Genomic DNA, 54034 nt, shown 5'->3' on the forward strand with positions numbered 1-54034 from the left:
TTCGCGAGCAATTCGCCGATGTATTTGAATCCGACCGGGGTTTCATGAACGGTAAGTCCATGGTGTGCCGCCACGGCATCAATGAGATGGGTGGTGGCAACCGAGCGGGCGACTCCACCGGTCCATTGCCGGCTGCGAATGAGATAATCCAACAAGAGGGCCAGGATGTAGTTGGCTTGAATGAAGGTGCCGTCGGCATCCACGATGCCAAACCGGCCTCCGTCTCCGTCGGTCGCCAAGCCAAGGTGTGCACCTTCGCGGCGAACGGTCTCTTTCAGGTCCTGAAGTGTCTCGTCGGTCGGCTCCGGTCGAAATCCTCCAAAATACGGATCTCGCCAATGGTGTAAGACGGCCATTTTTGCGCCGGCTTGTCGGAGGAATTCATCCAGATAATGCCTGGAGGTTCCATAAAGGGGATCAAAAATCACCCGGATCCGGCCGTTCCGAATGCGGTCGCGATCCACCAGCGATTCCAGAGCTTTCAAATACTCGGGTTGCGGATCGAAATGCCGCACCATGCCATCATGTGTGGCCCGCTCCCATGGAAGCCATTTGATGTATTCCCCATGCAACAGGGGCAGGATGCGGAGTTCAATGGCCTTGGTGGTTTCAGGCAGCGCCGGTCCCCCCCAGTAGGGGGTAAATTTGATCCCGTTCCATTCAGGAGAATTGTGGCTGGCTGAGATATTCATACCTCCTGATAATTTCCGACTGACCACGTGGTAGGAGATGGCCGGGGTCGGCGTGTCCCGGTCGCAAATCAGACAAGGGATCCCATGGGCCGCCATGACTTCTGCAGCCACTTTGGCAAAATGCTCCCCTAAAAATCGTGCGTCGTAGCCAATCAGGATGCCTTGTTGCCCCAGCTTCTGTTGACGGAGAAATTGAGCGATTCCCTGGCACACGATACGGATATTCCGAACCGTAAAGTCCTCGGCCACAATGGCTCGCCACCCTGAGGTCCCGAATTTAATGGAGTCCATGCGTGATGAATGCTCGTCGGAATGGAGCAGGAATTTCTCAGCAGAAAATAAGCATTACAGGTTTTTGGGTGTTAGTTCCCAAAAGAGTTACAGAATAGAAGATTTTTCTTCATTTGCCAATCGGGTAGCGTGGGATTTTTTAATATGTCTGGAAAATTTTCTTAACGGGCTATGACCTTGGCTAGAAGGAAAGAAAAAGATAGCGGGGGAAGAAAGAGAAAAAATTTTGAACCTCCTGAATTGACCCCACTTTGGGTCCAGGCGATGTCTCGATTATGAGGGAGACAGTTCACACCAGACGGGGGTGTGATCGGAAGGTTTGTCCATTCCGCGGGGTTCCCGATCAACATCTGCTGCGACTAACCGGTCTGCCGCTTGTGGAGAGAGCAGGAGATGGTCGATACGGAGCCCTTCGTCCCGATTCCATCGGCCAGCTTGGTAATCCCAATAGGTGTAGAGACCTAATTCGGGGTGCAGGACTCGAAGGGCATCGGTGTATCCGAGATGACAGAGGGCGCGAAAGCGGGCACGGGATTCGGGACGGCAGAGGGCGTCGTCGGCAAATCCTTTTGGATCATAGACGTCATGGTCGGTGGGGCATACGTTAAAGTCTCCCCCTAACACCACTGCTTCTTCCAGGGCTAAGAGCGATTGCGCATGCATGATCAGTCGATCCAACCAGGCAAGTTTATATGTAAACTTCTCGGTTTCCACCGGATTCCCATTGGGTAAATAAATTGAAGCTACTCGAACGTTCCCCACCACCGCTTCCACGTAGCGGGCTTGTTCGTCAGAGGGGGCACCAGGCAGTGAGGTGTGTTCGATCTCGATCGGGGCTTTTGAGAGAATGGCGACTCCGTTGTAGGTTTTTTGTCCGACTATGGCCATATTATAGCCCAGCTCCTCGATGGCCATTCTGGGGAACTGGTCCTCAGTGGTTTTGAGTTCCTGGAGCAAGACAATATCCGGGTTGGCCTGTTTGACCCATTCCATCAAGTGGGGGATCCGGACTTTAATCGAGTTGACGTTCCAGGTGGCGATTTTCATATAAGGTTCAGAATGTGTGATGAGCAATAATTAGGATCAGAGATAATTTATGATTCTGGTTTCATAGTTTTGTGATGTGAATTGGATATCTCTTTTCGTGTTTGGCCATGAACAAATTTTGTCAGGTGAACTGATCCCACCAATTCTCGTGTTAACGTGCTTTTCTATAATGCCGGGTTTCGGCCCGGCAGCCGAGGTCCTTTTCTTTCGGGAAAAGGACCCAAAACCATTGACGCCCAGTCTGCCTCATTCAATAGGACGGACGCGAATCTAGGGAGAGCGGGCCAACTCGCTCTGCTCAAACAAGGCCCGCAGGCGGATAAGAGCGTCCCTCCCTTTGGCCAGACTGCAGGCGTCGGATTATGGGAAACGGACATATCATTGACCCAGATGAAAGAGAAGGAAATCATCTATTCAGTGCGATCCCATTTTTAGGATGAAGAAAGTGGTGGTGAGTCGGTTTCGCGTTGGAAGATGACTTGAAAGCCTTGAAATTGTTTTTGAAACAGGGTCTTCAAAATAAAGGGGGTAATGCCGAAGAATAGCACGCCATAAATGCAGATTTCTAAAATATACTGAGAGTCTTCAGAGATCGTGCTATTGAAGATCACAGGAACCGCCCATCCAATCGTCATACTCACAAACATCAGAATCACCACGTGTCGCCATACCAGAAACCAGACAAGTTTTAATAATTCACCATAGGTCGGTATCTCCATTATTTCTGAATTTCCTTTCCTAATTAGGATTCTTTTGGTTTCTTAGTGTGCTTGGTCCCAGGAGTGACCCTGTCCGGCTTCGACCGTCAGCGGGATCGACAATTGTAGGGCAGGGAGTGTGGCCCCTTCCATGACCTGCTTAATGACCGCAGTGGTTTGCTCGACCGCCGCTTCTTCTACCTCGAATAATAACTCATCGTGGACGGTCAACAGCATTTTTGCACGGGGCGTTAAGCCATGCTGGCCCAATGCCGCAGGTACGCGGATCATGGCCCGCTTCAGGATGTCGGCCGCCGTGCCTTGCAATGGGGCATTGATGGCCGCCCGCTCAGAGAAATTTCGTCTGGCGGGATTTTTATCATGAATGCCAGGGACATGGCACCGACGTCCAAACAATGTCTGGACGTATCCGTGTTGCCGGCAAAACTGTTTGGTGCGCTCCATGTAATCCTGGATGCCGGGATACTGTTCGAAATAGGTTTTGATATAGGCAGCGGCATCGCCCGGCTCCACGCTCAATTGGCGGGCCAACCCGAAGGCGCTGATTCCATAAATAATGCCGAAATTTATGGCCTTGGCTTTTCGTCGAATTGCCGGATCCATCTGTTCCAGGGGGATGCCGAAGACCTGGCTGGCGGTAAGGGCATGAATATCCTGGCCTTCCCAAAAGGCTTTCTTGAGAACGGGAATATCCGCGACGTGGGCGAGCAGACGCAGTTCAATCTGTGAATAATCCAGCGAAAGCAGTGTCCAGCCTGGCTCCGAGACAAAGGCGCGCCGGATTCTTCGACCTTCTTCGGTGCGAATAGGAATGTTCTGGAGATTGGGGTCTGTGGATGAGAGTCTTCCCGTTGCGGCAGACGCCATGGCGTAGGAGGTATGCACCCGATTCGTGTCGGGATTGATTTGACGGATGAGCGCATCGGCATACGTGCTGCGCAGTTTTTCCAAATGCCGCCATTCCAAGACACGTGACGGGAGTTCATGGCCTTGGGCCGCTAAGGATTCGAGGACATCGACGCCTGTGCTATAGCTGCCGGCTTTGCCTTTTTGACCCCCTCCCAAGGCGAGGTCGTCAAACATCACTTCGCCGAGTTGTTTGGGGGAACCAACATTAAAGGTCTTTCCGGCCAGGCGATGGATCTCTTGTTCCAATTCCCGGAGACGGAGAGAAAACTCCTGGCTGACTTGTTTGAGCTGGGACACATCGACTTTGATCCCAGTTTGCTCCATGGTCGCCAGCACGGGAATGAGGTGACGCTCGAGCGTTTCGTAGACGGTGGTCATGTGTTCACTGATGAGACGAGGTTTGAGGACCTGATGGAGCCGCAAGGTCACTTCGGCATCTTCCGCCGCGTATTCCAACGCTTTTTCTAAAGGAACCTGATCAAATGTGATTTGAGACTTTCCGGTACCCGTGACGTCTTTAAATTTGATCGTTGTATGGCCTAAAAAGTGTTCGGCTAGTTCGTCCATGCCATGGCCATGCATGCCTCCTTCTAAGACGTATGAGAGCAGCATGGTATCGTCCACGGGAAACACGTTGAGGCCATATCGGCGAAACACAACCATGTCGTATTTGATATTGTGCCCGATCTTGAGCACACCGGGGTCTGTCAGCAGTGGCCCAAGGATGTCGAATGCATCTTGGAGTGGGATTTGTTCCGGTTTTTCCGGCAAGGCAGCAGACGTATCGTGTGAGAGCAAATCCTGATGCGACGTAGATCCCTGGGCCACATGACCGACTGGTACATAACAGGCCTGGCCGGGTTCCAGGCTCAGTGAGAACCCAACCAATTCAGCTCTGGTTTGATCCAGAGACGTGGTTTCGCAGTCGACGGCCACAATCCCGCGACGAGTTGCTTCCTCCACCCAGCCTTGAAGGGCCGACACTGTTTGAATTAACTCGTACTGGGCTTTGGTAGACAGCGGTTTTGCTTCGGGATCTTTCGTTGCTGGTGCAGAGTTGAACGGTGTGGCAGAAGGGGTGACAGTGGAATCCTGTTCACCCTTCACGCGGCTTTGTAGGCGAGCCAGAATCGATTTGAAGCCTTGTTCATTGAGGAAGGCAGTCAATAAATCCATATTGGGCTGGCGTCGCTCCAATTGTTCAAGCGGAAATGGCAGCGGGACATCGGAACGAAGCCGGACTAATTCACGGGAGAGGCGGGCCTTATCGGCATGTTCAATGAGGCTTTCACGTCGCTTGTTCTGCTTGATTTCTGAGGCGCGCGCAAGGAGGGTGTTCAGGTCACCATATTCCTGAATGAGTTGTGCGGCTGTTTTGATGCCGATACCCGGGACCCCGGGCACATTGTCCGTGGAGTCTCCCGCCAATGACTGTACGTCGACAACTTTCTCAGGGGGCACACCGAATTTTTCCAGAACTTGCTCGGGACCGATCTTTCGGCTTTTGATGGGATCGAACATACTGACCTGTTCTGATACTAACTGCATAAGATCTTTGTCCGAGGACACGATGGTCACATTCGCGCCGGCTTCCATGGCATGTTTTGCGTAGGTAGCGATCAGATCGTCGGCTTCGAAACCGTTCAGTTCAATGCAATCAAAATTAAAAGCCCGTGTCGCCTCCCGGACGAGAGAAAATTGAGGCACCAACTCCTCAGGTGGTTCGCTGCGATTGGCCTTGTAGCTGGGGGCCAGATCGTTTCGAAAGGTTTTTCGTGCGGAATCAAAGATGACGGCAATATGATCGGGTTTCATATCGTCCAGTAGTTTCATCAGCATGGTGATGTATCCATAGACGGCATTAACGGGGGTACCATTCGGACTGTTCAAAATCTTGATGGCATGAAAGGCCCTGAAAATGTAGCCTGAGGCGTCGACTAACACGACATGACGAATCGGAAGAGGGGAAGACGGTTCACTCACAGTGGGCACAGGAAAATATCCTCTTTGTGTGATTGTTGGCCCTTGAAGATACCTGATAGTCCTTGAGGTGTCGATATCTTAGGATGGTTTATCTACGGAGAGAAATGGGACATGGTAAAGTACCGAATCCTCTGGCTCATGACGGGAGCATGTCTTCGTGAAGAGTAATATCATGGTTGGTCTCGCTATACTCATTGGTCTGGTTATTGTGGTCATCCTGCTTCTTCCGGTTTTGCTGGATTTAAATCGGTACCGGGATCAGTATTTACCCGTTCTGGAACAGGCCCTCCATCGTCCGGTGGATGTGCAGGATGTCCGCTTAACGCTTTTCCCTAAACTGGGTTTTCGGTTGCGGGATCTGACAGTAGGGGATGACCCGGCGTTCAGTCCTCAGGCGTTTGTCACGATTCCTTTGGCTGAGGTGGAGATTCAGTGGCTCCCACTGTTGCGCCGGCATATTCAGGTTGAACACGTGCGTCTTCAGGATCCGACAGTTCACATCATCCGCACTCATGATGGGTTGTTGAATTTGGCCACCATCGGAAAAGATCACGCTCTTCAGCTCCCTGAGAAGGCAGAGCTGAACCCGGCCAATGCTTTCAAGCCCTTATTCGGTGTGTTTGCGGTGGAGCGGTTCTCCATGACTGGAGGAACTCTTCAGTATGAGGATCGGTCAAAAGAACCTTCCCGTTCCTACCACCTTGAGCAACTGGAGTTAGTCACGAATTCCGTTCAATTTGGCCAGACGGCAAGTCTGCACGTGAAAGGTGTGGTGATGCCCAATCAGCTCCCCTTGGAAATGACCGGGCGATTTGGCCCCCTTCAATCCACTCTTGATCTTCCGATGATCGATCTTGCGGGCAGCCTAGGTAGTGTAGAGGGAACCGCAAAGGGCCAGATGATGGATGGAAGACTCGAGTTGGACGTGCAGATTCCAGACCTATCGACGGATGACATGCCCCTGAATATCGCGTTGAATAAACCTGTGTTCGTCAAGGACCTTCAGGCTTATCTGATGGCATCTCTGATCCCCAAGGGGCCCTCGAAACCCTCCACAGGAATAAGGATTGATCCGTTGACCGCTGATCTCCAAACGGGTGGGGCGACCATTCATCTTTCGGGTCAAGTTACGCCTGGACGTCTGATTTTGTCCGGTGAGTCTCCTGCTCTGTCCTCAGTTGATTTTCCATGGACGCTTTCCGTGCAACGCCCGTTTTCACTGGAGCAGATTCGTTTTGAAACGGTAATCCAAGGGACAAGGGTGGACCTGGTGTTCCTCAAGGCCCAAGCGTTTAGGGGAATTCTTGAGGCGCATGGAAGATGGGACGGGACCCCAGCTGTTCCCCTGCTCTCGTTCCAGGGAACCTTTACGAATTTTGCGGTTGAATCAATGATGCAGGTTTTAAGGTCTTCCTCCCTCCGGTTGACCGGTGTGGGAGAATTGCATTGGCGCCTCGCGCGAGCGGCGCACTCGCCCTCCGGGCAAGCAACGATGAACGGACCAGTCCGATTGATGATCCGGGATGGGCAATTAGTTGGATTTGATGTCATGCAAGGGATTGAAGATGCCCTTCAGCTACCGGACCTTTTGGAGGAATCCACCGGTGCGACAAAATTTTCTTTGATTGATACCAATCTGGAACTGGAAGGCAGGGGACTGGTGATTCGGCAATTGACCGTTGAGGCACCAGATTTCTCAATGACAGGGGTGGGGAGTCTCGCCTTTGATGAATCGTTGAATCTGCAAGGCAATCTGGCCGTTTCGCGGACGATCGGCGACCGGATTATTCAGCGGTTTCCGATGGCCAAAGTAGCGTGGCATCAAGGAAAGTTGGTGCTGCCTTTTACCGTTCTGGGAACCGTTCAACAACCGCTATTGCAATTGGATACTCAATCCCTTGGGCAGCAGGTCAAAACAAACGTTGAGCGGAGGATTGAAAAAGTCTTACAGGGCGATGAACAGGAATTACAACAACTCTTACAAGACGGGGCGGATGTTCTGAAGCAGTTATTTGGAAAATAGCCCTGGAATACGCTTGTTTTGAAAAAATGATTCCTTCATCCCTGTCTCAAGCCGGAGGGGGACTATAGGTTTGGGACATGTTGGCCACCACGAAGGAATGGGGTTGTGTGGAACCGGCTGAGGGACATAATTGAGTGACAATGGCCCGTAATTCCCCAAAATCATAGGGTTTACCGATAATCGCATAGGCTCCTAATCGGGTAGCGTTTTCCCGGACTATGGCGTTGAGGAAACCGGTCACCATAATGATGGGGATGTCGGGTTTGCGTGGGATATGCTGTAACCGGTCCAAAAAATCCATGCCGGTCATGACGGGCATCGCATTATCCAAAATCACAATGTCAAATGATTTTGATTCAAGCAGTGATAACCCTTTGGCTCCGTTTTCGGCTTCCACGCACTGGCATCCATCATATTCCAGGACCATTCGGAGCAATCCGCGACTCATACCATCATCATCAATAATGAGTACGTTTTTTGGCATCAAGATCTCCTTTTTTCCCCTTATGACTGGATCCACCATCCTGATGGAACACGCCCCTCAAGGTTGGTTCATCGTTATTGAAATCATTCAAAGATGGCTCATGAACAAGTGTCGGGTACGCACAGGTCTGTGTTGTTTTGGCCATCTCTCTACCGTGTAAGGGAAGTGCCAGGTGTCTTAGAAGTTACAGAGTTCTAACCATTCCAAATAACAAGCATTCCTCCGAAGATTCCAAAGCCTGTGACACAGATGGCTAAAATAATTTCCATGGTTTCCCTCAAATGTTTTGTGTTTGCCACTTTACAAAGTAAATAAAGCAAAGAATGTACCCAAAGAGAAAACGAAAGATCAGTTTAAGGGTCTCATCCGTATAACTCATTGTAATACTGATGAATGGAGAGCAAAATTTTTATAATGGGTTTTAAAAATACTAAAAAAATGTTAAGAGGATGAGGTATTAGGGCATCAGTTGTGGGACAGGTTGTTATTCAACACCATACAGTCTGTATCTGAATGGATAACTTGTAGGAGAGGTTTATCCTATGAGTGGGCCTAGCATCAGACACAGGTGTGGTTTTGGGAGAAGAACACCGCAAACTTTTAAATTGGTTTTATTCTTGACGGAGTACGGACAGGGGAGGGAAGCCCAGCAACCGGTAAGTTCCGAGAAAGCCCGTCGCGAGGCATAGCAAAATTGTCAAAAGCAAGCCTGTGCTCAATATGATGAGATCGACGGTCCAGGTCAGGTCAAAAAAGAAGTACAAGAGGGACCAGGAGAGGAGACACCCCAATCCAAGTCCAACGAGGCCTGCAAAGGCTCCAATGACACCGAATTCTACTCCCAGCGAAAATACCAGTAGCCCGCGACTTGCTCCCAGGGCTTTCACAATTGCCAATTCATGAAGACGCCGGTACCGGTTAATTGAAATCGCCGCAATCATGACTACGGCGCCGGTGACCAGACAGAGAAGGGCCAAGGCTTGAATCCCCAGGGCCAATTGGTGAAAGATTCGACCAATACTCTCCAGCACATCTCCCACCTTAATGGCTGTTACATTGGGCAGGACGGCGACGATGGCTTGCTGTAAGGGGACCTCGAGAGTATTTGGCACTCTGGTTGTGGCGATGTAGGTGAACGGAGCACCGTCAAAAGAGCCAGGCTGAAGGATCATGAAAAAGTTTATGGAAAAACTTCCCCAATCGACCTGTCGAAGACTGCCCACTTTTGCGACAAGTGGCACCCCTTGAATATCCAACGTCAGGGTTGACCCTAGGGTGAGCCCCAGGTTTTTTGCGGCGTCTTCCTCCACGGAGACCAAGGGGAAATCTGAGCGCGTTTTCATCCCTCCATCCGCGTCTGATCGCTTGGTGTGATCCCACCATTGTCCCTCACTGAGGACGTTATCTTTTGGAAGATTCCGTGATGTCGTCAGGACATATTCCCTGGTGAAATACCATCCGTTTCGTTGGCCTTTATGCTCTTCCGGATCAATGGGTTTTCCGTTGATGGCCGTGAGACGAGACCTTACGACTGGAACTAAATTATACGGTGAATCCGGGAATTGTTGTTGTAGCACGTCCACAAATTGGGAATGTTGGTCTGGTTGGATGTCTATGAAAAAAAATGAAGGAGCCTGAGAGGGTATCTGGTTTCCTATTAGATCAAGTAAGGACCGTTGCACAATGGTTAGCGTGGTTAAAAGCATGACACCAATTCCAATGGCCAACGTCATGGCTTTGGTAAAGTTTCCAGGCCGTTGAAGATTCCTCACTGCATGACGCAACAAATACCGCTGAGGAATCGGCACATGCCGGAGAATGCTAAACAGTACTCCAGTGCCTCCCATGAGGAGGAGAACGGCCACCGCACATGCACCGGTAAAAAATAAACCGAGGGTCAGTGAGTGGGCTTGCCACACGGCCAGGCCGGTCACGCCCACCATCATGCTGATGGCGACCACGACCTGTGCCCGGTCATTCCACCAATGCTTAAGGATGGTCCGCCATCGGGTTAGTCTGGATTGGGTGTTGGCCATAGTTTGGGAGTGGTTCACGGCTTGTCGATACACCAATGCCGGAGAGACATGACGGATGGCCAACAGAGGCCAGAGTGAGAAGGCCAGTGTGGCGAGGATGCCAAGAACCATCCCCCGAAGAATTGGAGCGACAGTGGGATTCATCGGCATGGTTTCAGGAATAATGCCTTGAAGCAATAGCGGTAACCCTCGGTGGAGGACTACGCCGACTATGACCCCAAAAAGACTGCCAATCCCTCCCAGGATGAGGCTTTGTGTGAGGTAGAGGCGAATGATTTGTGAAGAATCGGCTCCCAGGGTTTTGAGCGTGGCAATAATGGGTACTTTCTGTGTGAGGAAGCCTTGAATCGTGCAAGCCACTCCGATCCCACCGACCAATAAGATGGTAAACCCGATAAGCCCAAGGTAGAGATTTAATTGGTCAAGGAACCGGCGGAGTCGTGGCTGGGCATCGCGAAATGAGGTGACCCGGGCCCCTTCCTGGCTGAGGCGTCCGCGTAACTCACCCATTAAAGGCTCAAGAGAGGTGGAGTTGGATAGGGACAGACGATATCGTTCCTGAATTCGGCTACCGGTTTGGATCAAGGCGGTGGCCTTGAGCGCGTCCTGGGAAATCATGACCCGAGGGCCCAAACTAAATCCATTGGCAATCTTGTCGGGTTCCTTTTTCAGTACGGCGGTAATAATGAAGCTTCCTTGGCCAATCTGCAGCTCGCTGCCAACGGTCAGATTGAGCCGGATCAGCAAGGATTCCTGGACAAGTGCTCCAAAGCACGGCGAGCGACCACAACCGGATTGAAGCGGATCCAGCAATTGCGCTGTCGGGAGATCAGGTTCTGCTATCAACCGACCATAGAGAGGATAGGCCGAATCTATGGCCTTGAGTTCCACCAATTGAGAAGCTATTTTCGGGAGGGCCGCTTCGGAGGTAGGGTTGTTCACCGTCGCCATTGCGGCGATTTCAGTCACGTGTGAGACAACGATGTCACGGTCGGTGAGGGAGTCCAGCACTTTATGGCCCTTGTCTGAAATCGCCCGCCGCCATGATAGCTCGACATCACCGCCTAACAGAGCACGGGTATCCCCCAGAATGACTTGTGCGACATTCACGGCAAACAGGTCCACGGCCACAATGGCACCGACACCAAGTGCAATGCAGAGAAATAAAAATAGAAACCGAGACCAGGCGCTCTGGATTTCCCGCCAGGCGAGTTTGACAGAAACGGGGATCATGCCTCTGAGCCGGAGGATAACAGCGGAGGGGCCGTCTCGTTCACCATTGCTCCATCCCGCAAGGTTAGGATACGTTGTGCGCGAGCGGCCAATGACATGTCGTGAGTGACTAAAACGAGAGTGCTGCCGTGTTGTTGATGAAGTTCCCACAGCAGATCAATTACCATTGCACCGGTTGAGCTATCCAGATTGCCGGTGGGTTCGTCTGCAAGAAGGAGGGGAGGGCGGACAATAAAGGCGCGGGCCAAGGCCACTCGTTGCTGTTCCCCACCAGAGAGTTGAACGGGATAATGGTGGAGACGATGTTCTAGTCCGACGGATTGTAAAAGTGTTTTGGCACGTAGGGTGCCCGTGGTTATTCCTTGCAATTCTAAAGGGAGTGCCACATTTTCCAGGGCAGTCAGAGTGGGAATGAGATGAAACGCTTGAAACACATAGCCAATGTGCTTGCGTCGAAAGTGCGCCATTTCAGTCTCGCTTAAGGTCGTGATGTCGGTCTGATGAATGCGGATAGACCCCTGGGTTGGTCGGTCGAGGCCTGCAAGCAATCCCAGGAGAGTGGATTTACCGCTTCCGGACGGTCCGACAATAGCAACCACCTGATTAGTAAAGACCTCGAAGGAAATGTCCTGTAGAATCTGGACGGAATGGCTCCCCGCCCGAAGCTGCATCCCAAGATGATTGACGGAAATGAGAAGCCGGGATGCTGGGGTTTGGGCGGTCAAAGAGGGCGAAGAGGATGTAGACGATGAAGGAACATTCACGTTGATTACACAAACGGGTTTAAATGGTGAATAATAGAGTTAAGAGATCTTATACAGCTAATATGCATACAATCATCCTATCAGTCCTCGTGCTCTTCTGTCTGGGAATCTTGGGGTGTGGCCCTGAGGAGAGTTCTTCACCCGGTCTATCAGAGTCCATGAATCGCAGTTCCGACTTGTTAGACTCTCAGGCCAAATTCCCGGCCGAACCATCTTTACCCGGGCCATTGGTGCGAAAGAACGAATCTCTTCCAAAAATCGTAGCCTTTGGTGATAGCTTAACGGCTGGATTGGGCGTGTCATCGGAGGAGTCCTATCCGGCTCAATTGGAAAAACATTTACAGGAACGTGGATTTTACTATGAGGTGGTTAATGCCGGGGTTAGCGGAGAAACCTCAGCCGGAGGATTACGACGGGTAGATTGGATTTTAAAAAGTCGGCCGACGGTTGTCATATTAGAATTGGGAGTCAATGATGGACTCCGGGGCTTACCCCTGGAACAGACCTATGCAAATCTTCGTAGCATAATTGACCGGTTGCGGAATGCAGGGGTGATGGTCATTTTAGCGGGCATGCGCATTCCGCCAAATTATGGCGAAGCCTATACGGGGGAGTTTTTTGAAATGTATGAACGGCTGGCCAAGGAATTGAGTCTTCCACTGATTCCATTTTTATTAGAAGGAGTGGCTGCTCAACCTGGCTTAAACCAGGCGGATGGAGTTCATCCTACGGCAGAAGGCTACACCATTGTGGCTCAGAATGTTTTCCAAACATTGGAGCCTTTACTCAAAACTGGACAGAATATTCCGGCCAAAGAGTAAATGCCACCCCTCCCCGTGAGCGGGAAGGGGTAAGAAGAGGAATTCTTTAGGTGTGTTAGGGAATGCGGGCGGCGTTATGACTTTTTGAAGAAAATGTCATAGACCCCGTAAGCCAGGATAATTCCGATCATTCCATAGTACATGGCCGTAATCCCCTCATATCCTCCGCCTGGTTCATTGGCAAAGGCTGGGTTTGCGGCTAACACAAGAAAAGCACTCAGAAAGCTAGTAATCCGCCTCATACGAAAATCCTCACTTTCGGACATTGAAAATTTCTTACACAACTTTATAATTGGGATAGCATTCCAATCACAAGATCTGCTACCCACAATCGTCGTGGATTGTAGTAAATTTTATTTCCGTGATGCAAGTCATTGAATAGTAAATTATAATTAGACTTTTTATGCTAGTTTATAATACATAAATTCTGGATGATGTATTGCTTATGGGTAGCAAGCGAAGACCTCGATATTATGGGCTAAATGCAGGAGAGAAGCTGGGGCAACGCGATTGTCTAAAATATCTGGCTGAATTCAAAAAGCCGAGGGTCATAGTTTACGACTCCAGTCTGGAATGTGTGCCGTCGCAGAATGGGGATTTTTTGCTGTGCTTGCACCCACACCAAGCTACCTTTTGTGGTTCTTTGAGTTCCAATTCGATTGGGGAAAATTCGGTTCCGGTGTGAGACCCATCACAAAACGGCTGGGTTTTTGATCGCCCACATCGGCACCAGTAATAGGTTCCCGGTTCCATGTCCAGGACGTAGGGAATTCGTTGCGCAATGATAATTGGGTCGCCCATGTGCTTGGTTCTCCTTCATTCTTCAGGAAATTTGGTGATCTAAATAGTTAGCCACAACGGGGCTGAAGGCCTTGGGGGCCCAAAGGGGTAAGCCAGAGAAAATCGGCAATGCCGGTTTGCATTTCCGAACGAACCTCCTGTTTTTTGGAGGGATCCCATGCTTCGAGATAAATGGTAATTGAATTGACGCCGGGGTGCTTTCGTTCAACTCGCTTAGGGACAGGGATTTTATACTGAATATGGCCGCCCCCTGTGTAGCTCACCAGCGGTTCGTCAGTCCGGGATCGTGTGTTGAGGTAATTGGCGATAATCTGAGCCATGCCCTCATCCCGGAAGATGGATGCTTCGAAAATTCGGCGGTACACGTGCTTTGGCAAGCCAGGATGGCACGCTTCAATTTGTTCAAAGATCAATTGCTCATATGCGGGATTATCGGTCACGATGTCTTGAATTGGCCACTTTCGCATTTCGGGGTCTCGCAAGGCCTCGGTTAATCCCTTTGTGGCGACCAAGCGAACAAGGGGGCGTGGCGGGTTAAGACCAAAAATTTTAAGGTTATGCGATTTAGCAAAGGTCACCAACGGTTGATAATCTGAAAACTCTCCACCCCAATTCGTGTTCCATTGTGATTCCTTTATCAGTTGTTCTGTCGTAAATTCGGATTCCTGGGTGTACCGGTCTAGCCCGGATTGTCCATCCCAACTAAACATTTCCATGGCCAGCACCGGGTGCCGGTCATGGGCAAAGAGGGCATTCAGGATTGTCTGGGCTGCCTCAAGGTGTGAGGGGGTATAATGTTCTTCGCCGATATAAATCACATCGGCGGATAATAGTTGGGGGAGCAGATCGTCGAATGTGATGGCTTTCTGCTGGGAGACATCGTAGATGTGGTTGACTTCAAATGTCGGGTTGACTTGAGACGTGGCACATCCGGTGTTGGCGCTCATCACCATGATTCCCATAAGTAGGGAGAGAAAGTGTTGTTTCGCAGGTTGAAAATAAGGTGTGAACATAACGAGGCAAGGTGTAGCATAGTTCTCTCCTTTGGGCAATATTTCGGAAGCCATTCGGTTGTTTCAGAATATTCAGAGCGGCTAAGGTGCGTGAAGAATCGGTTTAAGTAACTGTTCGAAGTGGGCGGTTGAATTATTCAAATATTTGGCTTTTTCATTAACATGTGAGGGCCCGGGACTCAGGGGAAGCAAGGAATCATGGAGTGTTCAAAGCTTGTCCTGAGCTTGGACGAAGGAAGGCTCGTCTGTTCCTGTTCTGAGGCTTCTGGAAGGGAGAGGCCGCAAGTACCGGGCTGGACAGGACGCAGGGAGGAGCTGGTGAATATGGCCAAGCGGCGCCCTACCAGCGCGCTTTCGCGTCGAGCCACACCGCTAAAGTGTCCCTGACTCTGCGAGGGTGGAAGCGCTTCGGCTCATAGACACAAAGCCGCTTTCAGCCTTCGTAGCTACTTTGGCGAAGGGGGTTCGGCGAGGGCAGGGAATGTTACTTGCGGCCTTTTTCAACGCTCCAAGTAAGGGATGATACGTCATGGATGATCAGAAACTCGGGTTGGCGGCATTTCGGGAGAGAATCAAGGTCAGTCGGGAATCCTCTCCGCACCACTGGGAGGCAAGTAGGAAATGCATGATTCCTGAAACCTTACAGACCATGCTGCCCGCACTTCTTCAACATATACAAAAGGCCCCCCTTGATTCATCACTTCGCGATCGATTAGTCGATGCCCTGCAACAATTCTCCAAACCCATTGGAAACAAAGAGGGGAACAAGATCCTCAAAGAATTGACCGGATTTCCCCCTTCCAAAGCAGTGCGTGCACTCATGGTATGGGGCCTCTTAGTCGATGGTGGAAGTAAGGAAAATCCGGAAGAACTGTCCGGGGCTCAACGGGAGGAAATAATTCGGAATGCCTCAAATCCCTATGACGCGCTAAGGCATACGGCCACACCCTCTCTGTTAGATGTCGGAGCTGGAGATTTGTCCTTTGAGCAGGAATTGGTGGATCACTATGTCCCATTTTTACGGACGCAAGGTACCCCGCTGACCTTGCATGCGTTTGATCGGTTGATGCCGGGATCCCGTGTGGGCGGCGTCTATCACAAAAATCTGGATCGTGAGCGATATTTACAGAGCTTCCCGCCAGAAGAATTACGCTTTAAATTTTGGGGGGGCATGGGCCTGGAAACATTTTCGAAGAGCAAAGGGAAGTTGTCTCGTTACACCGTCAGTACCTGCCATGCTCCGGCTAATCCCACCTTTGCCTATGAACCCAGTCGCTTGGCTCCTGAAATTATCCATGCGCATCTTCAATCCAGCCGGGGAAATTATCATCAGAGTCGCTATGAAGGTGAACCCGTTTTAGAGGTCTCTCACCAGGGACGCACCTTAACCTTCCCCGATTGGAAATTTGACATACTGGGGCCCCTGGCACTGTTACGATTCATGGCCGAACGAAGTGGCGTAAGTATTCTTTCGGCTATTGATGATGAGGTTTTTTGGGAGGTGCTCAGCCAATTGTTGGCTGATGATCGATTCCGTCCAATCAATGAAATTTTTACCAAAGCTCTCCTTCCGGAAATTTTTGGGGAAGTATATGCGGAGTTGTCCACCATGGCCGTCGGGGAGAGAATAGACTTATCCGAGATGGCCAATCTGCGAAATCTTATGCCTTTTGCAGGTGCGACAAAGGAAGATGGACAGATGTCTTGCCGGTTCAGGTATGTGGAAATTCGACGTGGAGCAGTGTTGGATGGCGTTCCCAGCAGTTTTACGGCACGGCAGTTTTCCCGGATGCATGAAGAATCCACGCCGTGGTGGGTGATTTTGGTGACCGACTGAATGGAAGAAATAATTCCTGCTCTATGTGCTGAAAACAGAAAAAAATACAGTGATGAAACCCGTCAGGGCCTACATATCCTTTAAGGTAGAATAGGAAAGAATAGAAGTGACAACAGGGTGGTAAAAATTAACAACCCTTAGAGAAAGGCATGATATATGACAGTCGGGCAAATGAAAGATTTTCTCAAAGATTTGAATGAGGACTTAGAAATATTGGTCAAAATTCCCGGTCCGACCAAAGAGGAAGGTCTTTGGGAACCCTTAGACGGAATGAATATAAAGGTTGAACCTCAGCCACCAGGCAAGTGAAGGGTGAGGAAGTAGAAGCCGTAATAAGGCTGAAAAAACCCGCTTGAATTGGAGCGGGAAAGGGGATTTGAACCCCCGACCCTCGCCTTGGCCAAACGGAATAAAAATTTTTCCAAGTGGTTGATATTATTTCCGGTTTCCTATTCATTCATAAAATCAACAGCTTAAAGCTCTACAGTGTTTCTATGCTAGTTTGTTATCCCAACATGATCATGGCTAGGGATGATTATTATGTCAAAAAAAAATATCCATGAGCCTGTTTCGGATTGAGGGGAACTTACACTTTACGGTTTGTGAGGGTAGGCAATGGAACAATAGGTAAGCTTTGTTTTGTCGAGGTTATTCATTTCTAATTAATTCTCATTGGGAATCTGTCTCTAAAGATCCGTGAGACAGAATCTCCGAGTCATTTCGGAGACCCATTACATTATATACGGGAACAGCACGCTGAAACCCTTTGAGGGCTATATCTCCCAGTGGGTCCGCAATAATTCTTTTCTCCAATTTTTTGAAAAAGGATTGCGGAACGAGAATCTGTTCATTTTTGGCCACATCGCACAATCGTGAGGACAAATTGACTACGGGGCCAATGGCTGCATAATCCACGCGTTCCTCAAAGCCCATGAGGCCCATGGTGGCAAAGCCAGTGGCAATCCCTATACCCGCCCCAAGCGGTACTTCTCGGTTTTTCCAATCCCTGCACAATTCTTTCACTCTTTCCCGCATGGCCAATGCTAGTTTTAGGGCCAACTCAGTGTGATTGGGCGAAGGGAGTGGATCATTGAAAAAGACCATAATGGCATCGCCCGTAAATCTCTCCAATGTGCCATGAAATTTAAGGATTAACCTTCCCATCTCCAACTGATATTTGCGAAGTTCCTTCCACAAATCTTCCGGTTCGGCAGTTTCGGCATAGGCCGTAAATCCTCGTAAATCGATAAACAACACGGTTATTTCGCTACGGTGCCCTTTCAGGAAATTTTCGTGTTCACCCGACGTAATCATATCGGCCAGGGGAGTGGGCAGGAATCTCCCTAGTTTTTCTTTCTGTAATTTCCTGATTCCTCGTTCCTGGGCGCGGGCTCGAATCAAGTTACCGACGCGGGCGAGGAGTTCTGGTTCATCGAATGGCTTGGACAGATAGTCATCGGCTCCTGCCTCCAGGCTTTCCACGCGGGCTTCTGTGCCGGCACGAGCTGTCAGGAAAATCACGGGCGTTGAATGCAGCACTGAATTCTCCCTAACGGCTTTCAAGAGATCATGCCCGCTCATTTTTGGCATCATCACATCGGTCAGAATCAATTCTGGAATAAACCGTTGAGCCTGAGCCAGAGCTTCAGCACCGTCTTTGGCTGATACAATACGGTATTGTTTATGCAGTATTCTTTCGACGTAACCTCGCATGTCTGCATTGTCGTCAACTACCAAGACCAACGGGGCGTTTATCGGCGAGAAAGAAGCTATGAGCGGAGCATTCCTCTTTTGTTCATCCTTGGGAGGAGTGGAATATGGCAGTGGGGGATAGCTCGGATCATCTTCCTCGTCTTGCACTTCATACGCGGGGACCTCCTTCACATTTCCCCGAGCCAAGGTGATGGTAAAGATGGACCCCCTGCCAGGATCGCTTTCTACGGCAATCGTACCTCCATGCAAGGTTACGATTTCCTTCACCAAAGCCAAACCGATCCCGCTCCCCTCGTACCGCCTTGTGGCGCTGCTTTCCACCTGTGTAAATCGATCGAATATACACTCTATTTGATCGCTCGGAATTCCGATTCCGTTGTCTTCCACTTCCAATACAATAGAAGTCTCTTTGCTCGTCAGACGAATCCAAATTTGTCCCTCATGTGGATCGCTAAACTTGAAGGCGTTGGAAAGAAGATTATAGAGAACCTTCTTCAATTGCCGTGGGTCGGCCTCCAGGGCCACCGGCTGCGAGAGTCCTTTCAAGTGTATACGACGAATTGGACTGGAATCGAAGTTAGCAACTACGCTGCGGACGAGCCCCGCAAGGTCGATGCACCGGATTTTCGGGGTTGCGCGCCCACTGTCAAACTTGGCCAAATCCAACAATTCATTGATCAGAAACAAGAGCCTAGAGGCATTCCGTATGCCGGTTTGAATGACCTCTTGGGCATCTGCACTTGGTGCAGATTTCAAAAGAGTTTTGAATGCACCTATATTGAGGGTGAGGGGGGTGCGAATTTCATGGCTGATGTTGGCAAAAAAATCATTTTTCAGCCTATCTAGTTCAAGGAGCTTCCGGTTGGATACTTCCAATTCTGCGGTGCGCGTTTGAACTTTTGCCTCCAATCCGACATTTAGCGCTTCAATCTCTTGGTAGGCATCGACATTTTCCAGACCAAGTGCGAGTTGATTTGCCATTGTGATCATCAGATTTAAGTCGTCCTGCTTTAGTGAATAGCTTTCCTTTCGGTCAACAGTCAGAGATCCCAAGACACCATCCTTGCCTACTAACGGTACAGAAATAAAAGATTGGGCGTGGGTAAGGCCTACGAGCTGTTGATTAAGGGGATGCAGTCTATGCCATTCGTGGTGAAGATCGTCTAGGAGCAGGGGCTTCTTTTGCAGCAAGACCTGTCCTTCTATGCTTTGGGGGTCAGAGACCGGGACTTCAAGCGAGTTGGCGAACCTTGCGACTTCCTCGGGCACATTTATCAGTTGGGCATCATAGGCGACTTGGCGTACCCGGTCGTAACGACTTATCATGGCCCGTTCATAGTGAAGAATGTTAATAATCGCTTGTAAGGTACTTTGAACCCAGGTCTTATAATCACGGGCAGAGGTAAAGGCGATTCCGGCTTCATGAAGGGCCGTTAATTGTTTAACGCGATGCGCTAACGCAACGGCACTTTCTTCCAATTTAGCCGAGCTGTGTTGTAACTCAACATTCGTTGTATGTAACTCGTCATATTGCTCTGTAAAAGATTGTTTCTGTCCCTCAATTTCCTTCTTGAGAATCCACCGGGCCAGAAATTTAGCAGGATTCCATGTTCGGCGAGGTTCTTCCCACGTAAACCTCCACTCACAAAATTCCTGTCCATTGGCGATACAACTTTTATCGTCTATTCTGGCTGGCGGCAGATCATACACCAGCTTGGGAACACTTGAGATGCCATATTTAATGGCATTACACCAAATTCTGCCACAAGATTTGCGATATTCCCCAAACTGCTCCTCAGTACGCTTCGTGAGTTTTAGCCGAATTGTGACTGAATGAGTTGATATCTGAATTTTCTCCAGAAGATAGGAACTCTTGTTATAAAATCCCACCCATTTGTCTGCACTGTTATAAATTTGCCTGATGGAGAAGAATTGCATAATTCTAATAAGCCAGTCCGGGACCAACCTCTCACCGACGTGTTTTTGAAAATCGGGATCCTTGGATAAATCCATGCAGAACTCTACGAGATATGCGACAAACTCGTTCGAATAACCAGTGGATCCGCTCACTAAAAATTCGGGGGTGACATGATAGGCCGGTTGCGGTATTCGTTCATTTAAGCGTCTTACCAACTCCTTTGTTACGAGTGCGCGGACTTCTTCCCCGCATTCACGACCCACAAATTCTTCCAGATGTTTGACGTTCTCTCGGATGGATACCCCTGTCATATCGTTAATAGGTTCACCGGTTGCTTCCTTCCCGAAGGGGCGGAAAAGCATGAACGGCCTTTCAAGTATAGTATGTTCTATGGTGAGAAATTCAGTCATAACGTAATCGACCGACTGATCAATACCGATCAAGATTCCGGGATTCAATTTCCGAAAAACATTTCAATCCTTTTCCTGTGATTGAAGGATGTTCTGGATATTCTTCTGGTCAAAATGTGACTCGCACGCCAATTCCTCCGGCATGCAGGGCGGTTTTATATTTCCCGTTCACAAGGGCCTGACGATTGTTGTTAATTGTGCGGGACTCATACAACTGGTTCACATAGGTCAAATCCAAGCTGATGCTTTTTGTGATTGAGTTTTGGCAGGGGACAATGCCAAGAAAACGTGCATGTCCTTTGCAAATCATTCCCAGGCCGACCGAAAAACCGTTGAAATCGGCATCCGGGACCAGTGGCTCAAAGGTTGACTGGGGGACAGGAGTTTCTGATCGTATATACCCGGCTCGTAACGCCATTTCCCAGTTAGGCATGGCGGGAAGATGAAGCCATTTATATTCTGTCCCCACTTTGATCACAAAAACACTTTTCCAATTCCTGGGTTGGGGCAATTGAACCTCGCCAGTATCTGCATTGTGAACGTCCGTATTGTTGAAGGAACCCCAATCCACATAGTCCAGGTCGACTTCGACTTTCCATTCGCTAATCTTATTTCGGAGAGGCCAGAGGGCTATCCCCCAATTAAAAATTTGGGGAAGTTTGAGATCTATGACCGTATCATTCAGTTTGGTCCCATTAAGTAGAAGCTCTCCTTTTAACCGAAGAGTCGTCGGGCTTCGATAAACAAAGGCGAAGTTTAATCGAGGTTTTCCTTCAGTTCGCCAGAGGGTTAAAAGCCCACCCAGATTAAATCCGACAGCGGTATCGGTTCCATTCACCTCTACGAGAGCACCAGGGGGAAAGTTGGTTCCTCGGCCGGAAGCCTGAACCTCAAGTTGTCCTTCCCCCAAAAAGTTGGCAAACGTGTAAATATCCAAACCCCCACCGATGGAAAGATGGTCATTTACCTTATATGCCAGAGTCGGCTTGATATCGATCAACGGAAGAGTGCCAAACACGTCGATTTCGGAAAAGGGTATTTCATTAGGCCACCGGATGAGCAAACCGAAAGGACTGTTGAGGCCGATCCCCACCGTGAAGTCTTTCAGGGCGTCAATATTGAGCTGGTTGAGGCTGGACGTCAGGTAAAAATAGGAGGGAGGAGGGGAGGCTATGGTGCCATCGAGCGTGCCATCGAATTTCTGTCCTGCCGGACTTGTATAATGGTAATACCCTCCAACCAGAAGGGTCCCAGTATAAAGTTGTGTTCTTTCTAACTGCGTCATCCCGGCAGGATTATAAAATAGCGCGGAGGGATCGTCGGCTTGGGCGGCAAATGCATCTCCTTGTCCCGCTGCCGCCGTGCCCTGATGGAGATTACGGAATGCTTCCGCATATACCAAAGTGACCGATGGCAAAAATAGAAGGAGAGAGATGGCTGAAATCTTTAAAGCTTTCATTATCATTCTCCCACGGCTAAATTCCTCACAATCCTGCCGAAATAACGGTGTTATAAAAAATACTGGACCAATCAGGTAAATAAGGCTAATGGAGAAATACCCTTGCCGCTCTCTTCCTCATTGAGCATTGATCTTGATCCACCTCCTTTCTTTTAACCCACAAAATTTCGATTGTTTTCCGACCAGTCTGGTTTCACACCTTTATCAAAGGCACTTTAGGAAGCATTGAATTCCAACAAGAAGTGCTCGGGTCGTAGGTCCAGAGGGTTGAATTGATCGCCATCTTCAGGTCTGCGGAGATTACTCAAGCTCACCACATGTTTGACCAGAAGAGGGATTTGAATGCGGCTGATCTGCTCTCCCAGACATCGATGATGTTCGTACCCGAAGAATAAGTAGTTGTCATCCGGCCTGTCTAAACGAAATTCCTCCGGGTCCTGAATCTTCTCGGCGTCGAACATGGCTCCCAGATTCCCTGCAAACACCAAGGCGGGTGCTGGACACTCTGTTTCGCGATCCGTTCCGACAGCGAGCTTAAACGGTTTGAGCGCCAATCGAAAAAGCACGTGGTTTTGCGGATTAAATCTCATGGCCTCAAACACATAATTTTTAAATTGTCCCGGATCGTGGGTATAGGAATAGTCCAGCGTTGCCTTCCGTGATTCTTCCAATCTATCTGGGCGTTTGAGGAGCTGGTCGATGGTTCGCGGCACAGCCTTTAGGGTTGTCTCGACAACGCCAATCACCATGCCAAAGATATTCCTGCGAACCCCCACCCATCCATCATCGAATTTGTCACCCGTCCCTTCTTGTATCCGGATTAAACGGGTGAGCACTGTGCTATCTGCATTCTGGGTGGTTTTCGGTTCCTTCCGCTTTGCCTCAATGAGGCTATCCAGATAGATATTCATCTCCTCCACTGCGATATCTGCTCGTCGCTCCCACTCCCTGTCGCCGCGAAGATTAAGGAATAAATCCGTATAAATGTCGCGACACCATCTTTTGAAAACATCTAGTTCAGAGCCCGGACCAGGCCCGGAGACTCCAAAAAATTCCCCGTTCAAGCGCAGAGCGACCGGCCATACCAAATCCCCGATCACATCGATTTTTCCCTTCTCTTTCAGGTCGTTGATGATCTCACTGGCGAGGCGGTCAATCGTATTGTAGATCGTTGTGCCAACATCACCATTCTGAGGATAGACCGCCCTTTTGATAATATTTAATTCCTTCTTGTATTTATCCGTGTGGTGTTCCAGGCCAAGAACGAAAGGCCCGCGTGGGTCATTCATTTTTTTTGCATAGAGGTCAACTGAAAAGTTTTTATTTTTATCTCGGAGAATCTCCAACACATCGTCATATTTGGTCGCAATGACTATCCAAGGCTTCCCTAAATCAGGAAGTTTTTTGGGAGGAGGGACCGGCTGCACAATAAAAATCGGTTCTTTCTCACGTAGCTCGTCAAACATTTCTTTGGCATTTTCAATTAACCATTTACTCACCAATTGTTGCCTGGCAACCGCTCCCTTAAAAGGATGGGAAATGGATTTCAATGCCTGGTATTCAGATAAGAAGGATGGATCGGCTATAGACGGTAAAACCTTGGATTGAGATTGGAGGGCTTGATCGGCCATAGACGGCAGGGTCTTGGGTTGAGATTGGAAGGTTGGATTGGCCCCGAACGCCCCTTCTGAAAGTTTCCGCAAAGCGGTAAGACCGGGATAGAAAAAATACTCTCCTCCTCGTTCGGTGACAAAGCGTTGGAGATCATGTGCAAAGGGGTTTTCGGCTCCAGGTACAGTAAATTTGGCGTTCTTCCCATCCCTCTTTCCCATAAAGGGATCCCGGTCTGTTTTGTCCAGACCGAGAAATTCACCATTGTTGATCCACTGACTTTGTAAAAACTCAAACTGCCGGCCAATGCTGGAATTGAATGCCATGAAGATTACCCCTCGGTCACCCTTGTCACCGCGTCCTCCTCTGTACTCATTTCCGTAAGGTAGACCGCGACGGATAATCCGGTGGCGATTCAGGTGATATTCGTAATCTTCATTTTCATTAAAGATGTCCTTCGACGTTAAAAGCAATTTGTCTCTGGGATTGGTTCGTCGGATGTGCGCACCAAGCGGACACTTTTGACCTTCTGGATCTTCTCGTTCGTAAAGAAAGTTGTTGTTTTTATGGGGATCGTTGGCAATACGGGTATTATCTTTTGCATCTGAGCGTATTACAGGGCAACCGCTTGGCCATCTCCCCATGATCTTAGCTGCAACCAGGCTTTCATAGTATTCGGGATCCTTTCGGTATATTGATGGCCACAGTTCTCTGGCTGTCGATTTGAGGAATTTCCTGAAAGCCGGAACGTCTTCCTCAAGTACTCGCAGAACCAAGTACGTTCCGTTTTTCCGTAAATCATAATGCGAGGGAACCTGTGCGACTTCCCCAAACTCATCCTCATAACCCAAAATAAACTCCCCCGGTTTAAGGTTTCGCCACTTGCCATCTTTATCCGGTGTTCCCTGGCCGGGGTAGGCATTCTTTTTGTCTCTGAACACCCCTTCTGTTCCTTCCAGAAATGGTTGGCTGATCCCGTCCGTAAAGCCAAAATGCTCTTTATTATGGTTGGGTTCCTGGCGTCGTTTCCCCTCAAGAGTGAATAAGAGTCGTACCTTGTCAAATTTGGAAACCGCTTGTTCGAGGCAAGATATTCCTTTCTTTTTGAAGTCCTCCGTCTCAGCTGTAATCATGACCAGAATATGAATTTTGTCAGCTTTAGCTTTTTGTAAAAATTGGTCTGTCCAATGCCTTGGAAGGGTCCCATCTTTTTTATCCCCATCAGTACTCTTCCCGTCGGCTTCATCACCCAAGAATTCGACTGCCCGTTTACACATGCCATCTCGAAATTCTTCGGGGAAGGTGTCAAGGACATTTTTGTCTAGTTCCAAGGCAGTCAGTCCAAGGTGGCTGTAAGCTATATTGAGGGTAAAAGGAGGCTTTTGATCTTTTGGCCTGAACTCTGACGTCGTAATTTTCAAGTCTTTGAGAGGGCCGGTTTTCGGTTGGAGAATTTCCTTGATCCAATTCCTTCCTTGTTCCCCGTCGCCTACGTTATAGAAGCGATAGGTAGCATATCGAGGGCCATAGCCGCGTAGGAGATTCCCTTGAATATCGGTTAGATTTTCTATTAGTTCATTAATAGGTGGCATACTCATCATCGGTCTCCCTCGGTGAAAGACTCCTCAATTCTTGTCAGATTTTTTAATTATTTTGAGACTCCAAAAGTAGACTCTGATACTTCCTCGCTGTTTGAGGTTGGTTTTGCCAGTTCGTTGAGGTACCTGCTTAAATATTTTCTTGCGGACGCTTCCCATTTTCCGGACTTCCGCTTAAGCAATTTTGGCAAATCCTTTTCTATGAACTTTTGGGTTTTGTTCTTCCAATCGAGTGCCCTTCGCACCTCGCCGACCGTGGCCAATGGATAATTGGCATAAAATATTAAGGCTGGATATTCATGCTCTTTTACGTACTTTATGAAGCCATCGGCGGGTCTGGCACCAGGCCAGCCAATACAATGGCCAAATACAAGATTGACCGGACCTTCATCCACGTTGGCAAAATCCTCCAGATAGGCTGCCAACTCCCCGTCGTAATTACTTGTAAACACAAGATGCGCACCATCAATACCAGGAAGAGAGTTTTCGTTCACGATAAACCATCGTGCGTAATGAATGGTTGACATCTTTCTAATTTCGCCTTGCCGATTTTCATGAGCCAAATTTCCAATCCATTTGAGATGATCCAGCCACGTCATTGGTCGAGGTTGTTTCAATAGTTTTTCAATAAATTTGATAAGAAAAAGTTTAAACGGATCGGCGTATTTTGACGGTACTCGAAGGGGTTCAAAATGACGAGACACCAATTTTTCAGGGTCTATCGAAGTCTGGGATGATTCAAAAATTTCGTTTGTCAGGGCGTCGGCGAATTGTCGTAACCGATCATCAAAACCGGGGAGAAAAATTTTTGGAAAACCGGGTAACATGTCCTTGAATTTCATGACACTTTGAAAGATTAGATCTTTATATTCATGTGGAAGTCGCTTCTCCGGATACGTTCCTGGCTTGATTCGCGCAACTGCCGTAAGTTCGGTAATATTTTTCCTTTCTCCTTTAATAGGCAATCGTTTCCTTGTTCCCCTTTCGTGAGTTCCATCAGTGTCCTCCATCTTTAAATCTCCTTTATGACTGAAAATGAAAGCTAACGAAGAATTGATTCAGGTTACTGTGCCTGCGGTCGATCTATTTTCCTTTCATTCCGATGAAGAAGATCTTCAAACCTGGTGGAAACTTCAAATATGCTTTGCGATGCCCCTGAAAGCACGTTTAAACAGATCAATCAGTTCATCTCCATTTTCGAGTTTGTCCCAAAGGTCGTCCATCGTGGATGGAAGCTTGGCGATTAACGTATCCTGCCGAATCAGCCGGTTATAGTCGACTTTTATCGGCGGGTTCCGTTTAGTCTTTTTCCCGTTCACCAGCCTATGAAATTCCACCCCCCTTCGTTGCATTTCGTCGATGACTTCCTGCGCCACTAGCCCGCTTCCGACGGTGGTCGTGTGTACGCCATCCAGACTGAAAAATCCTCCTGCTATACGTTGTCCGTTATGGGCTCGTAAAAATCTGGTATCGAGCTGTAATTTTTCATACTCTGGCGGGATTTTATGTGGTTGCCATTCATCGGGCCGCGGGACAGTCTGATCTTCCTGATACCGCCTGTAAGCCAGCTCATCAAGGAGCTTGTGAAAGTCAACAATAAACCAGTCCTCACTCTTGCCTGCGTGGTGGCGTCGCTTGTTGTGTTGGTCGACCTTATCATTCAATAATTTGTTGTATGTCGAGATTGCGGTGTCAATTTGAATAATTTCTTTTCCTGTTAGGTGAGGATCTTCTTCGGGATGAAAGCGGTCATCAGGAATCCAGGGTCGAGTGTAAAACTGAAAATAGCGGCGATACCAATCAGGATGTCGTTTGTCCCTGGCCCCATAAGGGGAACTGAGCCCCTCGGCGGATTCCATGCGTCCACCGACTCCGCGGCATACAGGGAAAACTGTTACCGGTGGCACATTGCCCCAAAATACTCTCTGTACGCCTTTCCCTGAATTCATTTGTTCCACTTTGGTGATGAGCCGATCAAGCAATTGTTCATAATGTTTAGGTGTATAAACGGTTACATGCTTCTTATTGGGATGATGTGCCTCGGATCGATATTCTGGATTTTTCTGTTTAATCGTCCATTCGTCGCTTTCCTCATACACGAGGTCAACTACACTCATTAGTACGTTGTTTGCACCCAAATTAATTATCAAATTTTCAATTCCGTCCCTTCGCGCCATTTCTGCGGCTCTTTGGACCTGGCTAGCCTTGAGTTGTGTGGGGTCGGAAGAGTGACTGGGATTCAAGACCCGCCTAGCGGTCGCCAGCATCGCGTGTTCAGGAATTTGGTTGAACCAATTATCACTGGGTTTGTTTTGTGAAATGACCTGTTGGCATAATTTCGCTGTGACTTGGTAGGAATCTTGGATCTCAAAACCCCACACAGCGAGATTGTGAAAATATCCTTCATAATTTAGGGGTGCGGTTCCTGGTCCTCTTTCCCAATAGTCCTCTATTTCGTCCATCCATTCACGCAGAAGAATTCCCGCAAAAGGAAGCTCCAAGAGATTGACGTTTTCCCCAAAAGATTGATCCATCTTTCGAAGAAGATATTCGATATTCAATGGGAAGCTGCCCTTACCCGTAAAATGAGGAAACCGAAATTCATCATCAGAAAGACCCAATTCATGAGCAATGATTGCAGGGTAGGACAATTGGGGCTCAAGGAGAGCAAAACTTTTCATGCCCTGCGTGACGCTTCCCCCAATGCAAACCAATGGGTGCATCACGATAGTCCCTGATTACAGACTATTTCCCCTGAATAAATAGACATGAAGATGATCAGCGGTGGGATCATGTGGTTTTTTTAAGAGTGGTTTTCAGATATATCACGTGATTATTTGGAAGGATTCTTTACTGGTCTACGTCATGAATTTCTTCCCATCCGATCAAAGACATGACAGATATGACTGTCACTCTCTGAACCCCATTCCTAGAAAGTGAAAGCGAGTTTGATGGAAACCTTCTGACTAATGTGAACTTGATACATTAAAGCGAGCAAGAAGAATGCCGCTTCTCGCTATGGCAGGTATATCATTTTTAGTCTAGATTTTAAGGACCATTAAGGAGCAAAAAACCCTTGTTGATCAATATGTTTTCAAAGTCAGGAATTTGAGCGCCTGATTATTTGAGTAGAGGGTAAATCCTAAGAAATAGTTGAAGCCCTTTGTTCCTTCCTTTCGTCTTCATGGCTGTTGGGAAAGAGCTTTTTGAGGGCATGCAATTAGTATCTAATGAGATACGGTTGTTATCTGAAACGATACACTTTTGGGTTCGGGAGAAGGAGGCAAGAGTGAGGTATTATTAGGTTGGCTGAAATTGGACAGCCTGGGGGGATGAAAATCCCATCAAACAGCTAACGAGATTACCGGTTTACGGCCGCCATTCTCAGCAATGTTCTTGGTTTAACACCGATTCTACGCAGCTTCCGTGAAGCGAAAGTGTCGCTCGCCGAGCGCGGAATTACGAATTATTTAAGACCAGTTACCGTCGACCTCAGTCTTTCTGTCGTGCAGTTGATTAAGAGTGGGATTCCCTTAAGATGCTATTGCAACGTCTTCGCAATCATCCGGTGGTCAAAAGCTCTTTTCGTTGCCTAGAAAAAGAGGAGGGGAGGGATATCTACGGTGGTTGGTTCCCCACCAACTCTTTTACTAGTAATCTCGCTCATTTAACAGTACCCGGGTGGTCCTTACCAAATGGCTTCAATGTCTTGGGGGGAGCAATTAGGAAGTAAGGCAGCCTTTACATGGTCGTAAGATGCAGGGAGTGGCGACCCATTTTTCGCCTGGGTGGCCAGAATGGGGAGGAAATCAGGGAAGCATTGAAGATTTTGTCCTGCTAAAGACCAGATGGAAGGTCTGTCAGGGTCAATCAGGCTCGAAAGATATTGAAGAATTGGAGCGGGAAAGGGGATTTGAACCCCCGACCCTCGCCTTGGCAAGGCGATGCTCTACCACTGAGCTATTCCCGCTCTGTTGGAAATTTGAACTGATTCTAGTTGGCACCCTGAAGGCTGTCAAGCAACATTGAATAGGGTATACTAATTCGTTCTTTTTTAAGTGCAATAAGATTTTAACCGAGTAAAATGGGAATATTATATTGAAATCAAGGAGGATAAGTTCATGTATGTCAGCGTGATAGGAACGGGGTACGTTGGATTGGTCACAGGGGCTTGTTTTGCGGAATTTGGCTTGAACGTACTGTGTATGGACACGGATGCCAAACGAATTGCGGCTTTAGAAAAAGGCAAGGTGCCATTTTTTGAGCCAGGCCTCTCCGAACTTGTGACCAAAAATCTGACGGCCGGCCGTCTTCGATTTACCACCGATTTACACAAAGCCGTCGATGAAGCCCTCGTCATTTTTATTGCCGTGGGAACCCCTTCCCGTGAAGACGGGTCTGCCGATCTGTCTTTTATCGATGAAGTGGCCAAAAATGTGGGAACACGGATGAAAGGATATAAGGTGGTTGTGACCAAATCCACTGTGCCGGTCGGAACCGCCAAACGTATTCGATCGATTATTCAGGCGAACCAGGAAACGGCCTGTAATTTTGGCGTGGTCTCGAATCCTGAATTTCTTCGGGAGGGATCGGCCATTGAAGATTTCATGCGGCCCAATCGTGTGGTGATTGGAGCCGACAGTCCTGAATCGGTGGCGATTATGAAAGATTTGTACCGTCCCTTGTATATCCTTGAAACGCCTATTGTGATTACTGATATTCCAACCGCTGAAATGATCAAATACGCTTCGAATGTGTTTTTGGCCACGAAAATCTCATTTATTAATGAAATGGCCAACCTCTGCGAACGGGTTGGAGCCGATGTGCAAATGGTGGCCAAAGGGATGGGATTAGATAAACGAATCGGGTCGAAATTTCTGCATGCGGGTCCAGGATATGGAGGGTCGTGTTTTGGAAAAGATACTGCCGCACTGATCAATATCGGAAACGAAAATGATTATGAAATGACCATAGCCAAGGCCACCAAACGAGTGAACGACGATCAGCGAGTCCGGATGATGGAGAAAATACGAGAAGCCGTCGGAGAGTTACGCGGGAAAACCATTGCCATACTCGGATTGGCCTTTAAACCCAACACGGACGATATTCGGGATTCGCCGGCCCTGTTCCTTGCAGAGCAGATCATGAAAGCGGGCGGGACCGTGCGGACCTACGATCCGGAGGCCTTGGAGATATCGATGAAGGTGTTGCCAACCATGGTCCCCTGTCAGGATGCCTATCATACGATGGAAGGAGCGGATGCCGTGGTGTTGGTCACGGAATGGAACCAATTTAGAAACTTGGATTTTGACCGGGTTCGGGCTGCGGTGAAATCCCGGATTTTTATCGATCTTCGCAATGTCTATGAACCGCAACGGATGGAAGAGCAGGGATTTTATTATCTTTCGGTTGGACGAAAAACCGTGGGAACCCATCCTTCCCAAAAAAGCTAAGAGATCGCAAGACACGGTCCTTGCTCGAAGCCTAACTTCGTTGGCAAGCCTGTCCAGGGAACAGCCAGGATTAGCGAAAAAGGCGCGTCCAGTTGCTTTCTGGGTCTTGTACGCAAGCGGATGGTCGGCGTTGGTGTACCCTGCCGGGTACCCTATTTGCGTTTATAGCCCATGCGGTCCAACACCTTCATGATGCGTTTTTGAAGTTTTTCATCAGCCTCGCCTAATGCCAGAGCTAAAGGCTCCACCGCGGGTTTTCCAATCTTTCGAAGAATTTCGGTTGCCGATTGTCGAAGGTCATCATCTTCGGAGACCAAAAGAGGTATGACATCAGGGACGCAGGGTGCTCCTATTTTGATCAAGGCCTCATAGGCACGTTGCCGGACATCACCGACTTCATCACTGAGCATTTCCACCAACGGTTTCACGGCTGCTTCCACCCGGAGTTCCCCAAGGACTTCAATGGCATGCTTGCGATTGAGCCAGTGTGTATCGGTAAGATCCTGCAGCGCAGCATCGGCTCGTTGAATATTGGGGTCTTTAGAGCGGATGCGAAAACTTTTGACGATTCGTTTGCCGTCTTCTTCCACGACACGAAGGGTCGCCCCGTCACCGATTTTGATCTTACGGAGGTCTTCGGCGGCCTCTTCACTGACATCCATAAGAACAGTCTTCCCATCGTACGCGAGGAGTTCGACCTCAATTTGGTTCGTCTCAAGATTGATCGCGGTGACGTTTTCGGTCACAAGATTAAACCCATCTTTTTTCGTGCCACTCTTGGGCCCGATCGAAATGAGTTTTGCGGGTGCTTCATTAGCCATAATGTGTCAGTGTCCTTAGTGAGAGTTAAAAAAAGCGAAAGAGCATTGATTGCACTGTACTATGAATGGGAAGAACCGGGTGTCCATCCCAAGCTTGCCAGGGCACCTTCGGCTGTGTCCCGAACCATTTCATTTTCATCTTCGAGCAAGGGGACCAAGGGATCGATGGCCCGACTATCCTTGAAGCGGGCCAGTGATTCTGCGGCATTACGACGGACCAACCAGTCCTCATCGGCCAGAGCATGAATTAACGGATCTAAGCTGCGAGGATCGCCAATTTTCCCTAACGCCTCTGCGGCGTGCCGCCGCACAATCCAGTTTGAGGCCTGTAAGCCTTCCACCAGAGCATCAGTTGCGCGGGAATCTCCCAATTTTTTTAAGACTCTTGCGGCATCCTCACGGAGAGTCGCGTCCATCAGGGCATCTACCAAGGCGGGAACGGCATCAGGATGGCCAATGCGTTCTAATGCCCAGATGGCGGCGGTGCGCACACCTCCATCCTTGTCAAGACGGAGGGCTTGTACCAAAGGTTCCACCGATTTAATTGCACGGAGTTTCCCGAGAGCGGTGGCTGCCTGTTCCCGAACAGACCATTCCTCATCATCTTTTAACGCCTCGATCAGGGGATCAACGGCTGGTTCCCCAATTTGAACCAACGCACTCGTGGCTGCCTCACGCACCACACAATCGTCTTCCAGGAACATATTAATCAGCTTGGGAATTGCTTCTGACCCGGCTTCTCCGAGTCTAGAAGCGGCATGATTTCGAAGGGCTTCATTGTCATCGCGAAGCGCCGACAATAAGGGGTCTACGTGGTTACCTTCCGTCATGGGTCATCACTCCTTTATTCCTTTGCGGCCCAGGTCTCTTCAGCCATATTCATTTGTGCAGTGGCAGCCTCGAGTTTGTCAAGGATGACCCCGGAATTATAGGAAATCAAGCCGTCCCGGTCGGTTTTTAATCGGGCAAATAATTCCATATGGGGCCTCAGGACTTCGATATCTTTTACTTTCTCCAGGGCTTCGACAGCAAGTATGCGAAGAGGGCGTATGGGAATGGCTTCAATGAATAGTTCTACCGGCCGTGGATCGCCGATGAGCCCAAGGGATTTCAGCGCATGTTCTTTCACCCCCGTGTCTTTGTCAGACCGGAGCCGGATCATAAGCGGTTCCACTGCGCGAATATCGCCAATTTTGCCAAGAGTGTCAGCGGCGGCTTCCCGGACCACCCAGTCATCGTCTTCCAGGTATTCAATGAGAATTTCAACGATTGGCCGTCCAATACGATGCAGTTGAATAACCGCTTCCTGCCGGACGCCTTCTTTCAACTCGGATTCGTCCACCGCCCGCAGGTCGTCCATCGTTTGATCGACACGTTCCCGAATCGCACCCAATTTGCGCAAGGTATCGGTGGCCAGGTCACGAAGGTCGGGGTCGGACATGGCATCAACAAACGCATTTGCGGATCGAGGATCAAGGAGGTGGGCGAGAATCTCTGCGGCCCGGAGACGGATGGCCGGATCGGGATCTTTGAGCCGTTCCGACAGAGGGCCGATAGAAGTGGGAATCACACCGAGTAGGGCCGTGACTTTTTCCTGGAGAGTATCGTCGCGTAAATACTCTAAGAGTGCAGACGCGGTGGCTTCATCCAGAATGCCAGCCATATGCTCCAAAGCATCTACCGCTGCCTGTTTTACCTGTTCATCCTCATCCTTCAGGACATGAGCAAGAGCCTGACCGGCTCGGGGGTCCCGCAGGCGGGCTAACATTTTTGCCGCTTCCACCTTGTAATGAGAAGAGCCTGTCGCCATGGCGTGAATGATGGCTTCGACGGCCTTGGGTCCACCTTTCATGCAGGTGGAGGTGGCCCGCATTCGGCGCCAATCTTCCTCATGATCCAGTTCAGAAATGATGGTTTCGAATGTTTCCTTCGGCATCGTCAAGTCTTTCAGTTAGATGCGTATTTGTCCCGGCCTCCAGCCCAGGTGAGAAAGGGATTCCAACACATGACGACGGAGATTGTCATTCTTGGTCGTTTTTAAAAGATTTAACAATGGATTCACGGCTGTTTGGCCAAACTGCGTGAGGGCCTCGGCGGCTTCTGTCCGCAAGAGCGTACTCTGCAGCGCTTGAATGAGGGCGGGAATAGTCTGTGGGTCACGAATTTTTCCCAGGGCCCTGATAGCGGCTTCCAGGGGAGGGAGATCTTCTTTGTATTGAGGGTCGGTGCATCCTTCCATGCGATCTTCGTAGGCTTCCTTGGGTAGTGAGTTGACCAAGGCGATTAACATGGGAATGGCTTCGGTGGATCTGAGCTGGCCAAGTGCTTCAATCGAGGGCAATTTGAGTGATGGCGTTTCGAGGGCAAGGGACGAGAGCAATAAAGGAATGGCTCGGGGATCGCCAATCTGTCCGAGTGCTCGCACGGCGTCCTGGCGCACGGCTGTATCGGAATCTTCGAGAACCAGAATCATCAGATGTCCTACCGCTTCCAGGGGTTTCAACAAAGTTAACGCTTCCACCGCCCGCAATCGGATTTTCCAATTTTTATCCTTTAATTTTTCCAACAATTTTGGAATGCTGGTATTGCCGATGGTCTGAATGGCCCGTCCCGCTTCCTCTCGCACGGCCGGCACTTTATCCTGGAGAAGCAAAATCAACGTATCAATGGCTAGGGGGTTCTGAATACGGCTAAGGCCTTTGGCTGCCGACATGCGCACAATCCAGTTAGGATTTAATGCCGCGGACATCAAGGGATCCAGAACCTGTTCGTTGGCAATATCGGCCAGGATGCACGCAGCCGATTCCTGAACTTGAGGATTCAGATCCTGAAGGCAAAAACCTAGCGAGAGAATGGCCGGTTCGCCAAGCGCTTTTAGGGCTGCAGTTGCGGCCTCCCGAACGGCCCGATCAGAGTCACGAAGCGTCCGAATCAATGGTTGAACGCTACGGGGATCGCCAAGACGTCCGAGGGCGACCGCGGCGTCTTCGCGCACCCCCCAATCCTCGTCGTCCAGGGCAGAAATATGTTCAGCGACTGAGTCGACCATGTCGGTTTCAAGTGGAAAAATTTGGACTTTACCTGTTCCCCCTACCATTAGGGAAAACCCGAAGATCGACGTTACCACACGATTTTTTGGGCGGTCAATGAGGCAGGAGAAAGGTCGTCTGTTGGGGGTGGTGGTACAGGCTATACCGATCGGAACACCGCTAAGAGGTCGCTCAACGCTAACATTTTTATTCTCAGAACGTCATGCTCGTGGTGCAGACTACTTTTAATGGTCTGATCGTTCGGGGATTTCAAAAATTGTTCACAGAGGGTCGTGATCCGTTGAAACTCTGTCTCCGCTTTGTTTTTGACCACCCGGTTGGTCGTGAGAAGTTCCGTCACCTGAGTGTGAGTCTCGGCCAGATGTTTTTGGAATTCTCCTTCCGGGAGTGAGCGTTTGGTGGCCTCATCCAGGCATCGATCGATGTATTGAGAGAGGAGGACATAAAATCTCACCAAGGTTTCGGTTGTGGTGATATGTGGGAGATTCGTGTCAGGTTCAGTCATGATTGCTCCTTTCAGATTTAGCCGCTTACTTGAGTCAATTAGGAATCATTGGCCCCTTCAAGGAGGCGTTATAGCGTCATTCTGTCAATAAAGGGGAGATGGTGCAAGTCCAGCATGGGAAGATATTGGAACATTGAGAATTTCTGTTTCTGCCCTTACAGAGTGGGAGTCCATCTTGAAATTTGCCAGAATAAAAGAGCTGTCCGGAAGATTCATTGCCCTTGTGTTCCCACCTGGTACTGCCTAACGAGATTTTTTATGTTGGTGGGTTTCGACAAGACAGGCGAAGTATTGCTTGCCTCGTTCCGAAGGGCAACTTATTTGTTGTGGAGGCAAAATCCTTACCTTCTCAAGGCGAAAAACAGGAAACCATGTATGTATGGAAATAATTTGAAACCCAGATCGTGCAAAATGAGGGTTGGAAAACTATGGGTTTTTACATGGAAGATCTGGAGTGGGAGATCATGAGAAAGAAGATGACAAGGACAAATAGGAAAGATGGCGGTCAATATAGCGCCGGCTTGCAGGTCTTTGATTCCGCCTGACCACAGGAGCCATCCAATAGCACCATCAATGAATTTTGGTTCAGGATGAGCGTTGATCATCAAGAAATGTTCGGTTTTTCCAGGGCATCCCGAATTATCTTGCCGGGGTTATCCTTTCCCAACATCAATAAATATTTTTGCCCCGGTTATGGTGTTACCTGAATACCGGTTAGTCATGACTTTCAGACAGTCATCTTCTAAAAACACATTTATGCCAAATGGCCGAAGGTTACATTGAGTAATTTCCGCACTCTCGCTTGTGATTTCTTTGACTTCAAGAACAATGATGTCCGACATGGCTACCTGGATCACCTTTTCCTTGGTTCTGACCGAAATCACATCAAGCAACGGTTCGTTTTTACTGACTATTGGTCGCCATTCTGTTCCTTTTTGGTCCGCAGGAATAGTCACCCAAATCTCAGGGCTTTCACCTTTTCCAATTAAAACTGGAATAAACCCATTTACGGATACCAATGCCACACCATCTATTATTTTGTTCGTGGCAATTTCCAACTGTTTGTAAGGTGTAAACTCTTTTGGAAGCGAATCTAACTTCATTGATTCCTCTCTAATAAGTCCGTGACAGGTATATTTTTATGGGGGTTGAAGGGACTAGCAGTAATAGCGATTTTTTTGGATCAAATCAACCATTGAGAGATGATGGTCCTTGTCGCGTCGGGCCTACCTAGTTTCCTCTTTGAAGGATTTGAGAAGGGAGATGATGAGGATAATGATGACAAAGACAAACGGAAAGGCGGCGAGAATAGCGCCGGTTTGCAGGCCTTTGAGGCCGCCGGACCACAGGAGGATGGCGGCCGACAGAGATTGAATAATTCCCCAGGTGAATTTAATCCGGTTGGGTGGGTTGAGGCTACCGTTGGTGGTGAGTGTCCCTAGCACAAAGGTGGCCGAATCCGCTGAAGTAATGAAAAAGGTGCCAATCAAAAAAATGGCGATGAGCGACATGACCGTGCCCATTGGATATTGCTCTAATACCGTAAATAGCAGGACCTCGATGCCCTCCGTTTCCATGATGGGTTTCAGGGGCGTGTCCTGGAACAGTTCTAATGCGATACCGGTTCCGCCAAAAACCGTGAACCAAAATGCACAAAAGAGTGACGGAACCAGCAACACACCCAACACAAATTGACGCACAGTCCGCCCTTTTGAAATCCTCGCGATGAAGGTGCCCACAAACGGCGCCCAGGCGATCCACCATGCCCAATAAAATAATGTCCAGTTGTGAATCCAGGTCGAATCTCGGAATGGTGCCAGATTCAGGCTCATGGTCGGAAGGTTTTGGATGTAGTTTCCGAATGTCGAGGGAAATACGGTCATAATGAAGTGTGTCGGGCCGAGAAATAGCAGGAATGCCAGGAGAGTCAGCGCCAATATCATATTTAAATTACTAAGGTATTTGATGCCTCGTTGGAGTCCGGTTTGAGCGGAGAGCATGAAGAGCACGGTCACAATGGCGATGACGGCTAATTGAGTCGTGAGGGTATTCGGCATGTCAAAAACATAGGATAATCCACCGCTGATTTGCACCGCTCCAAACCCCAGTGAGGTTGCCACACCGAAAACCGTGGCAAAGACGGCGATGACATCCACGGTCGTTCCCAGCCGTCCAGTGGCATGCCTGCCGAGAACCGGTTGGCAACCTGAGCTAAACAGTCCTGGTGTGCCTTTTCGAAATTGGAAATAGGCCAGGGCCATGCCCACCATGGTGTAAATGCCCCACGGATGAAGGCCCCAATGGAAAAAGGAATATTGCAGTGCCAAGCGGGCCGCTTGCGGGGTTCCTCCCTCGCCGATGGGCGGATTATGAAAATGGGACGTGGGTTCGGCAACTCCCCAGAATACGAGCCCAATGCCCATGCCTGCGCAAAACAGCATGGCAAACCAGGTGTGAAGAGGAAATTCAGCCTTGGCTCCGTCCGGCCCAAGCGGAATATCACCCCATCGAGAAAAGACCAGACAGAACGCACAAACAAGAAAACCTGTTGCTGCCAGAACATATAACCAGCCAAACGAATCAAGAAGTGCTGTTTGGAATGTCCCGGTTATTTTCGCTAAATGTTTCGGTGCCATGGCGCCCCAAAGGAGAAAGAGAAAGGCGATGGCGCACGAGATGTTGAAGACAAGGGTGGTCGATTTCAGTGGATTCATGGAGTATTAGAATTGAATGAGGAAGGGTAGGCCTTACCATATTTGGCTCTGTTGAACAAGGAAAGCTCGGATTATGATAAACCGACAACGTTGACAATGAATGGACATATTTCGAAATTGGTAAGGGAAAATCCCCTTTTGCTTCATGAAGATTTTACGACTGTCTGTGGTATTGGCCATTTTTAGATTTGATGAAAAATGGGGACGTCGTCAAAAGGGGTTGCGAAGAAGAGGCTAACCGGTTAGATTGAAAGCCTCACGTAACAGTCGGGCCTACCTTACGCTCGCAGGAGAAGTTCGGAGGCCTTTTTTATTTCTGGTCCGTTGAGACAGACTGCGGTTTTGTCCGTGCGGGTCTTGGCAATTGAATAATGTCTTGGAAAGAGGAAATCGCCAGACCGTTATTCACTTGCACCCATTATTCTAATGGTGGTGAGGGCAACAGCCCTGTAGGAGGTGTGTGCATAATGATTCAGAAAGCGACGATGCCCGGTAGCAAGCAAATGTATGGGGATAATCCCATAGCCCAACGAAAAACGGATCTATACAAACAGGAGTATGTTCATAGTTTTGTGCAAAAATGGGACGCCTTGATTGATTGGGAGGCCAGGGCCTCAAGTGAAGGGGACTTTTTTATCCGGATTTTGAAGGAACGGGGCGTCAAGCGCGTATTGGATGTCGCGACGGGAACGGGGTTTCATTCTATTCGGCTCCTGCGTGCCGGGTTCGAAGTCACGAGTGCGGACGGCAGTCCTGAAATGTTAGCCCAGGCATTTGAAAATGCCCGACGAGCCGGGTATATCATGCGAACTATTCATGCTGATTGGCGCTGGTTGAGCCGGGATATCCACAACAAATACGATGCGGTGATTTGCCTGGGGAACTCTCTGACTCATCTCTTTTCCGAACAGGATCGGAGAAAGGCCTTGGCTGAATTTTACACCGCCCTGAAGCACGATGGAGTGTTGATTCTGGACCAAAGGAATTACGATGGAATTTTAGATGAGGGGTTTACATCGAAGCATGTGTATTACTATTGCGGAGACAATGTCAGTGCGGAACCGGAGCACGTTGATGAAGGACTCGCAAGGTTCAAGTATACGTTTCCCGATGGAGAAGCCTTTCATTTGAATATGTATCCGCTACGGAAGGAATATACACGTCGGCTTATGAATGAGGTTGGTTTTCAGCAGGTAAAAACTTATGCGGACTTTCAAGAAACGCATAAAGTTGAGGACCCTGATTTTTATGTTCATGTGGCGGAAAAACTCTATAAAAATGAGGAACGTCCGACCACGATCCTGGGCAAATTTGGAAATCTGAATTATTCCACTACTGTGGATACGGCTCGAGACTATTACAACAGTTCGGATGCCGACCGGTTTTATGCCACGATCTGGGGTGGAGAAGATATCCACATTGGATTGTATGTATCCGACAAGGATTCGATTTTCGATGCGAGCCGACGAACCGTGGAGAAAATGGCGGCTTCTGTCAAGGACCTTGATGCAACGAAACGGGTGTTGGATATTGGGTCGGGGTACGGAGGCTCAGCGCGTCATCTCGTGAGACAATATGGATGTCAGGTTGGATGCCTGAATTTGAGCGAAGTCCAAAATAAACGGAATCGGGCACTTAATCAGAAAGAGAATATTAGTTTAGCGATTAATGTCATTGACGGGAATTTTGAGTCGATTCCCATGCCGGATGGGAGCGTTGATGTGGTGTGGTCGCAGGATGCCATATTACATAGCGGAAATCGGGAAAAGGTGTTTCGAGAGGTTCATCGGGTGTTGGCCAAGGGCGGACAATTTATTTTTACCGATCCGATGAAGAGTGCGACTTGTCCCCCGGATGTGCTGCAACCGATTTTAGATCGTATCCATTTGGATTCGCTGGGATCGATTGAATATTACCGGCAGATGGCCGCCAAATTAGGGTTTCAAGAAATTGGGATTGAGGATCTTTCTGAAAATCTTGCCGCGCATTATGGACGAGTACTTCAGGAATTAACGGTACAACACCATGCGCTCATTCAGGTTTGTGCGGAAGAATATCTGGCTTCTATGAAGGTGGGACTTCAGCATTGGGTTCAGGCTGGGAAAAGTGGCCATCTCAGTTGGGGAATTTTGCACTTTCAGCGAGACTGACAGAGTAAAGAACGTCCGCCGGCGTACCCGCCACTCCCCGACACGTGAATTGGTGTATATTACCTTTCGATTTTTGGTGGTTTGGCCGGCATAGCGAAGTCACCACTTTTGCCAAAGCGGCCTTCTCCTCCCTCACCTAACACATTGTTGGTGTCGGTATATTCAATCTCTTTGGTCTCTTTGCTGATGCCTTCAGTTGGTCTCCACCCGAGCTTATCAAGGGTGTCTAAAACTGTTTTTTTAAGGGCCCCACCTGCCGTCATTCGAGTGGTCGCAAAAGCCAAAACCCGCTCGCTTTCTTGTTGGACTTTAGACAAATCCGGGTCATGGAGGAACCATACGAGTGGCTCAATCGCTGCGTCTCCAATCAACACTAATGAATTGGCAGCATAATCACGAAGGACCAGGTCTTTGAGTAACAGCACTAAATCCGGAATGACTTTGGGATGGCGGAAATGACCCAGTGCTGTAGCAGCCGCTTCTTTAATTAGGAGGTCTTCGCTAATAATGCAGCCAGGGGTTGGCTTCCCCTCTTGATGTATGCCCTTACCCTTTAATGCGTCAAGGACGGGAGGATAGGCGCGAGGATCTCCGATCATGCCGAGGGAAGCAATTGCATGGCGTTTAACCGTACCGTCTTTCATGGCTTCCATGAGGGCATCTACTGCACGGGCATCGCCTATGTTGCCCAAAGCAATCGTGGCATCTTCGCGAACCGCTCGATCCGGGTCTTTTACCATGTCGATCAGGGCATCGACGACACGAGCTTCACGAACCCACACACGCCCCATTTGATAGTCGGTCGTCATGCCCCCTAGCGCCCGAACGGCGTGACAGCGCACAACGAAATGAGGATCCTTGAGGGACTCCAATAGAGCATCGACAGATTCTTTCCCAATGTACATCAATGCGGTTCCGGCAGTTTCCCGCACGATCTTGGATGTATCTTTGAATAATTTAATCAGGGTTGGAATGGCCTTTGGGTCTCCAATTTTCCCTAAGGCTTCGGCTGCGGCACTCTTGACTGCACCATCCCGGTCGCGACACACCAGGTTCAATCCCGGTACGGCCTGCGGGTCACGCAATTCACCTAACGTTTTAGCGGCTTGTTCCCGCACCCGCCACCGCTTGTCTTTCAAGCAAGTCAGTAATTGCGGGATGACGCATTTTCCCATGGAGGCCATGGCTTTTACTGCTTCAGCTTGCACTTCCATCATATTGTCATTGAAAAGCAAAACGAGTCCTTCAACGGCCTTCTCTCCGCCAATTTTGGCTAATGCCCAACCGACATAAGTTCGAACCGACCAATAGTCGTCTTCAAGGGCAGTCAGAAGGGGTTCTAAAGTTTTCGGATCACCCTTTTCAGCAAGGGCCTTGGCGGCCTCTTCGCGAGTGGCATCATCGGCATCTTCGAGGGCATCAATCCAGTCTTGCACAGAATTCTGCATGATCTTCCTTCTTATCCCTTCCGACTTATTTCGGGTAGTCGGGTTCTTGTGGATAGGGTTGCGTATGGCTACAACGAATAGTCAGGACCCGTGTTCCTCGTCCATCTACACATTGATCAAGGGTGGGCGAGAATTCCAAAGTTCCGGATAAGGTTACCTTGAATAAAAAATCAAACGTAAAGGTCCCAAAGCGATAATCTCCAGGCTTGAGGTTTAAGGTCCTGGATTCCGAGGTTTTGTATGCGTCCATATTGATAGGATCTTTTGTCCAAATCAACGGAGTGATGCCGGGTACATGCCACCAGGTTGGAGGAGTGAGTGCATTCGGATTTACGGTAATAGGAAACTCTCGCAACAGAGGATTGGTAGAATCTGCTGCGTGCCCGTGGTGAACAAGGAGAGGAGAAATGCCCATCAGAAACAGGCAGAAAATCCCATGTCGGATTTGACGAGGCACGTGTGTTCGAATTCTGGTCTTATTGTTTTGTTTGTGGTTCATTGTCGGTGGTCCGTCTTTCTGGAACAGCTTGGAAAATATCACCAATCGCGTGGCTGTCCCATTCAGTATGCGTTTCAAGCCCCAGGGCATACATGATAGTCGCTCCGGTATCTAATAAAGAAACCGATTGGGTGATGGGATGATTCCTTTTAATATTCGCGCCCCAGGCAATCCAGGGAATGGTGGCATCTAACTCAGGAGCCGTAAGGCTGGTCGAGACTGTTTTGCCTCCCTCCGTAGGGGGTGAAAGAGGCCCGCTATTCAGGCCAGTAATAATCACCATGGTTTTGTCCAAAACTCCAAGTTCTTTATACGTTTGGATGATTTGTTCCACGGTGGTATCAATGGACAGTAAGGCAGCAGAATATTTTTCGGAGTCCCATCCGTATTTCTGTCCGACCTTCACCGCCGTAGGCAGATGTACTAGTAAGAGGTTTGGCACCCCAAAAAGCCGGAAGCCATAGCCTTTCTCACTGGTAACTTTTGTTAAAAAGTCTTTAATATATGCCGACGCTCTTTCGGGCGTGCATTGGGGTTTGGTGTAGCCACAGACTTGCGAGTCGACGTAAATTTCCGGTCGAACTAATTGATAGAGTCGTTCATCCATAAGAAAGACGCCCGTATCTTTTCCTCCAGCCAGATCCATGTAGTCAAAAACTGTGGGTGAGCGCATAAAGGAACGGGCAAAATCGTACGTTTCCCATGCGGCAGTCACCCGATGCTTTTCGACTTGAAGACCTGTGAGTAGCGAAGCCATCGCCGGAACGGTGAGAGGAGGGGTAATGGATTGAGCGGACCAGGTCACAGCTCCATCCTTGGCTAGCTGAGCCAGGTTTGGAGTAGTGCCGCCTTGGATGGATGATGATTTGATCCCCTCCAACACGACCAGAATAATGTGTTCGGCTTGTGCGGCGGAAGCAATCGAGGCTGGTCCTCCGAATAATGGAAGCCAGACCACACTCCATGCTAGGAAAAAACACGGCAGGAGTTTACCACGACGATGTTGTTGAGAACCTACTTGTGAAGTACTCATAATTTCTGCCCTGCTCCACGACAAGAAAATAAAGATGAAATTGGGAAGGAACTTTTATTATATATCATTAAGGAGAATTCACCTTCAATTGAAAGGCAAATGATCGAAACTGAACTTATCATGCAGATTTTCAGGCGGTCAACCAACTGAGAAGGCCAGGATTTTCTTCCCATTAAAATTAGCTAAAATTAGCGGACCAAAAATTTTCAAGCCTCTCTTGCTCTGGGTGGAGGGTATCCATTATGAATGGGGCCTCACACACAGATGATTTCCAATGCCCCACGAAAATAATTTCCAACATGCTACTTATTCGAAGTCGAACCCTGGAGTCCGGGTCGGCTATCGAACCTTTCAACCTGAAACGGTAGATTCGCCTTCCTGGGTCCAGGGGATGGCTGGCGTTGGCGAACAGATGGCCCAATCCCGAGTGAAGGGGATACTCTTTCTCAATGGCCTGCCATTTATGGATCTCTTTGGTGCGGCCAGATTGGATGAGGTTGGAGGGTTAAAACGAGGGTATTCCCGAGGAATATCTGGTCTGGAATCGTTGCTGGCTCTCCTTCGCTCTACTACAAACGGTATTTGTCTTCCAGATGACCCCATTTGCCCTCCTGTAGCGAACGATGAACCCTCTTACGGGATGGTTGACCTGCTCGCTCAGGAAGCAGGAAATTTTTCTTCGTCGTATGTAGGTAAATTTGAACTTGCCCTGACTCAGGGGAGCGATCAATCAATTCCTTGTCGTCGATACCTTTGGTCTTCAATTAATCATCATGTTGGCCGCGTCGAAGCCGCCATGCATCTTTTGATGGATCTTCGAAATTGGGTTTCTAGGCTTGATTTAACAAAAGATGACCGGCTTCTTCTCGTTGGCCATGGACATGCGGGTCAGGTCCTGGCTTTATTGTCCAATATTCTAGCCCAAGGGGAATCGGAAATGAGAGGGCGCGTTTTTGAGATTTTGGCTAAATACTGGCAAGCGAGCCCTTCAGCCGATCGGTCAGTAGAACAGCTCGAACGCTTGTATGGTCTTGCCATGGATCAAACGGCCTTAAAAGGCGCAACGGTCGATGTCGTGACGTTAGGAACTCCGGTTCGCTACGGCTGGGATACCGATGGAATTGGTCATTTGCTGCATTTCGTGAATCATCGTGAGATTCGAACTGATGGCAAGCGTTGGTTGGCGAAAATGGAGTTACCTCAAATCGCGTGGGAAATGCCCTATCAAACTGGTGGGGATTACGTACAGCAATTGGCTGTGGCTGGCACGGATATGGTTCCGAATAATTCGGAGGCTGAGCAGGCCAATGTTGATTTCAGAGAAATTTTTGAACCCTATGATGGTTTTGAGCGGTGGCTGGAATGTACTCGGCGTGGGACACGGTGTGCCAATGACGGACAATGTTTGTTGGTGGAATATGGCGTTCAGGCGGACGAGCCTCCTCGACAGCACTTATTCGGCCATGCATGTTATACCCAGAGCCGGGCCATGTTATTTCTAGCGACTGAAATCGCACAGGCATTCTATTCACCGAAGAGTCATTGATTGAGTGAAAGAATCATTTGGTCCCGGATGGGGTGGTGATATTCCGGGATTTTTCATTTGATGAGCCATGAGGCGTGTTGCCTCTTTTTCGCCTTTCGCGCTGGGCCGTTAGTCGCACTCCCTTATAGATCCAAAGACACATTGATTCTCTTTGAATCCCTATGATATCAACACAGGGCTTGCCAAGGGGTTTAAAAAATCCCTGATGACTTAAGGAAATTGTAAAGTTTCCATAACCCTTATATTTAAGAGATAGGCCATTATGATTGTTGGCGTCCTTCGAGAAACGTATCCTAGTGAACACCGAGTGGCTCTAGTCCCAGCTGTACTTCCCTCGCTGAAAAAAGGGGGAATGGATGTCATGGTGGAATCCAAGGCTGGAGAACAAGCGGGTTATCCTGACTCCGCGTTTGTTGAAAAAGGCGCAACCCTTGCCTCATCTCGGGCACAAGTGTTCGAGAAGGCTGATTGCGTTGTTCAAGTGCGGTTGTTGGGAGCTAACCTTACCGAAGGTCAAGCAGACTTAACAGGCTTTCGCAAAGGACAAATGCTGGTTGGAATGGCCGAAGCCTTGACTGCCCCTCAATCGGTTCAAGACCTGGCTTCTCGTGAGGTCATGGCCTTTGCTTTAGAATTGATGCCTCGCATTACCCGTGCCCAAAGTATGGACATCCTTTCATCCATGGGCACGGTGGCTGGCTACAAAGCGGTACTGATTGCGGCCAGTTCGCTGCCAAAAATGTTTCCAATGCTCATGACAGCGGCCGGAACGGTCACGCCTGCGAAGGTCTTAATCATTGGCGCTGGGGTTGCAGGATTGCAAGCCATTTCTGTGGCTAAGCGGTTAGGGGCTGCTGTTGAGGCGTATGATATTCGCCCTGCGGTCAAAGAACAGATTTTAAGTTTAGGCGCCAAGTTTGTTGAGCTGCCTTTAGAGACAGGTGCTGCGGAAGATAAAGGGGGGTATGCCAAAGCCCAAGATGAAACCTTTTACAAGAAACAGCGAGAGTTATTAGGAAAAGTAATTGCTACTAGTGACGTGGTGATTTCCACGGCGGCTGTGCCTGGGAAAAAAGCACCGATTCTTATTACGGCCGATATGGTTGGGGCTATGGCTCCAGGGTCAGTGATTGTAGATTTGGCTGCAGAACGGGGCGGAAACTGTGAACTGACCAAGTCTGGCCATACCATCGTAATGCATGGTGTGACTATTCATGGTCCTGAAAACTTGCCCTCAACCGTGCCGTTTCATGCCAGTCAAATGTATGCCAAAAATGTGGCGACCTTTCTCCTCCATTTAGTGAAAAAAGGGGAAATTCAAATTGATATGAACGACGAAATTACGAAAGAAACCATGTTGACGCGCAATGGGGAAGTTGTTCAGCCGCGCATTCGAGAAGTATTGGGACTTCCTGCTTAATCGGCGCAAGAACGAGGGAATTGGTATGGAAATGTTTCTCATGTCCTTTACGGTTTTTGTCCTCGCGATTTTCGTGGGCTTCGAGGTCATCACGAAGATCCCGCCCACTCTTCATACTCCTTTGATGTCGGGTTCTAACGCCATTTCAGGTATCACCTTGGTGGGGGCCATTGTTTCTGCAGGAACAGAGCTGTGGATTACCACGGTTCTGGGTTTTCTTTCTGTGGTCTTGGCGTCCATTAATGTGATTGGTGGATTTATGGTGACGAACCGAATGTTGGCCATGTTCAAAAAGAAGACCTAAAACCTATGTACGATTTTATTATAAATTTTTCTTACCTCGTTGCGTCCGTCCTGTTCATTTTTGGTCTGAAGGGGCTTACCCATCCTCGAACAGCAGTTCGCGGAAATATCCTGGGTGCCTGTGGAATGCTGCTGGCCGTGGTCGTGACCCTCACTGATCGACACATTGTCAGTTATGAGTACATTATTTTGGGAATGGTAGTGGGTGGTGCCATTGGCGCGGTGTTGGCGATGCGCATAGAGATGACCTCTATGCCAGAGATGGTCGCCCTTTTGAACGGATTTGGTGGCGCGGCCTCAATTTTTGTGGCTGGAGCCGCCTTGATTGAAGGTTCTTCCTTAACGGATTCACCTATTTTTCAATTAACGATTGCCACAGCGGCCTCAGGATTAATCGGGGCCGTGACGTTTTGGGGTAGCCTGGTTGCCTTTGGAAAGCTGAAGGGGCTGATTTCCGAAAATGCGATTTTGTTTTCCGGTCAACAAGTGATTAATTCTATCTTGGCCCTATTGGTGCTTGGGTTAAGCATTGGGGTGGTTTTAAGTCCTGAGAACTTCTCGCTATATTGGTTGTTGGTGGGGGTGGCATCTGTGTTAGGAATTTTGCTAGTGCTTCCTATTGGTGGTGCGGATATGCCTGTGGTGGTGGCGTTATTAAACTCCTATTCGGGGTTAGCTGCCGCGGCAACAGGTTTTGTGCTTTCCAATAATGTCCTCATCATTACCGGTTCACTGGTTGGTGCGTCCGGGATCATTCTGACCCATATTATGTGTAAAGCCATGAACCGATCGTTGACCAATGTCTTGTTTGGAGTGATGGGGCCTTCAGGTGAGGGTGGACAAACCGCTGATGAAGTGTATGGGGGAAAAGTTAAGTCGGCATCTCCTGAGGAAGTCGCGTTGCTGTTTGATGCGGCGCGCCGAGTGGTAATTGTTCCTGGCTATGGAATGGCCGTATCCCAAGCTCAACATCCGGTCGCCAGCCTGGCCGCTCTTCTGGAGAGCCGTGGGACCACCGTAGAATATGGTATCCATCCTGTGGCAGGAAGAATGCCAGGCCATATGAATGTCCTTATGGCTGAGGCTGATGTTCCCTATGATGCGCTGAAAGATATGGATGAGATCAACCAAACCATTGATCAGGTGGATGTTGTCCTAGTTATTGGTGCCAACGATGTGGTGAACCCATTGGCCAGGACTGATCCAAGTAGTCCAATTGCGGGAATGCCCATCATTGATGTGGATAAGGCAAAAATCGTTGTGGTAATAAAACGTAGTTTAAGCCCTGGATTTGCTGGAATTCCCAATCCACTATTCGCCTTGGATAACTCATTAATGTTATTTGGAGATGGCAAAAAGATGGTATTGGATATGATTGCTGCATTAAAAGACTCATAGTGATCATTTTAAGATACCATATATAAAAACTTTAGTACTTTGATTTTAAAGGCAAATTTATAAAGTAATGAATTAATATCGTCTTGCATAGGCAAACAACTCATGATAAAGTGCCAGACTCGGAAGCAAAAGCGTAAAATTGTAAAATGTTGATTTAATCTTTAGTTTGAGGGAAACGTGGAAGTACGAGTTATCAATAACAACGTTGAAAAAGCATTGAAAGTCGCTAAGAAAAAGTTAGCGGCAGAGGGTTTATTCCGTGAATTAAAACGGCGAAGATTTTACGAAAAACCCAGCGTTAAGAAAAAGGGTAAAGAGCGTGAAGCCGCACGTCGTCGCCAAAAATGGCTTTCAAAGAATAGAATGTTTTAGCCTTCTGGAACTAATCGACCCAACATCGCAATTTCTCCTCAATTTTTCTCACAAATTTTAATTTAATGAAAATATGAATGAGGATGACAATCTTGTCGTCCTCAGCCTGATAAAGAAGGCCATTAGGCCCTTTCCTACCCCTATCCTTCCTCACCTTGCCGAACAAGGCCGTGACTCTTTTAAAATCCTGATTGCCTGTGTTTAGAGCTTGTAAACTCGTGATCAAGTGACTGCCGAGGCTAGCAAGAGGTTATTGGTAATTTCATCTGACCTTTTTCAATGGCTAAAATGGGGTTTTGTTATTACCACTACCCCCGATGGGACAGAGCAAGCACTTCGTAGGAAGCTTTCTCGAAGGTGGTGGATTCCTCTCAATGGGATGTTGGTCCCCTTTGGTCAAAATATATGCATGCCGGTTTTGCGTAGGTGCAGTGTTTGAAATCTTGGTCAATATTTTAAAAAAAAGGTGTTTTATCCAAACGTTAATGAAAATTTTGAAATTTTTAGAATGGACTGAGTTCTATTGAAGTTGAGCTATTTGAATGGTTCCACATGAACCTAATTGTCGTTTTGAGCTCAGGGTTAGTCAAGGTAATGCCAGTATGGATATCTGAAGAGTCAAACAAAAACAGGAGCAGTTGGGCAGAGAGAAATCAATCTTATGCTCATGCTCAATGTGATTTTTCTGGTTATTGCTGGTGAATATTATTTGCATTAGGCTGGTGTTACCGTTTAATTATTTGTTACCAATTGGTACGTTTGTGAGATAGCTTAATATTTTAATTATAATTTTCAATAACTTACAAAACTTTATAAAGTTTTAAGTGGAATTTGGACATTAGAAAAGATAATGATGCCGTTACCATTTCGAATCATTTTGTTTTTTGTAAAGGATCCTCATTAAATTTTTTTATAATTTATACAATGACTTACGATATTTTCATACTGGGTGAAAAAGGTTCAAATCTTGCAATTTTTCACTTATGTTATGTATTTCCTCAAGATTATTAAAATAAAAAGTAAAATTGACCCAAATTTTAATTTTTGTAAAGGAGGTGATAGGGAGTTTTGAATTTGTATTTGTGAATTAAATCATGGACTTAATGTCCTGCACTCACTTAGGAGGTGTAAGCAATGTTTCTTTCTAGACGGCAATTCTTGAAAGTTTCAGCGGGAACAGTCGCAGCGGTCGCACTGGCCGATAAGGCCTTGGCCCTCACGGCCTTACAGCCGGTTATCGAAGTCGGAAATCCTCTCGGAGAATACCCTGACCGTTCTTGGGAGCGTGTCTATCACGACCAATATCGGTATGACAGTTCTTTTACCTGGTGTTGTTCTCCGAATGACACCCATGCGTGTCGCATCCGTGCATTTGTCCGGAACGGCGTCGTCATGCGCGTGGAGCAAAATTACGATCATCAAACCTATGAAGACCTCTATGGCAACCGCGGGACGTTTGCGCATAATCCGCGTATGTGCTTGAAGGGCTACACAATGCATCGGCGGGTGTATGGACCGTACCGGCTAAAGGGGCCCTTGATGCGGCGGGGATGGAAAGCCTGGATGGATGACGGGAGCCCGGAATTCACCCCGTCCATCATGAGCAAATATAAATTTAATGCCCGCTACCTGGATGATATGTTGCGGGTCTCCTGGGATACCGCCTTTACCTATTTAGCGAAGGCTATGATCATCATTGCAGAGCGGTATAGCGGAGAAGCGGGCGCTCGGCGATTACGGGAGCAAGGCTATCCACCGGAGATGATCGAAATGACCAAAGGGTCAGCGATTCGTGCCTTTAAGTTCCGTGCCGGTATGCCCATTCTTGGTGTTATCGGAAAAATGGGCATTACCAGGATGAATGGTGGCTGCGGGGCCTTATTGGACACCTACATTCGAAAGGTTCAACCGGATCAGGCCCAAGGGGGTCGGTACTGGTCGAACTACACCTGGCACGGTGACCAAAACCCTGCCCATCCGTTCTGGAATGGTGTCCAGGCATCAGATGTCGACATGAACGACATGCGGTTTTCGAAATTGAACACGAGCTGGGGTAAAAACTTCGTGGAAAATAAGATGCCGGAAGCGCATTGGAAACTGGAGAGCATCGAGCGGGGAGCCCGTTTGGTGGTCATCACTCCGGAATATAATCCCACAGCCTATCGGGCTGACTATTGGATGCCGGTGCGACCAGCGACTGATGGAGCTTTATTCCTGGGTGCATTGAAAATCATTTTTGACGAGAACATGTACGATTATGATTTCTGTCAATCGTATACGGACATGCCCATTTTGGTTCGGACGGATACCCTCCAATACCTGGATCCCCGTGAAGTGATTAAGGATTATGCGTTCCCGGATTTTGCCAATTCGTATTCCGGTAAAGTCCAAACCATGAAGCCTGATGTCATTGCGCGTTTGGGCGGGTTTATGGTGTGGGATCTTAATAAGAATCAAGCTGTGCCGCTTCATCGGGAATTGGTGGGCTGGCATTATCGAAAGAGTGGGATTGATTCAGCCTTGACAGGCACCTATCGGGTGCAATTGCTCAGCGGCCGGGAAGTGGACGTCATGCCGATTTTCCAAATGTATCAAGTCCATCTGCAGGACTATGATTTGGATACCGTCCATCAAATCAACCGGTGTCCGAAGGACTTGATTGTACGGTGGGCGCGGGATTCAGGGACGATTAAACCTGCGGCCATTCACAACGGTGAAGGGACAAACCATTACTTCCATCAAACCATCATTGCCCGTGGCGCGGCGATGGTCTTGATTGTGACGGGCAACGTCGGGAAGTTTGGGACCGGCCAACATACTTGGGCGGGGAACTACAAGGCCGGCATTTGGAATGCCACCCCCTGGGGAGGTGGCGGTTTAGGAACCCATACCGGAGAAAATCCGTTTAAGATTACGACGGATCCGAATGCCCATGGCAAAGAAATTCATGTCAAAGGGTATTACTACGGAGAAGAAGTGGCCTATTGGAACCATGGCGATACAGCGTTAATTGTGAATACACCAAAGTATGGTCGCCGGGTGTTTACGGGGAAAACGCACATGCCAACCCCAAGTAAATTCCGGTGGGTGGCCAACGTGAACGTGTTGAACAACGCTAAGCACCATTATGACATGGTGAAAAACGTGGATCCGCACATTGAAACTTTGGTTAATCAGGATGTGGAGATGACGTCAGATGTCAACCATAACGACATCTCGTTTGCCGTCAATACCTGGATGGAGTTTACGTATCCAGAGCATACGGCGACGGTGTCCAATCCCTGGTTCCAAGTGTGGAAGGGTGGTATTCGGCCATTGTATGACACGCGGAACGATTTGGATACGGTGGCGGGCGTCGCGGCCAAACTCAGCGAAATGACGGGTGATGGCCGGTTCCGCGATTACTTCAAATTTGTCTATGACAATCGCGTGGATGTCTATCTCCAACGGTTGTTGGATGCCAGTAGCACCGCTTATGGTTACAACGCGGATGTGATGTTGAAGTCGGAAAAGGGCTGGATGGTGATGTGCCGAACCTATCCACGGCATCCGTTCTGGGAAGAGACCAACGAGTCAAAACCTCAATGGACGCGAACGGGACGGTATGAGAATTATCGTGTGGAACCAGAAGCCATTGAATACGGGGAAAACTTCATCTCGCATCGGGAAGGGACGGAGGCCACTCCCTACTTGCCCAATGCGATCATGTCTTCCAATCCGTACGTCCGACCGGATGACTATGGGATTCCGATCACGGCCCAACATCATGACGACAAAACCGTCCGCAACATCAAGTTGCCATGGGCGGAAATTAAACGGTACTCCAATCCTCTCTGGGAGAAGGGATACCAGTTCTATTGTGTGACGCCGAAAACCCGGCATCGGGTACATAGCCAATGGTCGGTGAATGACTGGGTGCAGATGTATGAATCCAACTTTGGCGATGCCTATCGGATGGATAAGCGGACGCCAGGTGTGGGTGAACATCAAATTCATATCAATCCGCAAGCGGCCAAAGATCGCGGCATCAACGACGGGGACTATGTCTACGTCGATGGGAACCCGGTGGATCGGCCGTATCGTGGCTGGAAGCCCAGCGACCCCTATTACAAGGTGGCGCGATTGATGATCCGGGCGAAGTACAACCCGGCCTTCCCGTACCATGTCACGATGGCCAAGCATGCGCCATATGTGTCGACGGCGAAGTCGGTGAAGGGGCATGAAACCCGGCCGGATGGACGGGCGATTGCGCTGGATACCGGGTATCAATCGAACTTCCGGTATGGGGCGCAACAGTCCTTTACCCGTGACTGGTTGATGCCTATGCAGCAGTTAGATTCGCTGCCTGGCAAACATGCCGTCGGTTGGAAGTTTAAGTTTGGGTACCAGGTGGACAACCATGCGGTCAATACGGTGCCGAAGGAATGTCTGATCCGTATCACCAAGGCGGAGGACGGCGGCATCGGTGGTCGGGGACCGTGGGAACCCGTCCGGACCGGGTTCACGCCAGGCCAGGAGAATGAGTTCATGATCAAATGGCTGAAGGGTGACCATATTAAGATTAAGGTGTAGGAACGGGTTCAGGGGAACCCAAAGAAAATTATGTCTTTGGGTTTCCCCCTCGTTCACTCGGTAATTCAAACAATAGAAATGGAGGACGACAATGCCTGAAGTGTATAATTGGCACCTGGGACGAAAGATGCTGTATCCGTATGAGGAGCGGCATCCGAAATGGCAGTTCGCGTTTGTCTTTAACATCAACCGGTGTTTGGCGTGTCAAACCTGCTCGATGGCGGACAAATCGACGTGGCTGTTCAGCAAAGGGCAGAATACATGTGGTGGAAACAACGTGGAAACGAAGCCATACGGGGGCTATCCGCAGTTCTACGATGTGAAGATCACGCAGTTGATTGAGCAGGTCAATCCGGGCGGGCAGGTGTGGAATGTGCGGGTGGGCCGCAAACACCATGCGCCGTACGGAGTATTTGAAGGGATGACGATCTTTGACTCAGGGGCCAAGATCGGGCAGGCGGCCATTGGCTACATCCCGACCGACCAGGAATGGCGGTTTGTGAATATTTATGAAGATACGGCCACCTCGATGCGGGCGATACGTGGGAAGGGTGGATAAGACAGGGTTCACGAAAGAAGAGCCGTGGAAAATGCAAGGCAGCAGCTTGCCGGAGCATGAGACGTACTTCTTCTATCTGCAACGCATCTGTAACCACTGTACATATCCGGGGTGTCTGGCGGCGTGTCCGCGGAAGGCCATCTACAAGCGGCCGGAAGACGGGATTGTGTTGATCGACCAGAACCGGTGCCGGGGGTACAAGAAGTGTGTGGAGCAATGCCCCTATAAGAAGCCGATGTACCGGGCACGACGCGGGTGAGTGAGAAGTGTATAGCGTGCTATCCGCGGGTGGAAGGCAAAGACCCTTAACGGGGGGCGAGCCGATGGAGACGCGGTGTATGGCGGCGTGCGTGGGCAAGATCCGGCTGCAAGGGTTGGTGAAGGTGGGCGATGACGGGCTCTGGGCGGAAGATCGCTGGAATCCGTTGTACTATGCCATCCGGGTGGAACAAGTGGCGTTGCCCTTGTATCCGCAATGGGGCACGGAACCCAACGGGTATTACATTCCGCCGCGGCAGGCGCCGCGGGGCTACATCCGGCAGATGTTCGGGCCGGGGGTAGATAATGCGATTGAGAAGTATCTGGTGCCGAGCCGGGAGTTGTTGGCGGTGCTGCAGTTGTGGCGGGCAAGCCAACAGATCATCTTCCGGTATGACGTGATTCCGGGGCCGAAAGTGTTTGAAACCCAAATCCATGGGCGGAAGTTTGAGATGTACAACGACACGGTGTTGGGGTTCAACAAATCGGGCAAGGAAGCGGTGCGGCAGCAAGTGGAAGAGCCGATTTACATCCGCCCGGCGGAGCGGGTGAACTGGCTGTAAGCAGGTAG

Annotated in this window: 37 protein-coding genes, 1 tRNA gene and 1 pseudogene (1 of these 39 cut by a window edge); 13 read left to right on the forward strand and 26 right to left on the reverse strand. The window is 49.0% G+C overall.

What is annotated here, in order from left to right; genetic code table 11:
• The 4 genes from LX98_RS20045 to polA all read right to left on the reverse strand — a co-directional run.
• A protein-coding gene (locus LX98_RS20045) for a phosphoglucomutase/phosphomannomutase family protein (protein ID WP_496430518.1) crosses the window boundary here: on the reverse strand, window positions 1-983 show its 5' portion. The gene continues 445 nt to the left of window position 1, outside the view; 983 of the gene's 1428 nt are visible here — the first part of the coding sequence; it begins with the start codon at window positions 981-983; the stop codon falls past the left edge of the window.
• A gap of 273 nt (window positions 984-1256) precedes the next feature.
• Window positions 1257-2030 carry an exodeoxyribonuclease III gene (gene xth / locus LX98_RS20050; protein WP_496430519.1) on the reverse strand — a complete coding sequence of 258 codons (774 nt, stop codon included), beginning with the start codon at window positions 2028-2030 and terminating at the stop codon, window positions 1257-1259.
• Window positions 2031-2461: 431 nt separating this feature from the next.
• Window positions 2462-2749 (reverse strand): hypothetical protein, encoded by a 288-nt coding sequence (locus LX98_RS20055; protein ID WP_496430520.1) that lies wholly within the window; start codon window positions 2747-2749, stop codon window positions 2462-2464.
• 42 nt (window positions 2750-2791) lie between these two features.
• A complete protein-coding gene (gene polA / locus LX98_RS20060; protein WP_496430521.1) occupies window positions 2792-5650 on the reverse strand; it encodes a DNA polymerase I in 2859 nt (952 codons plus the stop codon).
• 148 nt (window positions 5651-5798) lie between these two features.
• Between polA and LX98_RS20065 the strand changes: the two genes are divergently transcribed.
• Window positions 5799-7664 carry an AsmA family protein gene (locus LX98_RS20065; RefSeq protein ID WP_496430522.1) on the forward strand — a complete coding sequence of 622 codons (1866 nt, stop codon included), beginning with the start codon at window positions 5799-5801 and terminating at the stop codon, window positions 7662-7664.
• A 46-nt stretch (window positions 7665-7710) separates the two neighbouring features.
• Here the strand turns inward: LX98_RS20065 and LX98_RS20070 are convergent, their stop codons facing one another.
• The 3 genes from LX98_RS20070 to LX98_RS20080 form a co-directional block, all read right to left on the reverse strand.
• Window positions 7711-8148 carry a response regulator gene (locus LX98_RS20070; protein ID WP_496430523.1) on the reverse strand — a complete coding sequence of 146 codons (438 nt, stop codon included), beginning with the start codon at window positions 8146-8148 and terminating at the stop codon, window positions 7711-7713.
• A gap of 611 nt (window positions 8149-8759) precedes the next feature.
• Window positions 8760-11417, reverse strand: coding sequence for an FtsX-like permease family protein (locus LX98_RS20075; protein WP_496430524.1), 2658 nt, complete (start codon window positions 11415-11417; stop codon window positions 8760-8762).
• Window positions 11414-12181 carry an ATP-binding cassette domain-containing protein gene (locus LX98_RS20080; RefSeq protein ID WP_496430525.1) on the reverse strand — a complete coding sequence of 256 codons (768 nt, stop codon included), beginning with the start codon at window positions 12179-12181 and terminating at the stop codon, window positions 11414-11416. The genes LX98_RS20075 and LX98_RS20080 overlap by 4 nt, the downstream gene beginning before the upstream one ends.
• A 158-nt stretch (window positions 12182-12339) precedes the next feature.
• Between LX98_RS20080 and LX98_RS20085 the strand changes: the two genes are divergently transcribed.
• Complete coding sequence (locus LX98_RS20085; RefSeq protein WP_496430526.1) at window positions 12340-13002, forward strand: GDSL-type esterase/lipase family protein; 663 nt, start codon at window positions 12340-12342, stop codon at window positions 13000-13002.
• Between the two features lie 74 nt (window positions 13003-13076).
• On the opposite strand, the gene LX98_RS20090 is transcribed toward LX98_RS20085, so the two are convergent.
• The 3 genes from LX98_RS20090 to LX98_RS20100 all read right to left on the reverse strand — a co-directional run bounded on the left by LX98_RS20090 (window position 13077) and on the right by LX98_RS20100 (window position 14750).
• Window positions 13077-13244, reverse strand: coding sequence for a hypothetical protein (locus LX98_RS20090; protein WP_312645205.1), 168 nt, complete (start codon window positions 13242-13244; stop codon window positions 13077-13079).
• Between the two features lie 313 nt (window positions 13245-13557).
• Window positions 13558-13803 carry a CDGSH iron-sulfur domain-containing protein gene (locus tag LX98_RS20095; protein WP_312645203.1) on the reverse strand — a complete coding sequence of 82 codons (246 nt, stop codon included), beginning with the start codon at window positions 13801-13803 and terminating at the stop codon, window positions 13558-13560.
• A 47-nt stretch (window positions 13804-13850) separates the two neighbouring features.
• Window positions 13851-14750, reverse strand: coding sequence for a ChaN family lipoprotein (locus LX98_RS20100; RefSeq protein ID WP_496430527.1), 900 nt, complete (start codon window positions 14748-14750; stop codon window positions 13851-13853).
• 595 nt (window positions 14751-15345) lie between these two features.
• On the opposite strand from LX98_RS20100, the gene LX98_RS20105 reads away from it, so the two are divergent.
• Window positions 15346-16653, forward strand: coding sequence for a hypothetical protein (locus LX98_RS20105; RefSeq protein WP_496430528.1), 1308 nt, complete (start codon window positions 15346-15348; stop codon window positions 16651-16653).
• A gap of 669 nt (window positions 16654-17322) precedes the next feature.
• On the opposite strand, the gene LX98_RS20110 is transcribed toward LX98_RS20105, so the two are convergent.
• The 6 genes from LX98_RS20110 to LX98_RS20135 form a co-directional block, all read right to left on the reverse strand.
• Window positions 17323-20646, reverse strand: a complete 3324-nt coding sequence (locus LX98_RS20110) for an ATP-binding protein (protein WP_496430529.1) — start codon at window positions 20644-20646, stop codon at window positions 17323-17325.
• Between the two features lie 157 nt (window positions 20647-20803).
• Complete coding sequence (locus tag LX98_RS20115) at window positions 20804-22153, reverse strand: outer membrane protein transport protein (RefSeq protein ID WP_496430530.1); 1350 nt, start codon at window positions 22151-22153, stop codon at window positions 20804-20806.
• Between the two features lie 215 nt (window positions 22154-22368).
• Window positions 22369-25356: a Dyp-type peroxidase gene (locus LX98_RS20120; protein WP_496430531.1), complete on the reverse strand. Its 2988-nt coding sequence runs from the start codon at window positions 25354-25356 to the stop codon at window positions 22369-22371.
• Between the two features lie 56 nt (window positions 25357-25412).
• A complete protein-coding gene (locus LX98_RS20125) occupies window positions 25413-26372 on the reverse strand; it encodes a hypothetical protein (protein ID WP_496430532.1) in 960 nt (319 codons plus the stop codon).
• A gap of 123 nt (window positions 26373-26495) precedes the next feature.
• On the reverse strand, window positions 26496-28085 hold the full coding sequence (locus tag LX98_RS20130; protein ID WP_496430533.1) for a hypothetical protein: 1590 nt from the start codon (window positions 28083-28085) through the stop codon (window positions 26496-26498).
• Window positions 28086-29257: 1172 nt separating this feature from the next.
• Window positions 29258-29332 (reverse strand) — tRNA-Gly (locus tag LX98_RS20135).
• Window positions 29333-29483: 151 nt separating this feature from the next.
• Here LX98_RS20135 and LX98_RS20140 point away from each other — a divergent pair.
• On the forward strand, window positions 29484-30815 hold the full coding sequence (locus LX98_RS20140; protein ID WP_496430534.1) for a nucleotide sugar dehydrogenase: 1332 nt from the start codon (window positions 29484-29486) through the stop codon (window positions 30813-30815).
• Window positions 30816-30967: 152 nt separating this feature from the next.
• Here the strand turns inward: LX98_RS20140 and LX98_RS20145 are convergent, their stop codons facing one another.
• From LX98_RS20145 to LX98_RS20175, 7 genes are all read right to left on the reverse strand, one after another.
• Window positions 30968-31636: a HEAT repeat domain-containing protein gene (locus tag LX98_RS20145; protein WP_496430535.1), complete on the reverse strand. Its 669-nt coding sequence runs from the start codon at window positions 31634-31636 to the stop codon at window positions 30968-30970.
• A gap of 59 nt (window positions 31637-31695) precedes the next feature.
• A complete protein-coding gene (locus LX98_RS20150; RefSeq protein ID WP_496430536.1) occupies window positions 31696-32466 on the reverse strand; it encodes a HEAT repeat domain-containing protein in 771 nt (256 codons plus the stop codon).
• Between the two features lie 14 nt (window positions 32467-32480).
• On the reverse strand, window positions 32481-33572 hold the full coding sequence (locus LX98_RS20155) for a HEAT repeat domain-containing protein (protein WP_496430537.1): 1092 nt from the start codon (window positions 33570-33572) through the stop codon (window positions 32481-32483).
• 15 nt (window positions 33573-33587) lie between these two features.
• Window positions 33588-34685, reverse strand: coding sequence for a HEAT repeat domain-containing protein (locus LX98_RS20160; RefSeq protein WP_496430538.1), 1098 nt, complete (start codon window positions 34683-34685; stop codon window positions 33588-33590).
• Between the two features lie 140 nt (window positions 34686-34825).
• Window positions 34826-35191 (reverse strand): hypothetical protein, encoded by a 366-nt coding sequence (locus tag LX98_RS20165; RefSeq protein ID WP_496430539.1) that lies wholly within the window; start codon window positions 35189-35191, stop codon window positions 34826-34828.
• A gap of 653 nt (window positions 35192-35844) precedes the next feature.
• A complete protein-coding gene (locus tag LX98_RS20170) occupies window positions 35845-36294 on the reverse strand; it encodes a hypothetical protein (protein ID WP_496430540.1) in 450 nt (149 codons plus the stop codon).
• A gap of 123 nt (window positions 36295-36417) precedes the next feature.
• Complete coding sequence (locus tag LX98_RS20175; protein ID WP_496430637.1) at window positions 36418-37896, reverse strand: glycine betaine uptake BCCT transporter; 1479 nt, start codon at window positions 37894-37896, stop codon at window positions 36418-36420.
• A 476-nt stretch (window positions 37897-38372) separates the two neighbouring features.
• Between LX98_RS20175 and LX98_RS20180 the strand changes: the two genes are divergently transcribed.
• On the forward strand, window positions 38373-40055 hold the full coding sequence (locus LX98_RS20180; RefSeq protein ID WP_496430541.1) for a glycine/sarcosine N-methyltransferase: 1683 nt from the start codon (window positions 38373-38375) through the stop codon (window positions 40053-40055).
• A gap of 59 nt (window positions 40056-40114) precedes the next feature.
• Here LX98_RS20180 and LX98_RS20185 read toward each other — a convergent pair whose 3' ends face one another.
• Genes LX98_RS20185 through LX98_RS20195 form a run of 3 tightly spaced genes read right to left on the reverse strand, consistent with a single transcriptional unit; the run spans window position 40115 to window position 43035 of the window.
• Entirely contained in the window at window positions 40115-41503 is a 1389-nt protein-coding gene (locus tag LX98_RS20185) for a HEAT repeat domain-containing protein (protein WP_496430542.1), read from the reverse strand.
• A 25-nt stretch (window positions 41504-41528) separates the two neighbouring features.
• The gene (locus LX98_RS20190) at window positions 41529-42002 is read right to left on the reverse strand and encodes a hypothetical protein (RefSeq protein ID WP_496430543.1); all 474 of its coding nucleotides are present in this window, start codon (window positions 42000-42002) and stop codon (window positions 41529-41531) included.
• Window positions 41980-43035: an alkaline phosphatase family protein gene (locus LX98_RS20195; protein ID WP_496430544.1), complete on the reverse strand. Its 1056-nt coding sequence runs from the start codon at window positions 43033-43035 to the stop codon at window positions 41980-41982. Before LX98_RS20195 ends, LX98_RS20190 begins: the two co-directional genes overlap by 23 nt.
• Window positions 43036-43309: 274 nt before the next feature.
• Here LX98_RS20195 and LX98_RS20200 point away from each other — a divergent pair, with 274 nt between their 5' ends.
• The 8 genes and pseudogenes from LX98_RS20200 (at window position 43310) to LX98_RS20235 (ending at window position 54026) form a co-directional block, all read left to right on the forward strand.
• Window positions 43310-44581: a hypothetical protein gene (locus LX98_RS20200; RefSeq protein WP_496430545.1), complete on the forward strand. Its 1272-nt coding sequence runs from the start codon at window positions 43310-43312 to the stop codon at window positions 44579-44581.
• A gap of 262 nt (window positions 44582-44843) precedes the next feature.
• Window positions 44844-46001 carry an NAD(P) transhydrogenase subunit alpha gene (locus tag LX98_RS20205; protein WP_496430546.1) on the forward strand — a complete coding sequence of 386 codons (1158 nt, stop codon included), beginning with the start codon at window positions 44844-44846 and terminating at the stop codon, window positions 45999-46001.
• 25 nt (window positions 46002-46026) lie between these two features.
• The gene (locus tag LX98_RS20210; RefSeq protein WP_496430547.1) at window positions 46027-46305 is read left to right on the forward strand and encodes a proton-translocating transhydrogenase family protein; all 279 of its coding nucleotides are present in this window, start codon (window positions 46027-46029) and stop codon (window positions 46303-46305) included.
• A gap of 5 nt (window positions 46306-46310) precedes the next feature.
• On the forward strand, window positions 46311-47702 hold the full coding sequence (locus tag LX98_RS20215; protein WP_496430548.1) for an NAD(P)(+) transhydrogenase (Re/Si-specific) subunit beta: 1392 nt from the start codon (window positions 46311-46313) through the stop codon (window positions 47700-47702).
• Between the two features lie 177 nt (window positions 47703-47879).
• Window positions 47880-48074, forward strand: a complete 195-nt coding sequence (rpsU, locus tag LX98_RS20220; RefSeq protein WP_312645163.1) for a 30S ribosomal protein S21 — start codon at window positions 47880-47882, stop codon at window positions 48072-48074.
• Between the two features lie 1134 nt (window positions 48075-49208).
• A complete protein-coding gene (locus tag LX98_RS20225) occupies window positions 49209-52646 on the forward strand; it encodes a molybdopterin-dependent oxidoreductase (RefSeq protein WP_496430549.1) in 3438 nt (1145 codons plus the stop codon).
• Between the two features lie 91 nt (window positions 52647-52737).
• Window positions 52738-53499 (forward strand): annotated as a pseudogene (locus LX98_RS20230) (4Fe-4S dicluster domain-containing protein); the annotation flags it as partial.
• Window positions 53500-53543: 44 nt separating this feature from the next.
• Window positions 53544-54026: a hypothetical protein gene (locus LX98_RS20235; protein WP_496430550.1), complete on the forward strand. Its 483-nt coding sequence runs from the start codon at window positions 53544-53546 to the stop codon at window positions 54024-54026.
• Window positions 54027-54034 lie beyond the last annotated feature (8 nt).

This window comes from Nitrospira marina (genome assembly GCF_059568365.1).

What these genes read in the sequence shown, in the direction of transcription:
- xth (WP_496430519.1), bottom strand. Translation starts at nt 2,030, where the DNA reads ATGAAAATCGCCACCTGGAACGTCAACTCGATTAAAGTCCGGATCCCC.
- LX98_RS20055 (WP_496430520.1), bottom strand. Translation starts at nt 2,749, where the DNA reads ATGGAGATACCGACCTATGGTGAATTATTAAAACTTGTCTGGTTTCTG.
- LX98_RS20070 (WP_496430523.1), bottom strand. Translation starts at nt 8,148, where the DNA reads ATGCCAAAAAACGTACTCATTATTGATGATGATGGTATGAGTCGCGGA.
- LX98_RS20075 (WP_496430524.1), bottom strand. Translation starts at nt 11,417, where the DNA reads ATGATCCCCGTTTCTGTCAAACTCGCCTGGCGGGAAATCCAGAGCGCC.
- LX98_RS20085 (WP_496430526.1), top strand. Translation starts at nt 12,340, where the DNA reads ATGAATCGCAGTTCCGACTTGTTAGACTCTCAGGCCAAATTCCCGGCC.
- LX98_RS20090 (WP_312645205.1), bottom strand. Translation starts at nt 13,244, where the DNA reads ATGAGGCGGATTACTAGCTTTCTGAGTGCTTTTCTTGTGTTAGCCGCA.
- LX98_RS20095 (WP_312645203.1), bottom strand. Translation starts at nt 13,803, where the DNA reads ATGGGCGACCCAATTATCATTGCGCAACGAATTCCCTACGTCCTGGAC.
- LX98_RS20100 (WP_496430527.1), bottom strand. Translation starts at nt 14,750, where the DNA reads ATGAGCGCCAACACCGGATGTGCCACGTCTCAAGTCAACCCGACATTT.
- LX98_RS20105 (WP_496430528.1), top strand. Translation starts at nt 15,346, where the DNA reads ATGGATGATCAGAAACTCGGGTTGGCGGCATTTCGGGAGAGAATCAAG.
- LX98_RS20110 (WP_496430529.1), bottom strand. Translation starts at nt 20,646, where the DNA reads ATGCTTTTCCGCCCCTTCGGGAAGGAAGCAACCGGTGAACCTATTAAC.
- LX98_RS20115 (WP_496430530.1), bottom strand. Translation starts at nt 22,153, where the DNA reads ATGAAAGCTTTAAAGATTTCAGCCATCTCTCTCCTTCTATTTTTGCCA.
- LX98_RS20120 (WP_496430531.1), bottom strand. Translation starts at nt 25,356, where the DNA reads ATGCCACCTATTAATGAACTAATAGAAAATCTAACCGATATTCAAGGG.
- LX98_RS20125 (WP_496430532.1), bottom strand. Translation starts at nt 26,372, where the DNA reads ATGGAGGACACTGATGGAACTCACGAAAGGGGAACAAGGAAACGATTG.
- LX98_RS20130 (WP_496430533.1), bottom strand. Translation starts at nt 28,085, where the DNA reads ATGCACCCATTGGTTTGCATTGGGGGAAGCGTCACGCAGGGCATGAAA.
- LX98_RS20140 (WP_496430534.1), top strand. Translation starts at nt 29,484, where the DNA reads ATGTATGTCAGCGTGATAGGAACGGGGTACGTTGGATTGGTCACAGGG.
- LX98_RS20145 (WP_496430535.1), bottom strand. Translation starts at nt 31,636, where the DNA reads ATGGCTAATGAAGCACCCGCAAAACTCATTTCGATCGGGCCCAAGAGT.
- LX98_RS20150 (WP_496430536.1), bottom strand. Translation starts at nt 32,466, where the DNA reads ATGACGGAAGGTAACCACGTAGACCCCTTATTGTCGGCGCTTCGCGAT.
- LX98_RS20155 (WP_496430537.1), bottom strand. Translation starts at nt 33,572, where the DNA reads ATGCCGAAGGAAACATTCGAAACCATCATTTCTGAACTGGATCATGAG.
- LX98_RS20160 (WP_496430538.1), bottom strand. Translation starts at nt 34,685, where the DNA reads ATGGTCGACTCAGTCGCTGAACATATTTCTGCCCTGGACGACGAGGAT.
- LX98_RS20165 (WP_496430539.1), bottom strand. Translation starts at nt 35,191, where the DNA reads ATGACTGAACCTGACACGAATCTCCCACATATCACCACAACCGAAACC.
- LX98_RS20170 (WP_496430540.1), bottom strand. Translation starts at nt 36,294, where the DNA reads ATGAAGTTAGATTCGCTTCCAAAAGAGTTTACACCTTACAAACAGTTG.
- LX98_RS20180 (WP_496430541.1), top strand. Translation starts at nt 38,373, where the DNA reads ATGATTCAGAAAGCGACGATGCCCGGTAGCAAGCAAATGTATGGGGAT.
- LX98_RS20185 (WP_496430542.1), bottom strand. Translation starts at nt 41,503, where the DNA reads ATGCAGAATTCTGTGCAAGACTGGATTGATGCCCTCGAAGATGCCGAT.
- LX98_RS20190 (WP_496430543.1), bottom strand. Translation starts at nt 42,002, where the DNA reads ATGAACCACAAACAAAACAATAAGACCAGAATTCGAACACACGTGCCT.
- LX98_RS20195 (WP_496430544.1), bottom strand. Translation starts at nt 43,035, where the DNA reads ATGAGTACTTCACAAGTAGGTTCTCAACAACATCGTCGTGGTAAACTC.
- LX98_RS20200 (WP_496430545.1), top strand. Translation starts at nt 43,310, where the DNA reads ATGCCCCACGAAAATAATTTCCAACATGCTACTTATTCGAAGTCGAAC.
- LX98_RS20205 (WP_496430546.1), top strand. Translation starts at nt 44,844, where the DNA reads ATGATTGTTGGCGTCCTTCGAGAAACGTATCCTAGTGAACACCGAGTG.
- LX98_RS20210 (WP_496430547.1), top strand. Translation starts at nt 46,027, where the DNA reads ATGGAAATGTTTCTCATGTCCTTTACGGTTTTTGTCCTCGCGATTTTC.
- LX98_RS20215 (WP_496430548.1), top strand. Translation starts at nt 46,311, where the DNA reads ATGTACGATTTTATTATAAATTTTTCTTACCTCGTTGCGTCCGTCCTG.
- LX98_RS20225 (WP_496430549.1), top strand. Translation starts at nt 49,209, where the DNA reads ATGTTTCTTTCTAGACGGCAATTCTTGAAAGTTTCAGCGGGAACAGTC.
- LX98_RS20235 (WP_496430550.1), top strand. Translation starts at nt 53,544, where the DNA reads ATGGCGGCGTGCGTGGGCAAGATCCGGCTGCAAGGGTTGGTGAAGGTG.